Consider the following 57219-nt stretch of genomic DNA (forward strand, 5'->3'; position numbering starts at 1 on the left):
AATCTCACGAATCACAGCTATTTCAATCTGGCGGGCGAGGGCAGCGGCAGCGTCGAGAATCAACTCATCATGATCGCGGCCGCGAGCTATACGCCGACGCGCGCGGATTCGATTCCAACGGGCGAAGTGGCGTCCGTCGAAGGCACGCCGCTCGATCTGCGCGCGTTGACGCCGATCGGCGCGCGTCTGCGTTCGGCTTTCCCGCAACTGCGCTACGCACGCGGCTATGACAACAACTTCAAGCTGAACAAGAGCAGCCCGCATGAAGGCGAGCCCTCGTTCGCCGCGCGCGCGTATGACCCGGTGAGCGGGCGCGTGCTCGATCTCTATACGACGCAGCCGGGCTTGCAGTTCTACACCGCCAATGGGCTGGACGGCAGCGCGGTCGGGGTATCGGGCAATGCGTATCGTCAGACGGACGCGTTCGCGCTCGAGGCCGAGCACTTTCCCGATTCGCCCAATCATCCGTCGTTCCCGTCGACCGAACTCAGGCCCGGCGACGAGTATCACGAAGTGACCGTGTGGAAATTCGGCGTGCGCTAGACGCGCTTTTACTTCGGCCGCGCCGCCGGTTGCCACGACAGTGCCGTGCATGCGATGCTTCGCCCTGCTGCAGCTTCCAATTAAAACAGCGGCACGAGCGAGACCAGTCCGGTTCATCACCCTTCGAAGGAGTGAGCATGATCGTACTGTCGCGATATCGCATGACGCATGACGCGTCGCAGCACCATTCGTTGAACGCGCGCCGCCTGTTCGGCGCATGGGCCTTGCTCGGCGCGGCGAGCGTCGCTTATGCCGATGCCCAGAGCAGCTATGTCGTGCCGCCACCGCCTAGCGAACTGTATGGCGAACTCTTTATCGCAGTGCAAACGCAGAAGATTTATCCGGACCAGAAGACGTTCGTCGATGCGACGCCCAAGATCGACCCGGCGCAGATCAATCAGCTCTACGCGCAACAGCGTATGGTTCCCGGCTTCAGTCTTTCCGCATTCGTCGCGCAGTACTTCACGCCGCCGACCGACCAGGTCATCACGCCGCCGCCTAACCAGCCCTTGCGCGAGCATATCGACTGGCTCTGGCCGCAACTCACGCGCAACTCCGCGACCGTGCCGCCATACAGCACGCTGATTCCGATGCCGAAGCCCTACGTCGTGCCGGGCGGACGCTTCCGCGAAGGCTACTACTGGGACACCTATTTCACGATGTTGGGCCTTCAGGAAGCGGGCCGCGAAGATCTCGTCGATAACATGCTCGACAACTTCGCGTATCTGATCGATACCATCGGCCATATTCCGAACGGCAATCGCACGTACTATGTGAGCCGTTCGCAGCCGCCGTTCTTCTCCTACATGGTGGAGCTTGCCGCGCATAAGGAAGGCGGACGCGTGTACCAGAAGTATCTGCCGCAACTGCGCCGCGAATATCACTACTGGATGAAGGGCGCGCATTCGCTGCAACCCGGCGAGGCCGTGCGCAATGTCGTGATGCTGCCCGATCACACCGTGCTCAATCGCTATTGGGACGAACGCGACACGCCGCGCGACGAGTCGTATCTGGAAGACGTTCAGACTGCCCGGCTCGTGACGAACCGTCCCGCGAACGAGGTGTATCGCGATCTGCGCGCGGCAGCGGAAAGCGGCTGGGATTTCAGTTCGCGATGGTTCGGCGATAACCAGACGCTTGCCACCATCCGCACGACGTCCATCATTCCGGTCGATCTGAACAGCCTGATGTTCCATCTGGAGACGACCATCGCGCGCGGTTGCGGCGAGGCGCGTGACTTCGGTTGCGTCGCGGAGTTCGTCGGCAAGGCGGCGAAGCGTGCCATCGGCATCAACCGGTATCTGTGGAATAACAACGGCTACTACGGCGACTACGACTGGCAGCTCTGTCAGCCGCGCAACAACCCCTCGGCGGCGATGCTTTATCCGTTGTTCGCAGGGGCGGCTTGGCCCGAGCGCGCGCACGCCACGGCGCGCACGGTGGAAACGTTATTGCTGAAGCCGGGCGGCCTGACGACGACGACCTTCAATACCGCACAGCAATGGGATGCCCCGAACGGCTGGGCGCCGCTGCAGTGGATAGCGGTCGAGAGCTTGCGGCGCTATGGCCGCGGCGATCTCGCGCAGCAGATCGGCACGCGCTTTCTTTCCGACGTGAACCATGTCTATGCGACGCAGCAGAAGCTCGTCGAGAAGTATGTCGTGGAAGGGGCGGGGACAGGCGGTGGCGGGGGCGGAGAGTATCCGCTACAGGACGGCTTCGGATGGACCAATGGCGTGACCTTGCGTCTGCTCGATCTCTACGCGCCGGGTCAATGAACGCTTGAGCGGGCGATGGCGGCGCGAGCACGCCGCCATCGGCTCACCGTACTTACGCGATGCCTTCGACCACGCGGAAGTCGCGTTCGCATGCATCGCCCAGCACTCTCAGCGCTTCTTGATATTTCTCGCCGTTGAACGTGGCGAGCGCCTGATCGAGCGAGTCGAATTCGACAAGCACCGTGCGTTCCGCAATGCCCGCGCCGTGCACCGTCGATGCCACGCCGCGAACCAGCACGCGGCCGCCGCCTTCCTGGATCGCGACCGTTGCGAGCTTCGAATACTCAGCAACCTGATCGGGCTTCGCAATCTTGCGGTATGCGCTGACCCAATAGCCTTTTGCCATCTGCAATCTCCTGATTTTCGTTGAGCGCCATGCGCCATGAGGCGAATGCAACGCGTCTGCAACCCGTCTGCAACGCATGCATTCCTGCGTAGGCGAGCATAGCAAAGATTCGCTCATGCCTTGTGCTCTCGTCGCGTTCCTTTTATCTGCGCACATCCGCAGAGACTTACTCCGCTGCGTACTTGCGGTCGAGTTCATCGAAGAGAGGCTTCTTCACGAGCCGTTGACGCTCGGAGAACGGCGCGACCACAGCCGGATCTTCGTCCAGCTTGCCTTGTTGCTTCAGCGCGGTCAGCGCGGTCTGCATGCCGCGCACGGCGCTCTGCAACGCGGCGTTCGCGTAGAGCACGAGACTGAAGCCGAGGTTCTGCAAGTCGTCGCGGCTCGTGACAGGCGTCTTGCCGCCGATCACGATATTGATGAGTTGCGGCGCGGCGACGAGCCGGGTCAAGGATGCGATCTGCTCCTGCGTTTCGATCGCTTCGATAAAGAGAATATCGGCACCTGCCTCGACGAACTGGTTCGCGCGTTCGATCGCGGCATCGAAGCCATGCACCGCGCAGGCGTCCGTGCGCGCGATGATCTGCAGATTCTCGTCCTCGCGCGCGTCCACGGCGGCGCGAATCTTGCCGAGCATCTCGCTCGTCGAGATCACGCTCTTGCCCGCGAAATGGCCGCATTTCTTCGGCATGACCTGATCTTCCAGTTGAATGGCATCCGCGCCGGCGCGCTCCAGCGTGCGTACCGTATGGCGCACGTTGAGCGCGTTGCCGAAGCCCGTGTCCGCATCGACGACGAGCGGCAAGTCCACTGCATCGCGAATGCGATTCGTATGCTCGGCGATTTCCGCAAGTCCCATGAATCCGAGGTCCGGCATGCCGAGGGACATGTTGGTGACGCCCGCGCCGGTGATGTAGATCGCCTCGAAGCCGAGGTCCGCGATGAGGCTCGCGCTCATCGCGTTGAATGCGCCGGGCAGGAGCAGACCACGGCGGGCATTCACGAGTTCGCGAAAGGCGGCGCGGCGGCGGGAAGTAGAGGTTGTCATGGCTGAAGAATCCCGGAAGTAGACGTAAGGCGTCGAGGCGAGCGTGGAAAGTCGCCTCATAAGCCGCCATGTTAAAGCGTGCAGCGCCTCGGCGCTTGCGGGAAATGGCATCATGTGGGCTCTCGCAGAAAGGAGCCGCGCATGAGTGAAACGCTGCCGGATATGCCCTTGCCCGATGGCGTGCGCGCGCGCATGGTCGATAACGGCAACGGCCTGTCGATGTATATGCTGGAAGCGGGGTATGAGACGCCGGACGCGCCGTGCATCGTGTTGCTGCACGGCTTTCCCGAACTGGCCTATAGCTGGCGCAAGGTCATGAAGCCGATTGCGGATGCCGGCTATCACGTCATCGCGCCTGACCAGCGAGGCTATGGCAGAACCGGCGGGGCGGACACGCGCTTCGACGCCGATCTCGCCGATTACGCGATGCCGAACCTCGTCCTCGATACCCTGGGCCTCGTTTTCGCGCTGGGGCATCGGTCCGCTGCGGCTGTCGTGGGACACGATTTCGGCTCGCCCGTGGCGGCCTGGTGCGCGCTGACGAGGCCCGACGTCTTCCGCTCTGTCGTCATGATGAGCGCGCCGTTTGCAGGACCGCCTCGCTTCGCGTTCGACGAACCGGCCTCGCCCACGATGACCGATGCCATGAACGAACTGGCCTCGCTCGATCCGCCGCGCAAGCACTATCAACGCTACTTCACGGAGCCGCAGGCCAACGACGATATGCGGCACGCGCCGCAGGGCCTTGCCGATTTTCTGCGCGCGTACTGGCATGTCAAGAGCGCGGACTGGTCCGGCAACCGGCCGCATCCGCTTGTCGCGCCCGTCGTCGAAGAACTCGCCTTGCTGCCCGCTTATTACGTGATGGACGCGGACAAGACCATGCCGCAGACGGTCGCGCAAGCCATGCCGTCCGCGGAAGAAGTCGCATCGTGCGCGTGGCTCGACGACGCCGAACTGCACGTTTATGCGAGCGAATTCGCGCGAACGGGATTTCAGGGCGGATTGAACTGGTACCGCGCGAGCAACGACGCAGTGCAGAACGCGCGCTTGCGCCTTTGGGCGAGGCGCACGATCGACGTGCCCGCGTGCTTCATCGCGGGAAGCAGCGACTGGGGCTGTTATCAGCGCCCGGGCGATTTCGAAGCCATGCGCCAGTACGCCTGCACGAATTTTCGCGCGGCGCATTTCATCGAAGGCGCGGGGCACCGGGTGCAGCAGGAGCAGGCGCGAACCGTGGTGAGCCGCATTCTCCGGTTCCTGCGGCAGGACGCCCCGCCGCCCTTCTGAACATGCGCGTCGCCGTGCGGCTTTAAGCGCTCGATACCTGCAACGTGCGCTCTTCTTTCGCGCGCAGCCCGTAGGCCGTGAGCAGCCGATACAGCGTGACGCGCGAGATGCCGAGCTCGTCGGCGGCTTCGCCGAGCCGTCCGCGATGCCGCAAGAGCGCCACCTCGATGGCCTGCCGCTCGGCCGCTTCGCGCGCCTGCGCAAGCGTGGTCGGCGCGGCTTCCACGTAGTCGCCGAGTTCGAGATCGCTCGCGAGAATCTGCCGACCTTCGCTCATGACGATGGCGCGCCTCACGCGATTGATGAGCTCGCGCACGTTGCCGGGCCAGGCGTAGTTGTGAAGCGCGGCAATGGCGCAGGGCGAGAATCCGCGCAAGCGTCGGCTCGCATCGCGCCTGAAGCGTTCGAGCATGTGGTTGGCGAGCAGCTCGATGTCCTTGCCGCGTACGCGCAACGGCGGCTCGTCGATCTGCAAGACGCATAGACGGTGGTACAGGTCCGCGCGAAAGCGTCCTTCGAGCATCGCGGTTTGCATGTCGACGTGCGTGGCCGAAATGATGCGCACGTCCACCGCCGTCGACGTCTGCCCGCCAAGGCGCTCGATCTTGCGTTCCTGAAGAAAGCGCAGCAGGCTCGCCTGACTTTCCAGCGGCAGATCGCCGATTTCATCCAGAAAGAGGGTGCCGCCGTCCGCCGCTTCGACGCGGCCGATCTTGCGCTGGTTCGCGCCGGTGAACGCGCCGCGTTCGTAGCCGAAGAGCTCGGACTGCAAGAGATGCGGCGGAATCGCACCGCAGTTGATTGCAACGAACGGCTGGTCGCGCCGCGCCGAACGCGCGTGAATGGCGAGCGCCGTCAGTTCCTTGCCCGTGCCCGATTCGCCCGAGATGAAGACCGGCGCATCGGTCATGGCAACCTTGCGGATGGAGCGATACAGGGCCTGCATCGCTTCGCAGGTGCCGACCATCCCGACTTCCTGGCCATCGGTCTTGTAGGCATCGTTGGAGGCCGCGTCGTGCAGCGAGACCATGCCGTATGCATGGCCCACCGCATCGACGATGCGGTCCGATGCCGACGGCAGCGTCACGTAGTCGAAGCAGTAATCGCGGATCAGGCGGGAAATATCGGGATTTTCCGCATGATCCGGGTCGACGGTCGCGACCCAGCCGATGCGTTGACTCGAAAGTAATCCGACGAGCGCGGCCGTGTCCTCGGCATAGCCACGGCGCGTCAGATCGATGATGCCTGCCGCGGCCCGCTTGTCGTGCTTGGCGGGTTTAGGCGGCTTGGCAGGCGTCACGTATTCGATGGCCCAGCCACGCGCATGTAGACGTTCGGTCAGATCGTCCGACGCTGCGCGTCCTGCAAAGTAAAGTGTTCTCGATTCCCCGTACATAGCTTTCTCTCAGCATCTATTTGTATGTAGGCACAGTATGCCTTCGACATTACCGAGCGAAAAAGCCGCGCAAACGATAACCTGATTTTGATTATTTGAATGGCTTCGCGTGCAACGATTAAGAAAGCTTGAGCATATTTTGCAAGGCGACCGTCAGTCTGGCCTGCGAACTGTCGTGCGAATTCGGCCCGAGGTGCGCCGCGCAAAGGCGGGCGGCGCGTCGAGAACCGGGCGCTTTTACTGATGACTTCAGATACCTATGCGCAGTCACTCGACTAGACCTTCATCGCCCGCTCGATCTGGCCGTTCACCCACGACCGGTCGAACGCGCCCTCGGAGATCGAACGCAACGCCTGCGCCTCCTTGATTCCTTGAGCGCGGGCGCCTTGAAGCACGTCTTGCGCGTCGGCTTGGGCGATGGCGAGCACGCCGTCTTCATCGCCGACGACGATATCGCCCGGATGCACCACCATGCCGCCGACGGTGGCGGGCACATTGATCTCGCCGGGGCCGTTCTTGTACGGCCCGCGATGCGTGACGCCGCGCGCGTACACCGGAAAGTCGCGGGCGCGCAGCGAAGCGACATCGCGTATCGCGCCGTCGATGACCAGACCCCGGACGCCGATACTTTCCGCGTAGCTGGCCATGATGTCGCCCATGAGCGCCTGATGCAGGTCGCCTCCGCCGTCGATCACGAGCACGTCGCCGGGGCGACAGAAATCGAATGCGGCATGAATCGCGAGGTTGTCGCCGGGACGCGTGCGCACGGTCACCGCCGTGCCCGCCATGACGCGCGGCCGATGGTAAGGCACGAGGCCAACCGTCCCCGACGCGCGCGCCATGTTGTCCGACAAGAGCGATACGGCAAGCGACGCGAGCGCGTCGAGCAACTCGGCGCTCGCTTGCGGCGCGGACGGATTGTGCCGCCATCCGGGACGATTCATCATGCGACTCCTTGTATTGATGTGTGCTGTTCGAGCCGGGCGGCAAGGCGCGGATACACGGCGCGCGCATTGCCTTCGAAGATGCGTTGCCTGTTGTCGTCGCTGAGCCAGCGAATGCCGTCGATATAGCGGCGCGTGTCGTCGAAGTGATGGCCTGTCTCGGGATCGATGCCTTGCACGGCGCCGATGGTTTCGGAAGCGAAGAGAATGTTCTTCGCGGGTATCACGCGCGCAAGCAGTTCGGCGCCGGGCTGGTGATAGACGCAGGTATCGAAGAACACGTTGTTGAGCAGGTAGTCGGACAGAAGCGGGCGCTTCATGTCCTGCGCGAGCCCGCGATAGCGTCCCCAGTGATATGGCACCGCGCCGCCGCCATGCGGAATGACGAGCTTGAGCGTGGGGAAATCGGCGAACAGGTCTGCGGTGAGTAGTTGCATGAAGACGGACGTGTCGCCGTTGATGTAATGCGCGCCCGTTGCATGGAAGTTCGGGTTGCACGACGAGGACACGTGAATCATCGCGGGCACGTCCAGCTCGACCAGCGCTTCGTAGAGCGGGTACCAATAACGGTCCGTCATCGGCGGACCGGACCAGTGACCGCCCGACGGGTCCGGATTGAGATTGCAGCCGATAAAGCCCAACTCTTCGACACAGCGCCGCAATTCGGGAATGCAGTTCCTCGGATCGACGCCCGGTGCTTGCGGCAACTGACACACGCCGATGAAATGCTGCGGAAACAACGACACGACGCGATGAATCAGGTCATTGCATTCGCTCGACCATGCCGCGTTGGCCTGTGCATCGCCCAGGTGATGGCCCATGCCGGCGGCGCGCGGAGAGAAGATCGTCAGGTCGATGCCGCGCTCCTGTTGCACCCTGAGTTGCGCATTGCCGATGGTCTCGCGGATCTGATCGTCGCTGATACGCGGGCGGGGCGGCACCGGCGTGCCGTCGGCGAGCGCCTGTATCTGGCGCGCTCGCCAGGCCTCGTGTTCCGGCGGCGAAGTGGTGTAGTGACCGTGACAGTCGATAATCATGGATGGCTCGTGTAAGTATCGTGGATTCGAAACGAATGCTCAGGCGCTGCGGCGCGCGTCGTCGGTGCGTTCTTCGACCGCTGCATCGTCGGATGGACGCACGCGCATGACGAGCGCAATGATCGTCGCGACGACGAGGAAGGCCGCGATGGTCACGAGCGCGAACTTGAAATTGCCGGTCGCGTTGCGCACGAGCCCGATGCTCCACGGTCCCACGAGCCCGCCGAACTGGGCGATGGTGTTGATGAGCGCGATCGTCGCGGCGCCGGCCGCGCCCGTGCGAAACGAGGCAGCGAGGCTCCAGAACAGCGGATTGCCCGCATAGATGAAAAGACCGGTCACGCACAGCAGCACATACGCGATGACGGGCGAGGGCGCGTAGGCGCTCGCGGCGATCGCCACCGCGCTCATGCCATAGACGAAGGCGAGGTGCTTCTTGCGATCGCCCGTGCGGTCCGAACTGCGGCTGATGATGAACGTGCCGAGCACGCCCAGGAGCGGCGGCGCCGCCGACAGAAAGCCCACTTCGATGTTCGTGAGATGGCCGAGTCCCTTGACGATCTGCGGCAGCCACAGAAAGAGCCCGTAGATGCCGACAAGCGCGCACCCGAAGAGGCAGGCAAGACTCCACACGCGGATATCGCCGGCTACGCGCCACATCGACACATGCGCGTCGCCGCCGAGCTGCTTGCGTTCCGCCTGAAGCGTGCTTTCGAGCCATTGCTTCTCTTCGGCCGTGAGCCAGTCCGCATCGGCAGGGCGCTCCTGCATTGCTTTGAGCGTGACGAGACCGAGCAGGATGGCGGGCACGCCTTCGCAGATGAACATCCATTGCCAGCCCGCGAGGCCCAGCAGGCCGTTGGCATAGGTCATGAGCGCCGTCGAGATGGGACCGCCCAATACCGCCGAGAAAGAGCCCGCGATGATATAGCCGCCCACTGCGCGCGCCCGGTAGCGCTCGGGAAACCACTTCGTCAGATAGACGGCCACGCCCGGCAGAAAGCCCGCTTCCATGACGCCGAGCAGAAAGCGCACGGTATAGAAGCTCGTGTCGTTGAAGACGAAGGCCGTCGCCGCCGCGACCGCGCCCCACGTGATGAGAATGCGCGCGATCCATCTTCGCGCGCCCACGCGATGCAAGAGCAGGTTGCTCGGCACTTCGAGGAGCATGTAGCCCACGAAGAACACGCTGCCCGCGAAGCCGAATACGGCGGGGCTGAAGTTGAGCGCGTGATTCATGTCGAGCGCCGCGAAGCCGATGTTGATGCGATCGAGATAATTGAAGAACATCATCGCGAAGAGCAACGGCATGAGGCGGCGGTACACCTTGTGCATCGTCGCGGATGCGGTCGCGGACTCGATCTCGGAAGCAGGCGCGCGTGTCATCGTCGTCTCCATGCGCCGGCTTCTTGGCCGACGTCGTTCGATGGTCTGTTTGATGGCTGTTCGAAAGCTGTTTCATGGTCCCAGGCGAGTGCATTCTTCGCTTCGGCCACGAACGTTCATCATAGGGACGCGACTTGTCCGCCGTCCAAGACGGATTGCGCATGCTTCCATAGGCTTTTGCTTATAGCGGTGGGCTTGAGCGTTGCCGTGTTCGGTCAGCGTGGCGTGTCGGCAAGAGGAAGGCACGCAAGAAACGCCTCCACGTGCGGCGAGGCGTCAGTACTTCGAAAGGTCGCCGTGAGCGACGTGACGTGCGCCGCGCCCGGTCCCGCGAGATGCCGATAGACGACGTCGGAGCGGCCGTGCAGCGCCACCGATTCGCCTACATACGTGACGCCCAGTCCTGCGGCGACGAGCGCAATGGCGGTCTGTATCTCGTATGCCTCATGCGCGACGTTGGGCGTGGCGCCCGCATCGCGATACAGCGAAGCGATGAAGCGCGGAAACTGCGCGGCGGGATGCTTCGGGTAAACGATGAGCGGCGTCTGCGCGAGTTCGTCGATGCGAACCGTGTCGCGTTTCGCGAGCGGATGATCGGATGCGAGTACGGCCATCACGCGTTCCTGCAACAGCGTGCGCGTCGCGCAGCCGGGCCGGTCCGGCGCCTGTCTCCCGATGCCGATATGGATGCGCGCATCGCGGAAGGCATCGGCTTGTTCTTCGGTCAACATTTCGAAGAGCTTCAGCTCGACTTTCGGATACGCTGCGTGAAATGCCTTGAGCGCCGGCGGCAGCACGCTATACATGGCCGAACGGGTAAAGCCGATGGCAAGCCAGCCGAGCGTGCCGGCGTCGATCGCGCGCACGCCGAGCGTCGCCTGCTCGCAGCGTTCGAGAATCTGCCGCGCTTCCGTATAGAAATAGCTGCCCGCTTCCGTGAGACGCAAAGGCCGGCTGCCGCGATCCACCAATTGGCTGCCGAGACGTTCTTCGAGCGAACGGATCTGTTGCGAAAGCGCGGGCTGCGCAATGTGCAGGCGTTCTGCTGCCCGGCTGAAGTTGAGCTCCTCAGCGAGCACGATAAAGCACTGCAATCCCCGGAGGTTCATTCCATGCGCTCCTGGCCGCCGGCACGTTCGCGTTCGAAACCGACCGGGGGCGTCCGCCCGATCGGCGGAACATGATAACGAAGCGCACCGGCTCCGCGCAAAGCGGAGCCGTCTGGTCTATTTGCCGCTGCCTGCGGCTGCGCCTGCGCGAGCGGCAGCGCCCGTGTTCGCGGCCGCATTCGACGGGTTCTGGCCGTTCACGGCGTTCGCCGTGTTTCCGTAAGAGCTTCCGGTGGAGGTCGAATTGGAGTTCGAATACGCGGGCGCCGATTTCGTCGGCTTGGGCTGAAGCGTCTGGTTGATGACGCCGATCTGCCCGAGTTTGTGGGCAGCGGAATTATCGGCTTGCGAGCCGGTGGCGAAAGCGAGGCCGCCCGCGCCGATCGCGAATGCGACCACCGACGTGAAAGTTGTCTTCATGATGTCTCCCTGCGGGACGCGTCGTCCCCAAAAAACCATTGTGCGCGGCGGATGAGTTGGCGTGCAGAGGGGTTTTCGCCTACGCCTCGCGTGCGGCGCCTCGCTGCCGCGTTACGATGCGGCGAAATCACGCAGCATCGAAGCAGCCTGCGATGGACGAAACAGCTTCGCCAATCGGTAAGATGTACTACGTAGTGTTGAGCAACACTTTCGTTTGAACCGCATTGGAGAATCGCAGCATGTTTCCCGAATACCGTGACCTGATTTCCCGGCTCAAGACCGAAGACGCGCACTTTGCGAAGCTCTTCGAGCGGCACAATGCGCTCGATCATGAAATTCGCAACATGGAAACCGGCGTCACGCCAGCCGATCCCTTCGCCGTCGAGGCGTTGAAGAAGGAAAAGCTGCTGCTGAAAGACAAGCTGTACGTCGTATTACGCCGTGCCGCCCAAGCGGCTTGACGAGACGGCTTGCGCATGCGCCGCCGCATACGCTGCGGCATTAGGGAGAGAAGGACTTTGAAAAACGCAAGACCAACCGGGACCTCCGCGGAACGAAATTCCGGACGCAATCCGCAAGAACAGGACGGCGACGTGAGCGTTGCCGAAGCGTCCGAGGCCATTCTCAAGCAGGAAACGCAGGACGCAGTCGATGCGGCCAATGAACTCATCACGAGCGGCATGGCGGACGTGCTCGCGTATGCCGCCTCGAACAGCGAAAGCACCGAAACGCGCATCGACACGCTCAAAGCCATCGTAGGCGGTCTGTCTCCGGACGAGGCAGCCACCTTGCGCGCGTATCTCTTCGAGGCCACATCGCTCGTGGGAGCGCCGGCATCGCGCAGGCAGCGTCAGGACGAAGAACTGTCGGCCGGCTGGCGTCACGGGGACTATCCGTACAAGCATCTCATGTCGCGTCAGGCGTACGAGAAGCAGAAGTACCGGCTGCAGGTCGAATTGCTGAAGCTGCAGGCGTGGGTGAGGGAGACGGGTCAACGCGTCGTGATCCTGTTCGAAGGGCGCGATGCGGCCGGCGAAGGCGGCGCCATCAAACGCTTCATGGAGCATCTGAATCCGCGCGGCGCGCGCGTCGTGGCGCTGGAGAAGCCTTCGGAACGCGAACGAGGGCAATGGTATTTCCAGCGCTATGTCGAACACCTTCCCACTGCCGGCGAGATCGTGCTGTTCGACCGTTCATGGTACAACCGCGCAGGCGTCGAGCGCGTAATGGGCTTCTGCACGAATCAGGAGTACGACGCCTTCATGCAGCAGGTGCCGGCATTCGAGCGGCACCTCACGCAAAGCGGCGTGCATATCATCAAGTTCTGGTTCTCCGTGAGCCGCGCGGAGCAGCGCCGCCGTTTCAAGGAACGTGAAGTGCATCCGCTGAAGCAGTGGAAGCTCAGTCCCGTGGACCTCGCGTCACTCGACAAGTGGGACGACTACACCGCCGCGAAGGAAGCCATGTTCGCGCACACCGATACCGCCGATACGCCGTGGACCGTCGTGCGCTCCGATTGCAAGAAGCGCGCGCGCCTCAATGCCATGCGCTATGTGCTGCATCGCCTGCCGTATGCGAATCGCGATATCAGGACCATCGGTCCGGTCGATCCATTGATCGTCGGGCGGGCGTTCTAGGCCGCAGCCTCGATCAGTTGATGCGCGAGCAGACTCGCGTGAGGCGTCAGCGCATCGAAAGCGCGTGCGCAGAGCAGCAGACGGCGCGTGGCCCAAGGCTCCAATAGCGGCACGATCGCGAGACCGGGCCGCCGCAACGCCTGCGCCGATACATCCGAAAGAATCGCGATGCCGATGCCCGCTTCGACCAGCATGCCGACGTTGTCGAGGCTGCGCATGTGAATGCGGTAGTCCAGTTGCTTGCCGAGCCGCGACGCGCGTTCGGCAAGATGCATCTCCAGCGCGGCATCCGCGAGTCCGACGTACGCTTCGCTCACGATATCCGCGAACGCCGCAGCCGGTTGCTGCGCCACGCGATGCGCGCGGTGCGCGACCACGACCAGTTGATCCTGCGCGATCACATGCGTCTGCAAGCTGGCGAGGTCGGTGATATCGGCCACGATGCCCAGGTCCGCGCGGCCTTCGGCGAGTGCCTGCACGATGTCGACGCTCGGCCGTTCATCGAGATCGATGGAGAGATCGGGATGCGCCGCGAGAAAGCGCGCGAGTTGCATGGGCAGGAAGGCGGCGAGGGCAGCCGTATTCGACAGCAGCTTGATGCGGCCTTTGAGACCGGTTGCGTAATGACGCAGCTCGCCCCGCATCTGTTCGACCTGAGCCAGAATCATGCGTGCATGCCGCACGAACGCTTCGCCCGCGGCGGTCGCCTGCACGCCCCGGCGATTGCGTTCGAGAAGCGGCGCGCCGAGCGCCGCTTCCATGCCCGCGATGCGTTCACTCGCCGATGCCAGCGCGAGATGCATGGCCTGCGCGCCCGCCGTGATGCTGCCGCGCTCGATCACGGTCAGAAAAAGCCGCATGTCGGTAAGGTCGAAGCGCATGCCGTGCCTTCGGTCGCGCCGAAGCCTCGCATTGGAATTGCCAGATTGTAAGCGCGCAGGCCGCCCGCTACGATCTGCCGCATGGAACCTCTTATCGTTGTGACAGGCGCGGGTTTCCTCGCGGGCGCGATGAACGCGCTGGCGGGCGGCGGCTCGTTCGTGAGCCTGCCCGCGCTCATTGCAGCGGGCTTGCCCCCGGTTCAGGCGAACGCTTCGTCGACCGTGGCGCTTTTTCCCGGCGGCGTGGTCAGCGCGTGGGCGTACCGCGACGGCTTGAGCCCGGTCGGCCCGGTGTCGCTTCGCGCGATGCTTTTCATCACCGTGATCGGCGGGCTGATCGGCGCGGCATTGCTACTGCGCACGTCGTCGTCCACGTTCTCGTTTTTATTGCCGTGGCTCATGCTCTGCGCGAGTCTCGCGCTCGCATTCGGTCGCACGCTTGGCGAAGCGTTGCGGCGACGGTGGCGCATCGGCGCGCCGTCGGTTCTCGCGATTCAGTTGGCGCTCGGCATCTATGGCGGCTACTTTGGCGGCGCGGTCGGCATCATGATGATGGCCGTCTGGGGCTTGCTCGACGCGCGCGATCTCAAGAGCCTGAACGCGCCGCGCACGTTGCTCGTCAGCGCGGCGAACTCGGTCGCGGTGGTGACGTTCGCGCTCGCGCATGCCGTGCGCTGGCCGGAGACCCTTGCGATGCTCGTCGCGGCCATCGCGGGCGGATATAGCGGCGCGCAGCTGGGGCGTCGGGCGCCGCCTGGCGCGATCCGGGCCGGAACGCTGCTATTGAGCGCGGGCATCACCATCGCATTCTTCGTGCGAACGTATGGACCGATGCTTTCGCATCGATGAGACATCATGATTGCCGCGCTATTGGAGACGATTGGGGCGCTGTCCGTGCTCGCGAGCGTGGCCGCGAAGATCGCGTGGGCCCGCGAACATTCCGATCAAACGCCGCATAAACTTCAGCCGAGCCGGCCGCTCATTGAAGCGGACTTGCATAAGGCGGCAAGCCAAGGGACTTCACCGCCGATTCATACGCGCGGACGAAACGGGGGTCGTCGGCCGCTTCGCGCGCCATCCACGCGCCGAGCTCTTCGCTGCAAGCGGCCTGCGCGATGGAGTCGAAACACGCCGACTTCTCGGACATCATGCTCGCTGCCCAATAAAAGCCGAAGAGCGTTCGCTTCTCGGCAGGAGCCATACGGATCGCGTCGGGATCGGCGCCGGAAAACCAGCGCGCGAGTTTCATCTTGAGCGTGGCATCCGTCTCGTGAGCGTCATAGGAGAACAGATAACCGCCGCCTGATTGAGCCGTATGGAAGTCGTCCATCACGACAGCGCTCACAAAACGCGCTGCGCGTGCATTCAAAGCAAACGATTGCGCGTGTGCGCTAGCGAACACACACGAAAGCATGACGAACAACGCGTATGCGGTGTACCGTGGCCAGACACGGCGCTTTTCTTGGCTGCTTCGCGGATTCACGCCAATGGAAGTCCAGGAGTGTCGCTGCTCTCGAATGCAGCTTTGAATGTGATGCGTGAATTCTACTGACTTATCGGCTTTGTCGCGACGCTGATTAAGCGGCGTCATCGGCTTGGAAAAGAAACTACAGCGCAAAAAACAAACGGCCCCGAAGGGCCGTCGTGCGCCGAGGCAGCCTGCTGATTACTTACAGCGGCTGGATCGTCGAAGCCTGCTTGCCCTTGGGGCCTTGCTTGACTTCGAAGCTCACCTTCTGGTTTTCCTGAAGCGACTTGAAACCCTTGGACTGGATTTCGGAGAAATGTGCAAACAGGTCCTCACCGCCGTCATCCGGCGTAATGAAACCAAAACCCTTTGCATCGTTGAACCACTTGACGGTACCTGTTGCCATTTTTCCAACCCTAAGAGACGAATTTCGTTGAAGATGCGCCCGTGATGTCGAGCGAATACATTTTTACCATGACTCGGGATTTTGGTCCAATACGCGTTTCTGCTAAGCATGTGGACTTACGCACGTCACAATAAACAAAATTACTTGGCCTCTCTCAGGTGTCGGTTCAATTTGCCGCTTTTAGTTCGAGAGGCATTAGATATGCCCATTACGCCGTACAGCGGCAGCGTCGTGAGCACGTTCACGGCATTGCGCTCAGAATGACTGACATACCGCCATCTTTCACGGAGAACCTAATGTCAGCATCAGGCAGCGAATCACCGGTGTGGTTCATCACAGGTTGCTCGACCGGCTTCGGGCGCGAACTCGCCACGGCCGTCATCGATCGCGGGTGGCGGGCGGTGGTCGCGGCGCGCGATCCGCGAAGCGTCACCGATATCATCGAACGCGGGCAGGGCCGCGCGCTTCCCGTGCAACTGGACGTGACTCGCGCGGACCACGTTGCCGCCGCCGTCGCTGCCGCGCATGAAGCGTTCGGCCGTATCGATGTGCTCGTGAACAACGCGGGCTTCGGTTATCTCGCGGCAGTGGAAGAAGGCGAGGACGACGAAGTGCGAGCCATGTTCGAAGCCAATTTCTTCGGCGCGGCCGCGATGATCCGCGCGGTCCTGCCGCGCATGCGCGAGCGCCGCGCGGGGCATATCGTCAACATCACGTCGGTGGGCGGCCTTGTCGGCAATCCGGGCAGCGGCTATTACGCGGCGACGAAGTTCGCGCTGGAGGGGCTCGGCGAGGCGCTGGCGCGCGAAACGGAAGGGCTCGGCATCAAGGTGACGGCAGTCGAGCCGGGACCGTTCCGCACGGACTGGGCGGGGCGCTCCCTGCGTCAGACCGGCAAGCCGATCGACGACTACGCCGAAGTCGCGGGCCGCCGCCGCGCGGGCATCGCGCAGACGAGCGGCAAGCAGCCGGGCGACCCGGTGCGCGCCGTGCAGGTCATCATCGAGGCGGTGGAATCCCCTGAGCCGCCCGCGCATCTCGTGCTCGGCAACGCCGGCATGGAACTGGTGCGCGGCAAGCTCGCGCGGCTCGCGCGTGACCTCGACGCGTGGCAAGCGCGCAGCGCCTGGAGCGACAATCCCGTGGAATGACGTTGCGACATGGACAAGACGGCCCAACTGGCATCGCGGCTCGTCGCGCATTATGCGCAGGCGCTGGGCATCGCGACGCCTGGCGTCCGGTTCGTGGAGACGTCGTGCGGTCCGTGCTATGACGCCTTGTTCAATCGCATCGAGATCGATACGCGCACGCTCGATTTGCCCGAGCGTGCGCTTCGCCTCGTGCTCGCGCACGAAGTCGCGCATGCGACGCAGCGCGCAGCGTTGCTTGCGGACTTCGCGGCGATCGTGTTGTTCGTGAGCTTGCTCTTCGCGGTGTCGTGCGCTCTGTTTGCGTCGTTGCCGGAAGCCGAGCTCTGGCAAGTGTCCATTCCCGGTGCGTGCTTAGCGCTCACTGTGATCGCGTCACGAAAGGCATGGCGGGCGCGTGCCGACGCGCGCCTTGCGAGATTGGAACTCGATGCCGATGCCAAGGCGGCGCTGCTGTGCGGCCCGCAAGCGACGCGCGACGCGTTGAAGCTGATGGTCGCGCGCGGCTATGTCGACGCTGCGCGGCTTCACGGCATGCGATGTCACCTGAGCCTTTCGCCGGACGATGCGCTGAAGGACTAGCGCAACCTGCCACTATGATGTCCTAACGAGTTCAAAGCGGAAAAACTTGCGGGAGACATCCATCAGATGAAGATCGAGCGGAGCAAGCCGAGCCACATTGCCGTTTACGCGGCCTCGCCAGGCTGCGCCGGTTGCAAAACCGACGCGGATCCAGCGCTCGAGTTTGCGTTCGCGTTTCAACCGATCGTCGACGTCGCCGCAGGGGCGCCGTATGCGCACGAAGCGTTGGTGCGCGGCCCGAATGGCGAACCGGCGGGCACGGTGCTCTCGCAAGTCAGCGACAGCAACCGCTACGACTTCGATCAACGCTGCCGCACGACCGCCATCGCGCAGGCTGTGCAAATCGGGCTCGACGGCCTTCTTTCCATCAACTTCATGCCGAACGCGGTCTATCGGGCTCAAGCGTGTATTCGAAGCACCTTCGACGCCGCGGAGAAGCACGGCTTTCCGATCGAGCGCATTATCTTCGAGACGGTCGAAGGCGAGAACATCATCAGCCGGCCGCATCTGGTCGATATCTTCCGCGCCTACAAGCGATTCGGCTTCCAGACGGCTATCGACGATTTCGGCGCCGGCTACTCGGGCCTGACCTTGCTCGTCGACTTTCAGCCGGACTTGATCAAGCTCGACATGGAACTGGTGCGCGGCATCGACACCGATTCGGTGCAGCAGCGCATCGTGCTAGGTGTGCTCGCCATATGCCGCGACCTCGGCATTCGCGTGATCGCGGAGGGCATCGAAACGAAGGGCGAACGCGACTTCTTCATGGCCAACGACGTGCGCCTGATGCAGGGCTATTTCTTCGCGAAGCCTGCGTTCAATGCCATTCCTGCCTTGAGCGCAGCCGCTTTCGCGGCATGATTCCAGCGCCGGATTACACCGCGAGAAAAATGGCTCGGTTCTTGCGTGCGTTCTGGCGTGACGCCTCGGCGTCAAGCGCGACGCGAACCCACGCCTTCCGGATGACCGAACATGTACGTCCTGTTTGTAGAAGATGACGCCCGTCTTTGCGATGCATTCAGAGACCTTGCCGTGTCTCTCGGACACGTCGCGCACGTGGCCTACGACGGTCATCAGGCGATGCTGCTGGCAGCAGAGAACCGCTACGACACCATCTTCATCGATATCGGCCTGCCGGACGTCGATGGGCGCGACCTGTGCCGGCGCTTGCGGGCTGCGGGCCCGAGCCAGCTTGCGTGCGTCGTGGCGGTCACCGGCGACGACCGGCATAGAAACGAACTGCACGAGCACTTCGACGGCTACTTCCTGAAGCCTTTCACCGCCGACGGTTTTCGCGCCGTACTCGACGCCTGCTGAATCGAGCGAGCGCTTTCACGTTCAGACATCCAGATCGTCGGCGGCCTTGCGCTCGCGGCGCTCCTCGTTGGCGCGGCGCGCGCGCAGACGCTGCCGCGACAACTGGGCGATGACCTCGCCCGTCGATGCGCCGGCAGGAATCTCGTTACGTATGACTTTGGGAACCATGGGCAAGCCCATGCGCTGCCTGCGCAGCGCGCGGGCGATAGCGGTGCGGCATGTTTGTCCGTGACAGTCCCATTCGTCGCGGATTCTTTCGCAATAGGGGCACTTTTCCATGCGTGCAGTTTACTGCGAAACGCGCAACGCTCGCCCGCGCGGCCTCACGCGACTTTCAGGCGCCTGAACGTTCGGTCATCCGCAGCCGCTCTCTTCTGACGGGGCGCCGCTCCCGCTGACGCCGATCGAGGCTGCGCCTCAGCACTTTCTTCACGAGCGACTTGAGAAAGTGAATGGACCGGTCGGCGCGCACATTGAGATCGAAGGGCTTGAGTTCGACGACTGGACGTCCATTGCGCTCGGCAAGCCTTGCGCGCGTGCTGCGGTGGTCGGCCGCCATGTCGGACAGTATTTCCGAAGCCTCGCGAAACGATGCCCGATCGACGCGCGCGCAGACGTGGCACGCGCGCTGGAAGACCTTGTCGAATACGGCGAGCCAGTAATCGTCCATCTCGCCGCCGTCGCAGCGCGCGAGCGCCTCGACGCCGTTCACCTGCAGATCGCGCATATCGTGCAGCGTGGCTTTCTGCGTGATGCTGCCGAACCGTCTGCGATAACCAATCAGCGGCTCTGCAATGCGATAGAAGCGTTTCGCGCGAAGATAGAGAGACGGCATGATCGCCATGTCTTCGTAATGGCGTCCAACGGGAAACCGTACCGTCTCGAACAGTTCCGTGCGATAGACGCGCGCCCAGACGAACGTGTGGAACGTATCGGCAAAATGCAGTCGCGCGCTGCGATCCACCGGATGATCGCCGCCCTCCGTTTCGCTCACCAGAACGAGTTCGTCCAGCTGACGCCCCTCGTCGTCGATGATGCTCACGTTGTACTCGACCATGTCGTATTTACCTTCCGCGAGGCGCGGAATGATGGCCTCGGTGAATCCCTTGAGGTAAATATCGTCGCCGTCCAGGAAGCCGACGTACGGGGTCGTCACCGCGGCAAGGCCGAGGTTGCGTGCGGCGCTCACGCCGGCGTTCTGCTGCCGGATGAGCTGGATATGCGCGCCGCCGTCGCGCTCGATCATGAGTTGGACTGCGGAGTTGGTCTCGTCATGAGACCCGTCGTCGACGACGATGATGCGCATCGCGTCGATGTGTGGCTGGCTCAGTAGCGACTCGAGCGCTTCTTCGATGTACCCCTCGACGTTATAGGCTGCAACCACGATGGTGAGCAGCGGACTTGTGTCTGACACCGGGACACGCTCGAGAGACATAGGGACGCTCCGTCATAAATCGGGTTGAAGGAAGCGCCGCCGCGACGGCGACGCCGTGGCGCGAAACGTCGCGCTCCCCGGACGAATCTTGTGGTCGATCGCATCGCACACATTAGCGTGTCATGCCGCACGAGAAGCGGCACGTTGCTGGTTGCGATGTCTAGTTATAGATGCTGGCGGACCCGGTCGCATGTCGAAAGACAGTGGACGAGCCAGTCGATGCCTTTGCATCGAAGCGCATGCCCCGATGTGATGCACATCATGTCAACCGCGCCACGCAATAGAGCATCTTCGCTGCGGTGGGTTCCCCGAATGAGCCTGAGATTCACGCCGATGCGTCGATTCACTGGCTCCTTGCATCCTAGCCTGTCAAAAGGGCGGATGGGTGGTCGTCGTTTAAATACTATGTCGCCGTCTGCAGGTCAAGTTGCGCAGCATGGGGCTTGCGAAGCAGGAGAGCAAGTAAAGTGCCACACTGCGCATTGGCGCACAGCGCCGTGTCTTGGCGGATGAGGCAGCTTCGCGTGTCCATCATCATCCACAGCGGCGAGTTGCGCTGACGTTCAACGACACGGGTTTGTCACACGCGAAACATGCTGACTGCGTGTGCGAGCCGTTCGGCCTGCTCGCGCAGTTCGGCGGTCGAGTGCTCTGCTTCCCCAACGAGCGACGCGTTCTGCTGCGTCGCTTCGCCGATCTGCATCACGGCCGTGTTGACCTGCTCGATACCGCAAGCCTGCTCGCGCGAAGCGACGCCGATCTCGCCGACGATTGCATTCACGCGCGCGACATGATCGACGATGCCGCGCATGGTGCTGCTCGCTTCTTCCGCCATCTTGAAGCCGTGCGAGACTCTGGTCGCGGACTCCGAGATCAACGCCTCGATTTCCTTGACCGCGCCGGCACTGCGCTGAGCCAGCGCCCGCACTTCCGATGCGACGACCGCAAAGCCCTTGCCATGTTCGCCGGCGCGCGCCGCCTCGACCGCAGCGTTGAGCGCCAGAATATTCGTCTGGAACGCGATGCCCTCGATCGTCGCGGTGATGTCGGCGATGCGTCGGGCGGATGCGTCGATCTCGCTCATCGTCTCGACGACGCGCGCCACGGCTTCGCCGCCCGCGCGTGCCGCGTCCGATGCAGTTGCCACGAGCGTGCCCGCCTGCTCGGTGTTCGCTGCGTTCTGCTGAACAGTCGAGGTGATCTGTTCCATGCTCGCCGCAGTTTCTTCGACGCTCGATGCCTGCGTCGCGATACGCGATGCGATGTCGCTGCTCCCGGACGCGATGCGCGCGGTGCCGTCCGTCATATCGGCGGATGCGCTGCGCACTTGCGCGACGATGCCCGCGAGCCCTTGCGACACGCCGTCGATCGAGCGCATCAGACGCCCGATGTCGTCCTGGCGCGCCGTGTCGATGCGCACGGTCAGATCGCCCGCTGCGATGCGTTCGGAAGCGCGCGTGATTTCGTCGATAGGAGCGCCAACGAGCTTGGACACGGCATAGAGCAGCGCGCCGACGAGCGCGGCGATCACGACGAGGCCGAGCAACAGGAAGCGATTGCGGCTCGCGCGAATGCCGGAGAGCAATTCATCGCGGTAGGCGATGCCGCCGATCATCCAGTTCCATTCCGGCACCGTTGTGAAGACGATCTCCTTCACGCCGCCGTGGACATGCGCATCCGCGCCGGGAATGTCGGCGCCATCGAAGGCGAGCTGGCCTTCGCGCGTCTCGAGCATGCGGCCGAACGGTGCGACGCGCTCATCCGCCACTTGCCCCTCGTTGCCGGGGTGCACGAGCAGCTTGCCGCGGTTCGGCCCGCTCGACGCATCGACGACGAAGTGATAGCCGCTCTCGCCAACCGTCAACTTGCGAATGTCGTTCTGCAGCGCGGCCATTTCAGCGGTCACGTCGACGCCCACGAAAAGCGCGCCGATCACGCGGCCTGCCGCATCTTTCACGGGCTTGTATTCGGTGATGTATTGCTTGCCGAAGAGCGCGGCCATGCCGATATAGCTTTTCCCGGCGAGCACCGGACCGTAAGCGGGTCCCTTGCGGTCGAGCATCGTGCCCACGGCGCGCGATCCGTCCTGCTTCTTGAGCGACGTGGTCACGCGGACGAGGTCGTCTCCGGTGCGGGCGAAGATCGTCGCAATTGCGCCGCTTTCTTCCAGAAACGCATCGGGAATGGAGAAGTCGCCGTTCAAAGGCTTGTCGCCCGCGCTCAAGAGCGGCGTCGCAGCGCCGGCGACATCGACGGTATGCGTGTCGTCGAGCGCGAAATCGTTCGGCAGGCGATGCGAGAACAGGGTCATGAAGCGCGTGACCTCTGCGTTCACTGCGGTGTCGTACAGACGGATCATGGTCACGATCGAGCGATTGTCGCTTTCCACGCGAGCGAGCGCGTGAGCGTCGACTTGCTCGCCGGCGGAGCGCGTCACAGCGAGCGTGAAACAGGCGACGACGATGGCCGCGAGCGTGCATGCCAGAACGGCAAATTGGGTCCCGGCATTCATGCGGGCGAGACGTTGGAAGAGCATAAGTACTTAGATCTTGGGAAGGTGTCCGGTATCTATCGGCAAAAAGTGGACGCTGCTTTAACCGGTTGGGTCTTCTTTAGGTCGCCACGCCGTGCTCAGAACCGCCGACCAAGGCTCTTGCGTCGGCATTTTGCATGCAGCGTTCGGCATGCAAAACGCCAGCGTGACGCTTCGTCGGAAAAACGATTAACAGTCAGTTTCCGCAACGGCGCCAACGTCTGGCTTCTCGTGTTACTGGTTAGGGTAAGTCCCGGGGTAGGCGTCGCCGGTCCAATCGCTATATCCTTCGAAAAAACGTTTTCCAAACAAGCGCAGCGCGGCGGTCCTCGCCGACGCATGCAAACGGCGCCCGTCGCCTTCACGAACAGACACGCGGCACGACGAGCGCCGCCGCGTACCGGAGACATTCATGCAAACAGCCGTCGTCGGCGTCGCACGCACTGCCAGCAGGTATCGGTGGATCGTGTGTGCGCTGCTCTTCTTCGCGACCGTCATCAACTACATGGACCGGCAGATCCTGGGTCTGCTCGCGCCTCTGCTTCAGCATGACATCGGCTGGACGCAGATTCAGTACGGGCGCATCGTCATCGCGTTCTCGGCGTTCTACGCGGTCGGGCTGTTGTGCTTCGGACGCATCGTCGACTGGCTGGGCACGCGTCTGTCGTACGCACTGGCGATGTTCGTCTGGAGCCTGGCCGCGATGCTGCATGCGGCGGTCGGTTCGGTGATGGGATTCGCGATGGTTCGCGCGCTGCTCGGCATCGGCGAGGGCGGCAACTTCCCGGCCGCGATCAAGACGACGGCCGAATGGTTTCCGCGCCACGAGCGCGCGCTCGCCACTGGCATTTTTAATTCAGGCGCGAATATCGGCGCGGTGTTCGCGCCCGCCATCATTCCGGCGCTCGCGGTGGCGATGGGCTGGCGCGCGGCATTCGTGATCGTCGGCGCGATTGGCCTCGTTTGGCTCGTGGTCTGGTTCTTCATGTATCGCCAGCCGGACAGCCGCACGCACGAAGACGATCTCTCGCACGAGAAAGACGAAGCAGAAGCCGCCGACGCCGGCCATGCGAAGGCGGGCGCGCCCGGCTTCAGGGTGCTGATCCGCAAGCGCGAAACGTGGGCGTTCCTCATCGGCAAGTTCCTGACCGACCCGGTGTGGTGGTTCTACCTGTTCTGGCTGCCGAAGTGGCTGAACGAATCGCGCGGCATGGACATGCAGCACATCGGCCTGCCGCTCGTCGTGATCTATGCGATCACCACGGTGGGCAGTATCGGCGGCGGCTGGATTTCATCGGCGCTGCTGCGCGCGGGCTGGAGTGTGAATGCAGCACGCAAAACGGCGATGTTGATCTGTGCATGCTGTGTGCTGCCGATTGCATTCGTTTCGCAGGTGCACGATCTATGGCTCGCGGTGGCGATCGTCGGACTCGCGGCGGCGGCGCATCAGGGATGGTCGGCGAATCTCTTCACGACGGCTTCCGACTTGTTCCCGCGTCGCGCGGTGGGTGCCGTGGTCGGTATCGGCGGAATGGCAGGGTCGATCGGCGGCGTGCTGTTCTCGGAAGTCATCGGCCAGGTTCTGCAGCGTACCGGTCAGTACTGGGCGCTCTTTGCGATCGGCGCGCTGGCTTACCTCGTCGCGTTCGCCGTCATGCATGTGCTGACGCCGAAGATGGCGCCCGCGAAACTCGACGCCTGAGCGCATCGTGCGACGCATCGTGAACGACATCGCCACGATGCGTCGCGCCTCACTCGGTCGTCATCGCCGCGGCCGGAGCCGTCGATTCGCGCACGATCAAGCGCGGCTCGAACATGGAGTTGCCGGGGTCCGGATGGCCGGCGAGCGCGTCGATCAGCTTTTGCATCGCGAGTTCGCCCATCTTCTCGCTCTGGATATCGACGGTGGTGAGTCCGGGCGCGGCGTATGCGCCGTACGGCACGTTGTCGATGCCCGTGACCGAGACGTCCTGAGGCACGCGAATGCCGAGCGTCGCGGCTTCCTTCATGAAGCCGAGCGCGATCAGGTCGTTGTAGCAGATCACCGCCTGGGGGCGCTTCGGGCCGAGCATGACGCGCGAGCAGGCGTGTTCGCCGGCAAGCGAGGTCGGAGCGTGCGCATCGTGGACATCGAGTTCGAGTCCTGCCTCTTGAAGACATTCGCGCACGCCGCGAATCCGTTCATCGTTGATACGCGCCTGGCCGAAGCCAAGGTATGCAATATGCCGATGCCCGAGATTGAGCAAATGCCGCGCGAGCATGTGCGAGGCGAGGCGGTTGTCGATGCCGACGCTCGGAATGGGCAGGGCCTCCGCATTGCGCAGGAGCACGACCGGCTTGTCGAGATCGAGCATCCAGCGCGCGTCATCGTCGGAAAGGCGCGAACTGACGATCAGGCCGTCCACGCGCTGCGACAACGCCTCGATGAGCGGACGCTCGCGCGCCTGGCTCTCGTCGATATCGACGAGCAGCAGCGTGTAATCGTGTCTCAGCGCAATGCGATTCGCGCCTTTGACGACGTTCGTGAAATGCGGATTGCTGATGTCGAGGATGGTGAGACCGATGGTGCGCGTGCGGCCGGTGATCATCGAGCGCGCGAGCGGGTTGGACCGGTAGCCGAGCGAGTCGATGGCGGCTTTGAGCCGCGCTTCCACGGGCGCGGAAAAGCGCTGCGCGCCGTTCATGTATTTGGATACCGTCGCGACCGACACGCCCGCAGCGGCGGCAACATCGCGAATGGTCGGAGAGGTCTTTTTCATGTCGGGTAACGTTTTCTTGCGTTTTCCAAGTTTCCGAATTGTCGCAGAAAATCGGGACGTAGAATGGTGTTTTGGATACCGCATTCAAGCCGCCGGCTGAGCGCGGACGGGCGATTGCCCAGCGCGACAGAGCCGAAAAACGTTTTACCGCATTGCATCCAATCTTAGTAGAGGACTTTCGATGAACAACACCAACGCAACGGGGAAACCCTTCCGGCGCCTGCTGCTGACCGGGGCGGCCGGCAATCTCGGCCGTCAGATGCGGGGCGCGCTTGCACAGTGGGCCGACGTCGTACGCGCATCCGATATCGCCCCGCTCGACGATGCCGCAGCGCATGAAGAAGTCAGCTCGGTCGATCTCGCGGACCGCGACGCGGTCATGCGCCTCGTGGAAGGCGTGGATGCGATCGTGCATCTCGGCGGCATATCGGTCGAAGCGCCTTTCGACGATCTAATCGAAGCGAACATCCGCGGCACGTACAACATCTATGAAGCCGCGCGCCGTCATGGCGTGAAGCGCGTCGTATTCGCGAGCTCGAATCACGCAATCGGCTTTCATCCGGTGACCGAAGTGCTCGACGCCGACGCGCCGCAGCGCCCCGACAGCCTCTATGGCGTGACGAAGTGCTTCGGCGAGTCGCTGTCGCGTTATTACTTCGACCGCTTCGGCATAGAGACGGTGTGCCTGCGCATCGGCTCTTCGTTCGAGGAACCCAAGAATCCGCGCATGCTGGTCACGTACCTCAGTTACCGGGATTTCATCGAACTGGTGCGTTGCTCGCTGTTCACCAATCGCGTCGGACACACGATCGTGTACGGCGCATCCAACAATCCGCTGAAGTGGTGGGACAACACGAAGGCGGCGTTCCTCGGATTCAATCCGCAAGACAGCTCGGCCGAGTTCAACGACCGCTTCCCGGTCACCGCGCCGACGGCCGAGCGTGACGATCCCGCGCAGCAGTTTCAGGGCGGCGCGTTCGTTCTCGGCGAGCCGATGGAGCGCCGCCAATGAGCGCTGCGCCGCGCGTCGAGCGGCTGGAGGCGGCCGGGCGCGCGACGGTCGGGGAGTGTCCGGTCTGGCATGCAAAAGACAGCGCGTTGTATTTTGTAGACATCCCGAACCGACGCATCGCGCGGCTGCACGTCGAAAGCGGGCGGCGCGCCGACTGGACGCTTCCCGAGCAGATCGCGTGTTTTGCATTCAATGCCGCGGGCGCGATCGTCGCCGGCATGGAAAGCGGCCTCCACGCGGTGGCGCTGGAACATGCAGGCGAAGCTCGGGTTACGCGCCTTGCCGCGCCCCGTTTCGCCGCACCCGGCATGCGTTTCAACGATGGGCGCTGCGACCGGCAAGGGCGTTTCTGGGCGGGCACGATGGTGCAGGACATGTCGCTCGCCAGCCCGGCGGGTGCGCTCTATCGCTATGGCGCGGACGGCGTGTTGTCCGAGCCGGTCGTCGATGGGCTCGTCACGCAGAACGGCCTCGCGTTCTCGCCGGACGGCGCCACGATGTACTTGTCCGACTCCCACCCGACGCGGCGCCTGATCTGGGCCTTCGATTACGACGTCGCCACCGGCACGCCGCACAATCGTCGCGTGTTCGCCGATCTGCATCATCACGCGGGGCGTCCCGACGGCGCCGCTGTCGACGCGGACGGCTGTTACTGGACGTGCGCCAACGATGCCTGCCGCCTGCTGCGCTTCACGCCAGAGGGCAAGCTGGACCGCTCCATCGCCTTGCCCGCGGCCAAGCCGGCGATGTGTGCGTTCGGCGGCGGCGACCTCTCGACGCTCTACGTCACGTCGATTCGTCCGGCCGTCAACGCGACCGACGACGATGGTTGCGTCTTCGCTTTGCGCCCCGGTGTGCAAGGATTACCGGAACCGGAGTACGCCGGTATGTTACCGGTCGCATAAATGCCTTAAAAAGGCGGCAGTCGACCCCCGCGAAGCGTGTGATCGCCTCTTCAGCACAGGCTAAACACCAGTTCTGTACTTCCTCTGTAAAGAGTAGGCTGGCAAGTCGTAACCTAAATCAACGACCTGCCGCTTGCCCATTCGGAGGAGATATTGATGGACCTTGAAACTCGCACCATGAAGCACGTGATGGTACGGCTCGTTCCGTTCCTGATCGTGTGTTACTTCGTTGCCTATCTGGATCGCGTCAACGTCGGCTTTGCTGCATTGCAGATGAACAAGGCGCTCGGCTTCTCAGCGAGCGCATTCGGGTTCGGCGCGGGCATCTTCTTCATCGCGTATTTCTTTTTCGAAGTCCCGTCCAATCTCTTGCTCGAACGCTTCGGCGCGCGGCGGTGGATCGCCCGCATCATGTTCACATGGGGCATTCTGGCGGCGGCGATGGCGTATATCCCGCACATCGCGCAAGCGACCGGCTTGTCCAATGCGTACGTGTTCTATGGCTTGCGTATCCTGCTGGGCGTCGCCGAGGCCGGCTTCTTCCCCGGCATCATCTTCTTGCTCACGCTGTGGTTCCCGGCGAAATATCGCGGACGCGTGGTGGGATACTTCATGGCTGCGATCCCGCTCTCCACGGTCATTGGCGGGCCGATCTCCGGCGCGCTTCTGCAACTGGACGGACTTCATGGCATGGCGGGCTGGCAGTGGCTCTATCTGATCGAGGCGTTGCCCGCGCTGCTGCTCGCGTTCGTCGTGTACTTCTATTTGACGGACAAGCCTGCGGATGCGCACTGGCTTGCCGACGACGAGCGTCAGTGGCTCGTGGACCGGCAGGCGCACGAGCGCGCGCATCGCGAGGCAGTGCATTCGTTCAGCGTCAAAGAGGCGCTCTTCAACCGTCGCGTGCTGGCCATTGCGTTGATCTATTTCGGCGCCAATGCAACCAACTATGGTTTGAGCTTTTTCCTGCCGCAAATCGTCAAGGCATTCGGCTTGAGCAACGTACAGACCGGCTTCGTAACATCGCTGCCGTATGCAGTCGGCGTCATCAGCATGGTGCTGTGGGGACGTCATTCGGACCGCAAGCTCGAACGACGCTGGCACGTCGCGATCGCGCTTCTGGTCGCCGCAGGAGGCATTGCAGCGTCGGCCGGACTCGATAATCCGGTGCTCAAGATGATTGCGCTGTCGATTGCGGGCTTCGGCATTTTCGGCTGTCTGCCGGTAATCTGGACCTTGCCTGCTGCGTTTCTTTCCGGCGCGGCGGCTGCGGGCGGCATCGCGGCTATCAATTCACTCGGCAATCTGGCGGGCTTCTTCGGTCCGTATGTGATGGGCTGGATCAAGGACAGCACGGGCGGCTTCGGCGCGGGCCTGCTCTGTCTGTCGGGGGCGGGGCTGATCGGCGTGGCGGCGGTGTTGCTGCTGCATCACGATACGGCGCTCGAAACCATATCGGGCCCGCAGGATATGGAAGAAGGGGAGCCGGTGAGATCCTGATTCGATCCCGTTTCTAATTCGCGTAGCTTTGAGTGCCCGCCACCGCGCGGGCACTTTTCTTTGTGCGAATGACCGACTCCTTTGTGTGGACGACAAGGTCGCGGCAAGCAGCGCATTGCAACCTGCGCTAATGTCATTGTCTTGGCCTCACACGCGATGACGCCATCTTTCTAAACTCATTCGACCGCAAGGAGAATATCCCGATGGACTACGTGAAACTCGGTACAACTGGTCTGGAAGTGTCGCGCCTGTGCCTTGGCTGCATGACGTTCGGTATTCCCGAACGCGGCACGCATCCCTGGACGCTCGATGAAGAGAAGAGCCGTCCCATCATTCAGCAAGCGCTCGATGCAGGCATTAATTTCTTCGACACTGCCAATACGTATTCCGACGGGACGTCGGAAGAAATCGTCGGACGCGCGTTGCGCGAAATGACCACGCGCGATGACATCGTGATTGCGACCAAGGTATTCAATCGCATGCGGCCGGGTCCCAATGGCGCAGGGCTGTCGCGCAAGGCGATCATGAACGAGATCGACAATAGCCTGCGACGGCTCGGGACCGATTACGTGGATCTCTATCAGATCCATCGCTGGGACTATACGACGCCCATCGAGGAGACGCTCGAAGCATTGCATGACGTCGTGAAGGCCGGTAAAGCGCGCTATATCGGCGCATCGTCGATGTATGCGTGGCAGTTCAGCAAAGCACTCTATACGTCGCGCGCAAATGGCTGGACTGAGTTCAAGACGATGCAGAATCACTTGAACCTTCTCTATCGCGAAGAAGAACGCGAGATGTTGCCGCTATGCGCGGATCAGGGCATCGGCGTACTGCCGTGGAGTCCGCTTGCACGAGGACGTCTCACGCGCGATTGGGATGCGACTTCCGAGCGTCAGCAAACAGATACGTTCGGCAGCACGCTTTATCAGACGCATGATGGCGATCGCGCGGTAGTCGAGGCAGTGGCGGCCGTGGCGAAGGCACGCAACGTTCCGCGCGCTCAGGTCGCGCTGGCCTGGGTGGCGCAACGAGCGCCGGTGACCGCGCCTATCATCGGCGCTTCGAAGCCTCATCATGTGAGCGATGCAGTCGCAGCGTTGTCGCTAAATTTGACGCCCGAAGAGATCGCGCAACTGGAAGCACCTTATGTGCCGCACGCGGTGGCGGGCTTCAAGTGATGCGTTGATCGCGGCTCATGCGATGCGCGGCCAGCGTCAGACGGTCTGCTGGTCTCGTCTGCCCGCAGTACTCAATCGCGAGCGCACGAAGCCGATGTGCTCGCGAAGCACATAAAGCGCATCCGTATAGGCGAGCGGCAATTTCAGCGTATCGAGTGAAGCCTCGATGTCGTCCAGTTCGACAAGTAGCGCGCGCCGTTCGTCATCGCTCGAAAGATGCATCGCGCCGCGCTCCAATGAGATGAGCGCGCCGTAATAGCGATAGATGCGCGATCGCACGCGCCACCGATACAACGCCGGCACGAGTCGAAGCGCGGGAAAAATCAGCACGGCCACGGGCAGCAGCAACACCAGCGCGCGATCGGCCACGTTCGCCAGCCAGAACGGCAGCGCGCGATACAGGAAGCTCTTGCCGGAGCGGTAATAGCGGCTCGCGTCTTCACTGATCGGGAACTCGTGCGCGACCGGGCTCGGGAATTGACCCGCGCGCTGCAACAGTCCCGCCTTGCCGTGCACTTCCTGCGCCGCTTCGATCAACAAGTCTGACAACGCCGGATGCAGGCTCGTGCGTGCCACCAGTTCGACGGTCGGGCTGATGAGATGCACGGCTTGCGGCGGAACGCGCCGGCCGAGATCGAGGACGCCGGGCGGCAACTCGATCTGGTCGAGATAGGGAAAGAGGCGCGTATAGGCGTCCGCTTCATTGAAGTCCATCACCGAGATGCCGGGCACCTTCAAGAGGCGCAGCATCAACGTGCGCGTCGCCGAATCGCCGCTCAGGAACACTGCGTCGGCCTCTTTGCTGACGAGCTGCGTGGCAGCCTGAAGCCCATCGGTCGATAGCAGTTCGGTGCTGCCCCCGGGAGTAATGCCATTCGCTTCGAGCAGCTTCAGCGACAGCGTGCGCGTGCCGCTGCCTTCGCGTCCGATGGCAACGCGCTTGCCTTCCAGCTGCGAGAGCAGCGTGAGGCCCTTGCCGCGATAGAACACGACCAAGGGCACGTAAGCCACGCTGCCAAGCGACATTAGCGACGACGCTTGCTCCGGTGTGGCGATGCCGCCTTGCACCAGTCCGAGATCGACATGAGCCTTCGCATCCAGCAGGCGTTCGACGTTCTGCACCGAGCCGTCGGACGGCAGCACTTTCAGCGCGACGCCGTTACGCGCCAGCAGCTTTGCATACTCCCCGGCGATCTGATACAGCGAGCTATCGGTCGGCCCCGCCGTGATGGTGATGGATCGCGGTGGCGCGGGATCGACGAGCCACACGACTAGCGCAATGGCGAGAGCCGATGCGAGGACAAGCGGCCCGACTGACCACGTGAGGTCGTGCACGACTCGCCTCGCATGATCGCGCGCGAAGTGCGAGCGTGGCATGCGAGGCCGCGTCATTGCCGGACCGCCTTCGCATTTTGAATACCGCGGAAGCCTTCACGCATGTCGAGTCCGTTCGAAAGCTGCGTTGACTCGCAGTGTACCGCCAGGCGTGCATCCGACGGCACTGCCTTGTTCGCAATTGCATCTTGCATTCAGGCCCAGTGAGCCGGAATCCACACGGTTCCGACCCAGTGACCCGGAACCCAGACAGCGGGACGCGGCGCGGGTGCGGCATACACCGCGACCGGCTGCGGCGGCGAGGGCGCGGCCACAACGACTGTGGTGGGCGAAGGCGGCGGAGCGACGACGACCGTCGAAGAGGGCGGCGGCACCGCGACGACCGTGGTGCCGCCGGTGACGGTGCCGCCTGACACGACCGTGGCGCTGTGCGTGCCCGTGGTGGCGGTGACCGTGCTCGATGTAACGACGACGCCCTGCGCGACGCTCGTCGCGCTGCCCGCATGCGTGATCGTGCCGCCGTTCGATGTGTCGATCGTGCCCGAGCGGTTGCACGTATAGCCGGCGCAAGTCGTCGATGCGCTGTGCGTGGATGTGTTCCCGTTCGGTCCCGTTACGGAGCCCGAGGACGAGTACTGGCCCGGTGCGCTACGCATCACGGTATCCGCGGTCGTTGCGGTTTTGCCGTTCGGGCCGGTCAAGTTGCCGGTATGCGAGCACGAACCGCCCGCGCATGTCGTGTCGCCTGCGTGTTGCATGGACCGTCCATAGGGGCCGTAGGCCGTGCCCGAATTGGAGAACTGGCCCGGGGCCGTGCGCGTCACCGTGCCGGAATTCGTCGCGACGCTGCCCCACGGGTTCATGACACCGCCTGCGTGCGAACAGCTTCCGCCGCCGCACGCGCCCACGTGCGCGCCGCTATACGCGCCGCGGCCGGTATATGCCGTGCCGCCGCGCGCCCAGCCCGCGAAAGCTGAACCGCTCGATAGTGCGAGCGCTGTCGTCGCGATGGCGATCAGCAGCCGGCGCAAGCCCGCCTTCGAGGAGAATGAGCCAGCGAGATTCAATTTGTCGTTCACGGTAGTTCTCCTCGATAAGCGAGCCACTTGGCGTTGCGTGTGGCGACGCGGTGACTATAGGAGAACGACGGGGCGATGTCCCGCGCGAACTTGTTTCATGCGATGTCGTGGGCGTCGATGCGAACTCTGACTTCGCTACGAATTCCCCTCCATTTATTGACTTTGCGGTGTCGTCCGTTGCTTCAATGCGGAACCTCGCGGCAGCGCATGGCGTGCATGGATGTCGATGCCATCTTGGATGCGCGGGCAACTCGCTAGCCCCCGCAGTGCTCTGCTTACGAACCACAGGTTCCGTCAATTTTTGCCGTACGACGGCGGCTGCGGATTGTGGGCCGGATTCGAATCGAGTTTGCTAATGTCGATGATGGCGTCGCTGAAGTTCGACTTGAGCTGCATGAGATCGGCCTCGAGCGCATCGGCTATCGCTTTGTCGTATAGCTCGCCGCCACCCACATACAGCGTGAAGGCTTCGAGATACTTCGCTTTCTTGGCGGGATTCTCGATCGTTTCGCGCGTCCATCGATAGAGCGGATAGTGCTGCGTGCCTTCGCGTTCCGCTTCGGCCACGTAATCGGCGAAGGCGTCGAACTGGCATTTCAGTACCGCGTCGTGCTTGCTCATCAGCGCATTCAGCGGTGACAGCGCCGCATGTCCAGGCTCTTTGCGCACCAATTGCGCGTAGTACGGACTGAGGCGAATGCGCACCTGGTACTGCCACGTCTCGTCGTTCATGGTGTTCTCCCGTTGTGCGTCACGCAGACTATACGCCTGCATGGCATTCGTGAACTGAGTGCCGGAGGCTGCTGCCGCTCTATAGGTCGACAATGCCGCAGAACCATGAACTGCATTCGGTATGCAAACGTCGGGCATGCGGCATACAGTCGACCGCATGCAAACCTATCCGCCTCGCGCGCGGCCGGCTTCCATGGCAACGCCGTTCCACAGATGCATCGCGGCGTAGGCACGCCAGGGGCGCCAGCGATCGGTGTACGCTCGTTGTTGGACCGATGTGGTCAGCGACGGCTCGTGACGCGCAATTGCCTGCATGAGCACGAGGTCGGCATCGGGCCACGCGTCGGGATCGCGTAGCGCCCGCATCGCCACATAACCGACGGTCCACGGTCCGATGCCGGGCATGGCGAGCAGCTCACGTTTCAGGTGCTCGCGATCGATCCCCGGCGTATCGATCGGTAGTGCGCCCGTGGCCACGGCTTGCGCAAACCGCTGCACGGTCTCGACCCGTTTGCCCGGCATGCCGATCTGGCCGAGATCGGCAGCGGCGAGTTCCGCCGGCGTCGGGAACCGCCAGGCCGTGCCTTCATGCACATGACCGTCGATGCGCCGCCCGGCACGTTGAACGATGCGCGCCATGATCGTCGATGCGCCCTTCACGCTTACCTGCTGGCCGACGATGGTCCGCACGACGAGCTCGAACCCGGACCAGGCGCCCGGAACACGCAAGCCGGGCGCGGCCTCGACGAGCGGCGCGAGCAGCGGATCGCGCGCCAGCCAGCGACCGATCGCGCGCGGATCAGCGCCGACGTCGAACATGCGCGACAGCGGCTCCGCGAGTTCGTTGGCGTGGTGACAAACATCGCCCTGCACCGTAACCACCAGACGATGCTTACGCTCGTGCGGCCTCACCTCGACGATTCCGTCCTCGCCGCGCCATGCGATCGCGCGACGATACACGCCGCCCTCGACCGTCTCGACGCCCGCCGACGCTCGTCCGCCGATGAAGGCGCACAAGCGGGTCCAGTCGAAGGGACGGGTGAAAGGCAGTTCGATGACGGTGGCAGCGACACTTCGGGTCGATTGCATGCTGAATGCCGAATCAAGAATGCCGGGTCTGGAGCCTGCGCCAGCTGTCGAGCTGACAAGGTCCTCCGGCACGACGGGACCGAAACGAGCGGCGTTGTGGACATCCCACTGATGACGATGAGCGGCAGGCAGAAGGCATAAAGCGCCGTCACCCAGCACGATGCGTCGACGAGAAACCCGCTTGTACTTGGACTGAGCGAAGGTCAATCACGCAGTCGGCCGGAAAACTTTCCTTCTCGCCGATCTCGCCCTGCACTTGAAGCAAAACGGCGACCACAACTTGCATTCATTATGCGTCTTTGGCGCGGCGCTTTGCCGGCACAGTAGGCTTGACCGTCGTGAGGGTGCGCTCCGCGAGCACCGCATCGCGCTTGCCCAACAGATGGCGACGCAGAATCGCGGCCATACGCGGGCCGTCGCGCGTTTCCAGTGCCGCAATCATCTCCTCGTGCTCGCGAATGGCGCTGTCCCACTTCGGCGTCTGGAAGTTCGAGCGAAACCGCAGCGCCTGCAAACGACGATTGATCGACACGTAGGTTTGCCGCAGCGCCGTGTTGCGCGCGGCCTCATTGATCTTGTCGTGAATGGCACGGTTGCGGGTGTAATAACCGGACAGATCGTTCTGCGCGCGACATTGCACCATCTCTTCATGCAAAGCCTTGATGTCCGCAATCTCGGCAGGCGTGATGCGTTCGCAAGCCAGTTCACCAGAAAACGCTTCGAGCCCGCTCATCAGTTCGAACATCTCCCGAATCTCGAGGTCGCTCATCTGCGCAACGGAGGCGCCTCTGTTAGGCGCTATCTCGATCAGCCCTTCAGCCGCCAGTACCTTGAGTGCTTCACGCAGCGGTGTCCGCGAGATGCCGAGTTTCTCGCAGAGCGTGCGCTCGTTGAGCTTGACTCCCGGCGCGAGCAAGCCCTCGACGATGAAGCCGCGCAGGTTGTCCACCACGGCGTCGTGAAGCCGTAGCCGTTCGAGCTTCGGCAACAGAGCGGACGGCAAGCGCGACTCCGGTATGTCCAGGTTTTGCATTCAATACCTCGAAATTCGTTTCGGTAATTCTAGCTCACAGAATGGCTGAAAAAACGCTAACGGGTTATCCCTAGGCCATTCGGCCTAATAAATCCTTTGCCGGCGGGAGTCACTGCGTTAGAGTATTTTGCATGCAAAATTCAATTTTTTGAGGACGCGCACTGATGCTGACGCTCGACTTTCATCCCGCTGGCCGTCACTTTTTGCAGATTCCAGGGCCGAGTCCGGTGCCCGATCGCATTCTGCGTGCAATGAGCTACCCGACGATCGACCATCGCGGTCCGGAGTTCGGCGCACTCGGCCTGAAAGTGCTGGACGGCATCAAGCGGATTTTCAAAACGACGCAACCGGTCGTGATCTATCCGGCGTCGGGAACGGGCGCGTGGGAAGCGGCGCTCTCCAATACGCTGAGTCCGGGCGATGCCGTCCTCATGTACGAGACGGGCCACTTCGCGAGCCTATGGAAGAAGATGGCCGAGAAACTCGGCCTGAAGCCCGAGTTTTTGGGGTTGCCGGGCATCGAAGGCTGGCGTCGCGGCGTGCAGCCCGACATGATCGAGAAGCGTCTGCGCGAAGACACGCAGCATGCGATCAAGGCCGTCTGCGTCGTTCATAACGAGACGTCGACCGGCGTGACCTCCGACATCGCCGCAGTGCGCCGCGCAATGGATGCCGCGGGCCATCCCGCGCTGCTCCTCGTCGATACCATCTCGGGCCTTGCATCCGCCGATTACCGCCACGACGAATGGGGCGTCGACGTCACCGTGTCGGGCTCGCAGAAAGGCTTGATGCTTCCGCCGGGCATCAGCTTCAACGCGGTCTCGCAAAAGGCGCTCGAGGCATCGAACGAGGCCAAGCTGCCGCGCGCGTTCTGGGACTGGAAAGAGATCATCGAAATGAACAAGCAGGGCTATTGGCCCTACACGCCGAACACGAACCTGCTGTACGGCCTCCTCGAAGCGCTGGACATGATTCTCGGGGAAGGGCTCGACAATGTGTTCGCGCGGCATCAGCGGCTAGCGGCGGCGTGCCGTTCCGCGGTCACGGCGTGGGGACTCGAGATTCAATGTGCCGATCCCGCCGTCTACTCGCCGGTGCTCACGGGCGTGATGATGCCGGAAGGCGTCGATGCCGACTCTGTCCGCAAGCTTATCTACGAGCACTTCGACATGTCGCTGGGCACGGGCCTCGGCAAGCTGAGGGGTCGCATGTTCCGCATCGGGCACCTGGGCGACTGCAACGACCTCACGCTGATGGCCGCGCTAACGGGCTGCGAAATGGGACTGAATCTCGCGGGCGTACCACTGAAAGACAGCGGCGTGGCCGCAGCGATGAGCCATCTGACGAGCCATATCGCGAAGCCCGAATTGAAGGTGGCCGCGTGAGCGCCCGGTTCGACGCTGCGGCTGCCGCTCGCCTCTTGGTGCAAGCAAAGGCGCATCGCGCGAAGCTCGACACCTTGCCCGAAGGCGCGCGACCAACGAGCGCCGACGAAGCCTACGCTGTGCAAGAGGCGACATTGTGCGCGGTCGGCGCAGGCGTCGCGGATGCCGGTCACGCAGGTGTCATCGGCGGCTGGAAGGTGGGTGCCAAATCGACCAACGGTCCCATTCAGGCTGCGCTTCTGCCGGCGGACGGCGTGCATCGCTCGGGCGCGCGCCTTTCGATGCAGGCCTTCGGCAAGGCCGCGCTGGAACTCGAAGTGGCGTTCACGTTCAACCGGCGCTTTGAAGCGGGTAGCGGTCCGTACGACGACGCGCAAGTGCTGGCCGCTATAGATTGCATTCATTCGGCCATCGAAGTCGTCGCAAGCCGCTTCGCCGGATGGCCGGATGTCGACAAACTCTGGCAACTCGCGGATCTGCAGAATCACGGCGCGTTGGTGCTCGGCGAAGGCGTGCCGTATGCCGAGTCGTTCCCCTTCGTATCGCCGACGATGGCCTTTACGTACGACGGCCGGCCGCTCTTCGACGCAACGCCCGCGAATCCCGCCGGCGACCCGCGGCGGCTGCTGGCATGGACCATCAACCACGCGGTGTCCCGCGGCCTCGCCGTGGAGAAGGGCGTAGCGATCACAGCCGGTTCTTACACCGGCATGGCGTTTCCGGACGGACCAGGCGCAGCCATCGGCGCAATCGACGGCCTTCCTCCGGTTCAGCTGCATTTCGAATGAAGCATTAGGAATTACGCATTACGCATTACGCATTCGAAAGTCCACGGCCCTTCAGCGATAGCGACGATGCTCAACTCAACCACCGACCGTCTAGTCAAGCCGATACATCTGGTGCCCGCCTCGGCGCGAGCGCGGGTCGCCTCGGCGCCTACGCCGCTGCAGGCGCGCTTGCAGCGCGAGTTGAAGGGGGATGTGCTGTTCGATCGCGCCTCGCGCGGGCGCTATGCGACCGATGCATCCATCTACCAGATCATGCCGGTCGGCGTCGTGGTGCCGAGAGATCAGGACGATCTGCGCGTCGCCCTCGACATCGCGCGTGCACAGGGCGCGAGCCTCCTCGCACGCGGCGCGGGAACGAGCCAATGCGGACAGACCGTCGGCGACGCGCTCGTCATCGACACGACGAAGTGGCTCAACAATATCGTTCGCTTCGACAAAGACGCTCGCACGGTGACTGTCGAGCCGGGCGTCGTACTCGATCATTTGAATGCCTGGCTCAGGCCGCATGGCTTGTGGTTTCCGGTCGACGTATCGACGAGCGCGCAATGCACGATAGGCGGCATGGCCGGGAATAACTCATGCGGCTCGCGCTCGATGGAATACGGCATCATGGTGCACAACGTCGAGTCGATCGACGCGATCCTCGCTGATGGGCATGAAGCGCGTTTTGGCAAGCTATCCGCGATGCAATTCGATGCACGCATGCGCGACCTCATCGACGGAGTGCGCAGCATCGCTACGCGCGAGCACGATGAACTGCGCGAGCGCGTCCCGAAGGTACTGAGGCGCGTCGCGGGCTACAACCTCGATCTTTTTGATTGCCAGAGCCCGCTGCCTTTCAGCGACGGTGAGCCGAACCTTGCCAACCTGCTGGTCGGCTCTGAGGGCACTGTTGCATTCAGCCGGCAATTGACGCTCAAGCTCTCGCCAATTCCTGCGCATAAGACGCTCGGCGTCGTCAACTTCCCGAGCTTCTACGACGCGATGGACATGACACAGCACATCGTGAAGCTCGGGCCGGTTGCGGTCGAACTCGTCGATCGAACGATGATCGACCTCGCGATGTCCAATCCGTCGTTTCGTCCGGTCATCGAGAAGGCGCTGGTCGGCAATCCCGAAGCGGTGTTGCTCGTGGAATTCGCGGGCGCCGATCGCGACATGCAGTTGATGAAGCTCGCGCAGCTGGTCGAGTTGATGGGCGACCTGGGCTTGCCTGGATCGGTTGTGCAGATGCCTGACGCCGGCCCTCAAAAGGCGCTATGGGAGGTACGCAAGGCAGGGCTCAACATCATGATGAGCATGAAGGGCGATGGCAAGCCTGTGTCCTTCATCGAGGATTGCGCCGTTCCACTCGAGCATCTCGCGCACTACACGAGCCGTCTGACTGAGGTCTTCAGAAAGCACGGCACGGAGGGCACATGGTATGCACATGCAAGCGTCGGTACGTTGCATGTACGGCCCATTCTCGATATGCGGCGCGACGGCGCGCTGAAGATGCGCGCGATCGCCGAAGAGGCCGCGGCGATGGTGCGGGAATACAAGGGCGCTTATTCGGGCGAACATGGCGATGGTCTGTGCCGTGGCGAATGGGTCGCGTGGCAATACGGGCCCCGCATCAATGAAGCGTTTCGCGACATCAAGCGGCTCTTCGATCCGGATAACCGCATGAGTCCGGACCGTATCGTCGCGCCGCCGAAGATGGACGATGCCACGCTGTTCCGATTTGCGCCGGCGTATCGCGAGCGGGAGACCACGACGCAACTCGACTGGTCCGCATGGAACGTGACGCGCGATCCATCGACAGGCATCGAAGGCGTTGCAGGTTCCGGTGGCGATCGTACCGGCGGCCTCGCGAAAGCCGTCGAGATGTGCAATAACAACGGCCATTGCCGCAAGTTCGACGCGGGGACGATGTGCCCGAGTTACCGCATCACGAAGGACGAGCAGCATGTCACGCGAGGCCGCGCCAATACGCTGCGTCTTGCGCTCTCCGGTCAACTCGGCGAGGACGGAGAAGGGCTTGCGAGTCAGGAAGTCAAAGACGCGCTCGACCTCTGCGTTTCCTGCAAGGGATGCAAACGCGACTGTCCGACGGGCGTCGATATGGCGCGCATGAAGATCGAAGCGCGCGCGGCATGGACGGCGCGTCACGGTCTGCGCCTGCGCGAGCGACTCATTGCTTACCTTCCTCGCTATGCGCCTTTTGTGAGCCGCATGCCGTGGCTCGGCAACGCTCTCGAGAGAAACATGCCGAGCGCTGCCCGCTGGCTGAAGTTTAGGCTCGGGCTCGCGCCGCAACGCGCGTTTCCTCGAATAAAGAAGCCATTTCTCAATGCGGCGGCGAGCGAACGGGTCGTACCCGCGACCAAGGAAGTGCTGCTCTTCGTCGATACGTTCAACAACTACATGGAGCCGGAGAATGCTCGCGCCGCGCAGCGCGTGCTGCAAGCGGCGGGCTATACAGTGCATCTGAACACGAAAGCAGGCGAGCGACCGCTTTGCTGTGGGCGGACTTTTCTGGCGGCGGGGCTCGTCGAAGAGGCGAAAGCCGAAGCGCGCCGCGCGCTCGATACGCTGCTGCCGTACGTAGAACGCGGCGTGGCCATAGTCGGACTGGAGCCATCTTGCCTGTTGTCCTTGCGCGACGAGTTTCTCGGTTACGGATACGGCGATGGAGCTAATAAGGTATCCGAAGCGTCGTTCTTGTTCGAGGAATTCCTCGTTCAGGAACGTGCCGCCGGACGCTTTGAGCTTGCGTTGAAGCCGCTCGACAAGCGCAAGGCGCTGCTGCACGGTCATTGTCATCAGAAGGCATTCGACGCTGTGCGCCCGGTCGAAACGGTGCTTGCATGGATTCCGGAGCTGGACGTCACTACCATCGAGTCATCATGCTGCGGCATGGCCGGTAGCTTCGGCTACGAGGCGGAACACTACGAAGCATCGCAAGCCATGGGGGAGTTGTCGCTCTTGCCGGCGGTGCGTAAGGCACGCGACGCGCAAGACGGCATCATCGTGGCGGACGGTACCAGTTGCAGACATCAGATCAGCGATGGCGCACAGACTGAAGCGTGGCATGTGGCGCGCGTGCTCGAGCGTGCCCTCGCATGAAGAGAAGCAGAGTGTAGAGAGTAGCGATTCATTCATCGACACATAACAGCGGACACTTCATCGATCCGCGAATCGGAGACGAAGCCATGACACCATCGTACACACCGCACAGTCGCCGTTCACGCCCACGAGCGTCGTAGACACGCACCAGTCTTCCGTTCCAAGCAACAAGACGCTGTTCCGTAAGTCGTGACAGGCGCCGTCGCGCGCCGGCTCACGCACGCGACCACTCAAGGAGACGATGATGTTCCGTCGAGCCACCACGCGCGTTCTATTGCTGCTATGCGCGATGTATTTCATCACCTATATCGACCGTGTGAACGTCAGTACCGCTGCCAGTCAGTTTGGCGCGGAACTCGGTCTTTCGCATACACAGATCGGCTTCGTATTTTCCGCTTTCGCGTATCCGTATCTGGTGTTCCAGATCATCGGTGGATGGGTGGGCGACCGCTTCGGACCACGTCGAACGCTCACGCTATGCGCCATCATCTGGGCGGGCGCGACCGTGCTGACGGGCATGGCTGGCGGCTTCGTGTCGCTGATCGTCGCTCGCGTCCTCCTCGGCCTCGGCGAGGGCGCCACCTTTCCGACCGCAACGCGCGCGATGTCCAACTGGATGCCCGCCGATCAGCGCGGTTTTGCACAAGGTATTACGCATGCAGCATCCCGCATCGGAAATGCAGTCGCGCCACCGCTGATCGTATGGCTGATGCTCGCGACGAGCTGGCGCGGTGCGTTCATCATTACCGGGATCATTAGCTTTCTGTGGGCGCTCGCATGGGTGTTCTACTTCCGCGACAACCCGCGCGATCATCCTCGGATCACCGACAGCGAATGCCAGACGCTTGCCACGTACTCAGGCGTGAAAGAACGGAAGGCCGTGCCGTGGCGCACCTTGCTCGGTCGCATGGCGCCCGTGACCGCCGTTTATTTCTGCTATGGCTGGGTGCTCTGGCTGTTCCTTGGGTGGATCCCGCAGTACTTCCTGCACAACTATCACATGCAGCTCGGCAAGTCGGCGCTGTTCGCGTCGGGCGTGTTCTTCGCGGGCGTGTTGGGTGATTGGCTCGGCGGCTCTCTGACGGATCGCATCCTGCGCAAGAGCGGGAACGTGAGACTCGCGCGCAACATGATGGTCGGCGTATGCATGCTGCTGACGCTGTTGTCCCTTGCGCCGATCATGCTCGTATCCGATCTTTCCATCACGCTCGTGGCGCTGTGCCTGTCGGCCGGGTTCTTCTTCAACGAGATGACGATCGGCCCGATGTGGTCGGTTCCGATGGACATCGCGCCGAAGCATTCGGGCACGGCCGCTGGCATTATGAATTCAGGGTCGGCGCTGGCGGCTATCGTCAGCCCGGTCGTCGGCGGATGGCTGATCGACCGCACCGGCAACTAGAACCTCCCGTTCACCGTTTCGATGATCCTGATGGCAGCCGGCATCATTCTCTCGTTCGCGATGCGCCCGGACCGCACGCTGGAAGTAGAAGATGAAAACAACGAGACAGCGCATGCGAGGAAATTCGTGTGACTTGCCGGGTGGGCCGTTGCGACCGTGGATCGACGGCTCAAAGTGCATGCAACATTCAATCAGGAGGCAAAGTGGCGGAAGCATCCATCGTGACGACGCGCGACGGCGATATCGCGACGGTCACCATCGACCGGCCCGAGAAGCTCAACGCAATGACCAAGCACTTGTGGCAATCGCTGGGCGAAACCATCGAGGCGCTGTCCGGAGACGATGCGCTGCGTTGCATTGTCTTGCGCGGCGCGGGCGAGAAAGCATTTTCGCCGGGCAACGACATTGCCGAGTTCCGCACCGACCGGTCCAACGTGGAGCAAGCGAGGGTCTACGGCGCAATCATGCATCGAACGCTCGCGGCGCTGAGGAACTGCCGTACTCCGCTGATTGCGATGATTCACGGGATATGTGTCGGAGGCGGTCTCGAGATCGCGGCAATGTGCGATCTGCGAATCTGCGGCGAGTCGAGCCGATTTGGCGCGCCAATCAAGAACCTGGGGCTGGTGATGGCCCACGCGGAAATGGAGGGGCTTGTTCAACTGGCGGGTCCAGCGGTCGCGCTGGAGATCTTGCTCGAAGGACGAATTTTCGGCGCCAGCGAGGCTCTCGCGAAAGGACTGGTCACGCGCATCGTCCCGGATGGCGACGTGACATCGCATACCTATGAAACGGCACGCCGCATCGCTGATGGTGCGCCGCTCGTCGCGCGCTGGCATAAACAATTCATCCGTCGCGTGATGGATCCGACGCCGCTTAGCGACGACGACCGTGACGAAGGATTCGCCTGCTTCGGCACCGATGATTTCCGCATAGGATACGAGGCGTTTCTGAGCAAGACCAAACCTGAATTTAAGGGGCGTTGAGATGGCATACGAAATACCAAACGACGCATCTTTGCGGGCGGCGGAATCGGCAGGGAAGAGGAAGGGGCCGCTAGCGGGCATGCGCGTGATCGAACTCGCGCACATCATGTCAGGCCCGATCTGCGGAATGATGCTCGCCGACATGGGCGCGGAAGTCATCAAGGTGGAAAAGGTCCCGAACGGCGACGATTGCCGGCGGTTTGCGCCGATTCTCGCGAGCGGCGAATCGGCATCGTTCATGATCGTGAACCGGAACAAGCGAGGCATCGCGCTCAACCTCAAGACCGAAGGCGGCAAAGAGGTGCTCAAGACGATGCTCGCGACTGCCGACGTCGTCACTGAAAATTATCGGCGCGGCACGATGGAAAAGCTCGGCATGGGATATGAAGCGCTACGCGCTGTCAACCCGGGTCTCATCTACTGCGCGATCTCGGGCTATGGGCGCAGTGGCCCCATGGCGGATAAGGGCGGATTCGATCTTATCGCGCAAGGTATGAGTGGCTTGATGAGCATGACCGGCGAGCCGGGGCAGGCGCCAATCAAGGCGGGGTCTCCCGTCACGGACATCAACGCGGGCATTCTTGCCGCGCTCGGCATCAGCGCGGCGTACGCCCGAAAACAGGTCACCGGCTTGGGGCAGATGGTCGACACGTCGCTCTTCGAAGCGGGGTTGCAGCAGATGTACTGGGCGTTTGCCAACTACTTCGCGGACGGGACCGTGCTGCCGAAGGCAGGCTCCGCCAACCCGACGAGCGCGCCATATCAGGCTTTTCGAACACGGGATGGATGGGTGAACATCGGGGCGGCCAACCAGAGCAACTACGAGCGATTAGTCGGAGTACTGAACATCAGCGGGTTGGCTCAAGACGAGCGTTTCCAGACCAATGCCGGACGGCTCAAGCATCGGGAAGCGCTCGTCGAAATTCTGACTGCACGCCTCGTCGAGCGGACCACGGATGAGTGGCTGGCCGCGTTCGACGAAATCGGCTTGCCGAGCGGACCGGTGCTTAGCGTTCCGGAGGCGTCGTCACATGAGCAAGCTTTAGCGCGGGGCATGATTGTCGAGACGGAGCATCCGCTTGCGGGCCGTATGCGAGGCATCGGCTTGCCGATTCACTTCTCCGAATCTTCTACTCAGTCGTCGCGTCCCGCACCGCTTCTGGGCCAGCACACGTCCGAGCTCCTGCATGAGTATGGTTTCGACGATGAGCGTATTCAGGCGCTGAAAGACGAAGGAGCGATTTTGGAGACGGAAGTCTCAGCGTAAGCTTCTCGCAGCATCGCGCTTTTGCACGTTGCACTTTGTATGCGGCATACTGCGTGCCGCATGCTCGCGAGCGGCGTGTCACGCGATAAGATGACTCTCCGCCACCTCACTTCACCCGAGCAGATGACGCTTCTTCCACCGCCCGCAGCCCGCGTCGGCGACACGCTCGCCAGAGTCGCGACGCCTTCTCTCGTGCTCGATCTCGACGCATTCGACGAGAATCTCGCCACGATGAGCTCATTGGCCGCACGTCACGGCGTCGCCTTGCGGCCGCACGCAAAGGCGCACAAGTCCAGCGCCATCGCGCGACGTCAGACAGACGCCGGTGCGGTCGGCGTCTGCTGCCAGAAGTTGTCGGAGGCGTACCCGTTCGCGTCGGCGGGCATCGCGAGCATCCATATCAGTAACGAATTCGTCGGCGCGGACAAGGTGGCGATGGCCGTCGAACTTGCATCGAACGTGCGGCTGTCGGTCTGCGTCGATGCGTTGGCGCAAGTCGCAGCGCTCGGAGACGCGGCGGCACGCGCGGGCGTCCACATCGACGTGTTGGTCGAAGTCGATGCGGGCCAGCATCGTTGCGGCGTAACGAGCGACGATGCGCTACTTTCGCTTGCCGAAGCGATCGCCGCACAGCCGGCGCTCCGCTTCTCGGGTATCCAGGCGTACCACGGTGGCGCCCAGCACATTGTCGACTGGCAGGCCCGCAAGACCGCAGCGAGTCGGGCGGCTGAACGCGCGGCGCATTTTGCATGCACGTTGGAGTCACGTGGCATTCAATGTACCGTCATCACCGGTGGGGGTACGGGCACCGTCGAGTTCGATGCCGCCAGTGGCGTCTATACCGAACTGCAGCCCGGGTCCTACCTGTTCATGGACGGCGACTACGGTGGGCTGGCATGGAGCGACGCACTGCGCTGGCGGCAAAGTCTCTCTGTACTGTCGACGATCATGAGTGCCGCGCGGCCCGGAATCGCCGTCTGCGATGTCGGACTGAAAGGACTGGCGGTGGACTCGGGATTGCCGCGCAGCGTGCAACCGCTCGATGCATCGGACGAGCAAGTCTTCAACTATATTGCCGCAAATGACGAGCATGGCATGCTGGACGCACCGTATGCGCGAAACGACGACCCTCACGCGCTACTCGCCACGCGCATCCTGTTGCCGCCGGGCCATTGCGATCCGACCGTGAATCTCTACGATGAATACGTGTGCCATCGCAACGGACGAGTCGTCGATATCTGGCCCATCGATGCTCGGGGACTGTCGCGCTAACGCGTCCTTGGTGGGTCGCTAGGATAGATGGCCGTGGTTAGCGCGTCGAGGTCCGTCACGATGAGGCCGACGACGAAATAGGCGACGTCCCACTCCTCGCCATTCGCCCGTTCGGCCTCGAGCGCCTCCTTTAACTGTCGCATGCACTCGCGCACGCGTTCCAGCTTTGACGCGTCCTGCTTCGTGTCCGTGAGAGCGTCCGCCAGTGCTGCGAACGGCGCCTGCAGCGCGCGGCCGATGTCCCGATAACGCATTTTGTATTCATCCGGCCGCCCGTTCGACAGTGCCTTTCCAAGAAAGATGGCGTCGCTATGTAGGCGACGCAGAAACGGCGCAGCCTTGTCGATCGCATCCGAGCGATGACTACGCAAGGGCACGATGATGTGCTCGCGCTCGGCTTCCTGAAGCGCATCGTCCAGGGCCTGCTGTGCCTGCACGCTGAGCGTTTCGAGACGTGCGGCCCCGTCTTCGTCCGGCTTGCCGGAGAGTTGCATCGCCATGAGTTGACGGAGAATTTCCAACGTATCGGCGACGCGTCGATGAGCAATGCGAATCGCACGGTTGGGCCATATCGCCGCAACGATGAACGCCGCCGTCACGCCAATAAGAATCTCCAGTACGCGATGCAACGGCCGCTGAAAGGGCGGTCCAGAGCCCGCCGGTATCAAGACGACAATTACGAGCGTTACGCAGGCGAGCCGCATGGCGGGACGCTTTGCGGTCAGGGCGGCAAGCGGTACCAAGGCGATCGCGAAGACAGCGAGCGGCGCAGCGCCCCGTTGCATCGCCATGACGCCGAGCACGCCCGCCACGCCGCCGATGCAGGCCCCGATGACCTGATCGCGTGCGGTGCCGAGCGCTTGCGTGAGGCTCGGTTGCGTGACCACGACTAGCGTCGTGATTAGCGCCCAATAGCCTTCTGGGAGCGCGGCCAGGCGCGCGCCCGCATAGCTGATTAAGCACGCAACGAGCGTGCGCACAAGACGGCGCGCTTCCGGGATGCCGAAGGACAACCAGGTGGGCATTGTGGTGTTCCGAATTCGTTATTGTTGTGTCGGAATTCTGAATGCAAGTGAGTTGAAGTTCAGAGGCCGTCCTTGCCTGCAGCAACGATCAGCCGTAGTCCGAGCGTCGCGACCATCGTTGCAGCGATGCGGTCGATCCATACTTTCGCTCGTAGATAAACATCGCGCGGCCGACGGCTTGAGAAGCAGACCGCGACGACGGTGTACCAGCCGAACTCGATGCAGAACACGAGCGACGGCAGCACGAAATAACACCAGAGCGGCGGATGCTGTGGCAGCAGCGCCGCGAAGATGCTGCCGTACCAGATGGCGGTCTTCGGGTTACTGAGTTGCGTACTCACGCCGAGCCAGAACGAGCGGCGCGCGCTGCCGGTTTCGCGCGCGCCGTCGGTCTGCATGGATAGCGGCTGCGAGGCGCCGCGCCATATGCGCAGCGCGATGTACAGGAGATAGAGTCCACCCGCTATCTTCAACGCAACATACAGCCATGCGACGGCGAACAACACCGTATATAGACCGGCGAGCGCGATTCCGGCGAACGTGATGCCGCCGAGGCCCATGCCGAACGCCGTGGCGAGGCCGTCGGCCCGCGAGAGGCCGATCGCGTTGCGCGCGACCATGACGAAGCTCGGTCCAGGAATCATCGCGCCGAGAAGAATTGCCAGCAGGACCGCGGATATGGCCGCCGACGTTGTCATTGGGTGGCTCCTTCGTATGCAAAATGCCAGTGTGCTCCGTAGGCCCGGCTTGTCGTGCCTACGCGTTGCCGCTCGCCATGCTGTTTTCGTGAACTGCACGATTGCGGCCGGCGTCTTTCGCACGATAAAGCGCCGCATCGGCGCTATTCAGTAACTTGAGTGCGTCGTCGCCTTGCCGTGGATGAGCCGTCGCACACCCGATGCTGATCGTGAGTACGCCCCTCAACGACCTGCTGTTCGGAATAGCCAGCGCCTCTACATTGGCGCGCAGGCGCTCGGCGAAAACGACGGCCGCAGGCGCGGAGGTTCCGGGAAGCACGATCACGAATTCCTCGCCGCCGTAACGCGCAACGATGTCGCCGGGCCGCTGGGCTGCATTCTGCATGCAATCAGCAACGGCCACGAGTGCATCGTCGCCCATCACGTGACCGTACGTGTCGTTATAGAACTTGAAGTGATCGACATCGACGAAGAGGGCCGAGATGGGATAGTCGGCACGGCGTGCACGACGCCACTCTTCGCCGAGACGTCGATCGAGCGCGCGACGGTTGCTCAAGCCCGTCAGCGAATCCGTGCCGGCGAGGCGCTGCAACTTCTCGTGTGCGATGGCGCGCGACCGCAGTGAGATTGCGAGCAGCCACGAAATGGCGATGAAACCGCCGCCGAACATCAGCGTCAGACCGCCGATGACCGTGCTGCGTTCGCGCCAGCCCGCAAGCACGTCGTCTTCCGCGGGTGCGACGGCGGCAATCAAGTTCGTACCCGGCACGCGCACAAAGGTGTACAAGCGGCGCACGCCATCGAGTGGAGAAGTGGAGATGTAGGACCCGGAGCTTTCATCCTTCATGGAGGCGAACGTCGGCGATGCCGATACGTTGTTCGCTCCCTCGCGAGGCAACGGTGGCTTCCGCGCGAGCATGAGGCCGTCGCGTTGCACAATAAATACTGATCCTGAGCGTCCGACGTTCACGCGCGACAGCAGCGAATCGAAATAGCTGACATTCATCGCAATCACCGCGACGCCCGCGAAAGAGCCATCGGGCGCATTGATGCGCCGGCTCAACGCGAGCGAACGCTGGCCACTGCGCAGACGGGAGCGGTACGGCCCGGAGATGTATAGGCCGACATCCGGCCGCTCGACGTGAACCTTGAAGTAATCGCGATCGCTAAAGAGCAGATCGGCATGCCCGGACGGATCGCGTTCGTCGACGATGCGCCCTTGCGCATCCATCACGAATGCGCCGCCGATGTAGCTCACGGCCGTCGCACCGTCGAAAAGGACCAGCCGACGCAATTCTGGAGACAGGCCGGGCACGATTGGATTTTGCATGCCACTCACGATCGAACGCAATGACAGGTCGCTCGATTCGATATTGCGTGCAATGTCGGCGCTCAGCGTGGCGACGACATTCGACGATGCTTCGTGCGCGTTCTGCAAGGCCTGTGCTCGACCTTGCCATAGCGCGGCGAACGACAGCACGGCCATGGAAAGCGCCACTGCCGTGCCTAACGCACCCGCGAGAAGCGGAAAGCGCGAAAAGGCGTCGGCTATGCGCATCCACGCATGGGTGTTGCGGCGAAACAGCCGTCGCCGGACGGCTCGGCCGCTCTGGCGTACGGCCTTGAATCTACGGGCCATTCATCTCTCCGTGACGCGAGCGTGTTCCCGATCGATCCGCGACGCGCTTTGCTGGCGGTTCGGGATGTTCGGGCGCAGCGCTCGTACGTATGCCGGTCATCAGCGACGTGGGCGCTCGCATTCCTCGATTGTAGATGCGTGCTGCTGCGTGTCGACCTCATTAGGGTCTTTTGCATGCACTTCGCTAGGTGGATTAGCCGGCAACCGACTCTGCATAACTTTTGTCCGTAACCGGTAATCTATTTAACAAGATGCAGACGCCTCGTGATGATGGTGCCGTCGTTCCGATCGACTAGCCAAAGCGCATCGATGCGACCGTGCAACGTGGATGTCCTCCTCGTGATATCCGTGGGTTCTTCGTCGGTCGGCTCGCTATGCTCCGTTCGGTCCGAAAGATACGGCGGTTCGAGCGAACAGACGACCACGATCGCAAAATCGTCGCTGCCACGGGACGCGTCGAACGCCGGTACGACCGCTCGGCCCCGCACGGCCGTTTTCGCGCGCGCACCGGTTTCGAGCTGGATCATGTCGATGGTTTGCACGAAACCCTTCGCCTTGGCTTCCGGCGCGATCACTAGTTTGCGTCCGCTCTGCCCGTGCACTTCGCGTTTCAGAAGAATGGCGTCCGGCTGGTCAGGCGCTGCAAGCGATACATTGACCGACAGGAGCTTTTTTTTGGATTCAAAACGCACGCCGTAGGCAGCAGGAATAACGAATACAAAAGTTCTGTCCGGGCGCGATGCATCGTCGATCGACGGCTGGGCGCCATCCGGGCTTTCCGGCCGGTGCCCCGTCGGAACGAAGTGTCGCGACAGGAAGCTGCGGACACGACTGGTCACGGATGGATTCGATGTTGCAGCCTGCTGCTCAGACGAAGTCGCCGCCGCCAACGCATCTCGCACATGCTCGGGATCGTCGCCGGCGAAATGAGGCGGCAGCGATTCGGCCGAAAGGATGCTGGCGGTGCGGGCGCCGGGGGCGCTGGCGGAAGGCGCCGCGCGCGCAGCGCTTTCTGGCGCTGCGCTGGGCGCGGCTTGCGCATGTAATGCGATCGACAGGCAAAGCGCCGTGCCAGCGGCGCACGTCACGGTCTTGCGGCCTGAGAGTGGGAAAAGCACGTACTTACCCCTGGCAAACGTCGCCGAGTCACAGAGAAGCGGCTATCTTAAAATAAAAACAGGGGAATCCGAGCCGTTTGCATTTCGAACTTTGCATGCAACCGGGCAGGGTGCGCGGGGAGTCGACGGTCTCGCTGCGGTGCGAGCTTCAATGCGGTCGAGGGACGGTGCGCGTCTGCGACCGTCTCTGGGCAGATTCCCTATTCCGTGGCGCCTAGACGGCGCTAGTCATCGAGGCACTGCACTGGCACAACCCGTGCCGCGCTCGATGAACTCGCACACCGCGGCGGTCACTTGCGCAGTCGTCGCATTGCCCCCGAGATCCCGAGTGTGCAACGACTTGTCCGCCGTCGCAGCTTCGATCGCGGCCATTACGCGCTGTGCCGCTTCAAATTCTCGGAGATGCTCGAGCAACATCACAATCGACCAGAACGTGCCGATCGGATTAGCGAGCCCCTTGCCCATGATGTCGAATGCCGAGCCGTGGATGGGCTCGAACATGGACGGATAGCGGCGCTCTGGGTCGATGTTGCCAGTCGGCGCAATGCCCAGACTCCCTGCCAGTGCGGCTGCGAGATCGCTCAGGATATCGGCATGCAGATTTGTCGCGACAATGGTGTCGAGCGTCGAAGGGCGGTTCACCATGCGGGCGGTAGCGGCATCGACGAGTTCCTTGTCCCACGTCACGTCGCTGAATTCCATCGCGACCTGCTGCGCGATTTCGTCCCACATCACCATGGCGTGACGCTGCGCGTTGCTCTTCGTGATGACGGTCAACTGCTTGCGGGGACGCGACTGCGCAAGTTTGAATGCAAAACGCAGAACTCGCTCGACGCCAGCGCGCGTCATGATCGAAACGTCGGTCGCCACTTCGAGCGGATGACCCTGATGGAGCCGGCCGCCGACACCCGAGTACTCGCCCTCCGTATTTTCCCGGACGATTACCCAGTCCAGGTCCTTCGGTCCGCAGTGTTTGAGCGGCGCGTCGATGCCCGGCAGGATGCGCGTCGGCCGGACATTCGCGTACTGATCGAGGCCCTGGCAGATCCGCAGTCGCAGGCCCCATAGCGTGATGTGATCCGGCACGCCGGGGTCGCCTGCCGAGCCGAAGAGAATCGCGTCTTTGTCGCGAAGCGCGTCGAGACCATCGCTAGGCATCATGACGCCGTGCTGACGGTAGTAGTCGGCGCCCCAATCGAAGTTCTCGACTTCGAATACAAAATTCCCCGTGCTTTGAGCGAGCGTGTCAAGAACCTGGCGTCCGGCGGGGACGACTTCCTTGCCAATGCCGTCACCAGGAATGGTCGCAATCCGATATGTCTTCAACTCTTTCTCCTCATCCCTTGAATACCAAGATTGGGCGCGTCGTCGAATGCGAGCCAATCGCGCTGCGCGACAGCCGCCAGCATCGCCGATGCGATCGGGAATCTAAGCTGCCGCAACACGCGGTGGTGAATGCGGTGTCTTGCGCGTTGCATGCAGAATGCCACGAGATGCGCCTCCCTTGCCAAGCCGAAGAAAAACCGCCAGCGCGACGCGTAAGCACCTGTAAGCTCCGGCGCTATACTGAGCATCCCTTCACCGCAATACGCGCCGGACCGCTGCCTCAGGCAGCTATCCCCAGGCACCCAACGGCGCTTACGTCAGAAATTGGCTGAACACGACCTAGAAAAATTAAGAATCGATCGGGCAACGGGTCCGGGCGCCCTGACGCCGCGGAGGCGGCGCAACTGGCTCGGCTACGCGGGCGTCCTGTTCCTCGTTCTCGCGCTGATCGGCGCCGCTCTCCGGCTCGCTGGGCCGCAGACTGTCGAGACAACTACCGTTACCTCGGTGTACCCATCGCAAAGCTATACGATTTTGAATGCAACCGGCTATGTGGTGCCGCAGCGGAAGGCGGCGGTTGCATCCAAGGCACAAGGGCGGGTCGAATGGCTCGGCGTGCTCGAGGGGACGCCGGTGAAGGAAGGGCAGGTCATTGCGCGGCTCGAGAGTGCGGATGTGGCCGCGGCGCTGGCTCAGGCGCAGGCGCAAGTGAAAGTCGCTCAGGCGAATCTGCAATTGCAGCGCGCCGAACTGGAAAACGCATCGGCTAATCTGAAGCGTTCACTCGTGCTTGCTCCGCACGGCGCAATATCCGCTTCGCAATACGACGCCGACCGCTCCCGTTTCGATAAGGCAAAAGCCTCGATCAACAGCGAGCAAGCGGCCATTCAATCTGCGCAGGCGAATGCACGCGCGGCTCAGGTCGCTGTTGATCAGACGGTGATTCGCGCACCGTTCGATGGCGTCGTGATCGAGAAGCACGCGAACGTTGGCGACAACATCACGCCGTTCTCGTCAGCATCGGACAGCAAAGGCGCGGTCGTCACGATCGCCGACATGAAGACGCTGGAAGTCGAAGCCGATGTGGCGGAGTCGAACATCGGGCATATCGCCGTCGATCAGCCTTGCGAGATTCAACTCGACGCGTTGCCGGATACGCGTTTTGCGGGACGCGTATCGCGCATCGTGCCGACTGTCGATCGTTCGAAAGCCACCGTGCTCGTGAAGGTGCGCTTCGTCGAGCGCGATGAGCGCGTGCTTCCCGATATGAGCGCAAAGGTCGCCTTTCTCTCGAGGCCAGTGCCTGCGGCTCAGAAGAAGGCCGTCGTGGCGGTCCAACCGGCTGCTGTCGTCACGCGCGAGGGCAGAACGGTGGTGTATAGGGTCGAGAACGACAAAGTGCGCGAAGTGCCGGTGGCAACGGGCGAGCGCATCGGCGACTTGGTGGCCGTATCAGACGTCAAGCCTGGCGATACGCTCGTGCTCGCGCCCGGCGACAAGATCAAGAACGGCGCGAGCGTCACTGTGGCGAAAAAATAGCGTGACGACGACGCCATTGATTGAGATCAGCCACGTCGCCAAGTCGTACCGCCGCGGCGTGCAAACGGTACCCGTGCTGACCGACATCACGTTGTCCATCACCGAGGGCGACTTTGTCGCGCTGATGGGGCCGTCAGGTTCGGGCAAGAGCACGTTGCTCAATCTCATTGCCGGCATCGACCGCCCGGACAGCGGCGAGCTGCGCGTCGGCGGGCTCGACATTACCCGCTTGCCCGAGGCGGCGCTAGCGGACTGGCGCGCATCGCATGTCGGCTTCATCTTCCAGTTCTATAACCTAATGCCGGTGCTCTCCGCCTTCGAGAACGTCGAGCTTCCGTTGATGCTCACGCGCCTTTCGCGTGCAGAGCGGCGCGAGCGTGTCGCGATGGTGCTCGACATGGTGAATATGAGCGAGCGCATGAGCCACTATCCGTCGGAGCTATCGGGCGGGCAGCAGCAACGCGTCGCGATCGCGCGTGCGGTCGTGACCGATCCGAAGCTGATTGTCGCTGACGAACCGACGGGTGACCTCGACCGCACGTCCGCGTCCGAAGTGCTGACGATGTTGCAGCGTCTGAACGATCGCCTCGGCAAGACGATCATTATGGTGACGCACGACGCGCATGCGGCGAATGCAGCAAGAAAGCTCGTGCATCTGGAGAAGGGTGAACTCATCGATGCCGAGGCGCGCTGACACATGTATGCGCTCAAGCTGATTCTTCGCAATTCGACGCGCCATCGATTGCGTACCGCGTTGACCGTCCTCGGTTTGACCATTGCCGTGCTCGCATATGGTTTGCTCTATACGGTCGTCGATGCATGGTATGCCGGTGCGGCGGCTGCATCCAACGCGAGGCTCGTCACGCGCAATGCAATATCTCTCGTATTTCCGCTGCCGCTCGCCTATGAGAACCGCATTCGCGGTGTCGAGGGCGTCACGATGGTTGCGCGTTCGAACTGGTTCGGCGGTATCTACCGAGACCCGAAGAATTTCTTTGCGCAGTTCGCCGTATCCGACAACTACCTCGACCTTTACCCGGAGTTCGTCATAACGCCGCAAGCGCGCGCCGACTACCGTCGTGATCGCAAAGGCTGTCTCATCGGACGTCAGCTTGCGACGCAATACGGCTTCAAAGTGGGCGATGTCATTCCCCTCAAGGGCACCATCTATCCGGGCACGTGGGACTTCGTCGTGCGCGGCATCATGGAAGGGCGCGACGAATCCACCATTACGCGGCAACTCGTCTTTCACTGGGAATATCTCAACGAAACGATTCGAAAGACCACGAAGCGCAACGTGGATCAAGTGGGCGTATATGTCGTCGGCATCGACGATCCGGACAAAGGCGCGACGGTTTCGCGTAACATCGATGCGGTTTTCAAGAACTCGCTTGCGGAGACATTGACCGAAACAGAACAGGCCTTCCAGCTCGGCTTCGTGGCGATGTCGAATCAGATCATCGCGGCAATACGCGTAGTGTCCTATGTAGTCATCCTTATTATCATGGCGGTGATGGCGAACGCCATGGCGATGAGTGCGCGCGAACGTACAGTCGAGTATGCGACGCTCAAGGCACTCGGCTTCGGCCCCGCATTTCTCTCCGCACTTGTATTCGGCGAATCGCTCGCGATATGTGCCATTGGCGGCGGCATCGGCATACTTGCCACGCCGCCCGCCGCCGTCGTATTCCAGCATGCGACGGGCGGCGTGTTTCCTGTCTTCAAGGTGTCGCATCAAACGATGCTGTTGCAGGCCGCATGTGCATTCGTGATTGCGCTTTCGGCGGCGATCGTGCCGGCGGTGCAGGCTAGCCGCGTGCGTATCGTCGAAGGCCTGCGGGCGATTGGTTGAGGACATACGGCGATGGCTATTCCTGTCACGTATGTCGCACGCAATCTATGGGCGCGCCGTCTCACGACGCTTCTGACCGCTAGCGGCCTCGCGCTCGTCGTGTTCGTTTTTGCCACCGTGCTGATGCTCGATGCGGGCCTGAAGAAAACGCTCGTCTCGACGGGAGAGCGCGATAACGTGGTGGTGATCCGCAAGGGCGCGGAGACGGAGATACAGAGCTCCGTCGATCGCGCGCAAGCGAACGTGATGGCAATGCATCCGTCAGTCGCAATGAATCGCGATGGTCAGCCTCTCGCGTCGAAGGAGACTGTCGTGCTGATTTCTCTCATCAAGCTCGGCGCGAATACGCCTGCCAACGTAGTGATACGCGGCGTTTCGCCAATGGGTGTCGAATTGCGGCCGCAGGTGAAGCTATCGGCGGGGCGCATGTTCAGGCGTGGATCGTCGGAGATCATCGTCGGCAGCAATATCGCGAAGGGCTTCGCCGGTACACGCATTGGCGATCATTTGCGCTTTGCGCAACGCGATTGGACCGTAGTCGGTCACTTCGATGCAGGCGGCAGCGGCTTCGACTCGGAGATATGGGGCGATGTCGATCAACTCATGCAGTCGTTTCGCCGAACGAGCTACTCTTCGATGGTCGTGCGCCTCGTTCGCAGCGACGCGCTCGAACGCTTCAGGTCCGATATCGACACGGACCCACGCCTCGCGGACGAAGCGAAGCGCGAGCAGGTCTTTTATGGCGACCAGTCGAAGGCGCTGTCGACGTTCATCAACATACTCGGCTTCACTCTTTCGATCATCTTTTCAATTGCCGCGATGATTGGGGCAATGATCACGATGTATGCGTCGGTCGCCAATCGCGTGGCCGAGATTGGAACCCTGCGTGCGCTCGGCTTCAAGCGATTCGACGTGCTGCTCGCGTTCTTGCTGGAGGCGCTGTTGCTCGGCCTCGTAGGCGGCATGGCGGGCTTGTGCTGCGCTTCGTTGATGCAGTTCGCCTCCTTTTCCACGACGAACTTCCAGACATTCTCCGACCTATCGTTCCGTTTCATGCTGACGCCTACCGTCGTATTCCAGACCGTCGTCTTCTCGCTCGTCATGGGCATCGTAGGCGGTTTTCTGCCGGCGCTCAGGGCATCGCGCATGAATATCGTCGATGCGTTGAGAGCGCATTAAACAGGCTTCGAGGGATCACCGTTCTCGTCGGTCTCAGTCGCCTGCGTCGCGAACCGTACGAAAAGGGCGAACGTCTCACCGCCTGCGAAACGGATAAAAAGCGCTCCGTCACCGTTGATGCGGTTGTCGTCCGCGAATTTGCCCGAGTTGCCCTGCATCATATGAATGTCGTGCACGCCGCGGCCAAGGGAGAAGGCGAGCGGCTCACGTGTCGCGTAGTCGTCGAACTTGTCACCGACAGCGAGCACCACCGCTTGTTTATCGTTCTTCGCGCGCTGTATCTGTCCATCGAGAAGGGCGGACATCGTGCTGCCTTTACCATCGGCGGCGATGGGCCTCATTTGATCCAACGGGAAAAGGTTATCGCGTAGATAGTCGAGTCCTTCGCCTTGCGTGCCAGTAGTGAGCGGCGTGAAACCGTGCGATCCCGACATACGCCCGGTTATTCCGAGCTTCGTATCGTTCGTATATTGGTCGCTGCTGTAGGCGAGCACTTCGCTGCCTTCCACGGAACGGATATTGACCGCAACGCGATACGGGGTGCCTGCCGCATCGACAAGAATTTCGTAATGCGGTGAACTGCCGTTAGGGTTCTCTTTGCCATCCGTAATGCGTCCGACGAGCGCGCCGTACACATACTTCGATGTTGCAGGGCGAAAACGTTCGATCATTCTCCAGTCCTTGCGTTGTCGGTTGAGAGCCGCGCCTCCGCCTTCGGGAGAGATTCCCAGCGCGATCGGGAAAAAGTCCCGGCGCGCGCACCGTGCGTCATGCGACTCTTACAAAGTCGGAACAGCTCACGTGTATCTTGACAAAATAATATGACAGGAGACGACGATGAGGAGCAATTCCTGCACATCTAAGCAGGCGCGCTCGCTTACGCTCCGCGCGAGCTATAAGGTGGCGGTCGGCGGCGCGCTCGCGAGCATGACTGCGGCGGCATGGGCGCAAGGGGCGAGCGCGCCGGACGCGGCATCGACTGCGAATACGGAGTTGCCGACCATCGTAGTCATCGGAACGACGCCGCTAGTGGGCGTCGGCACTCCGCTGGAGAAGGTGCCTGCTAATGTCCAAACCATCAAGGGCAGTGAATTGCAATCGCAGCATACGTCCACCACTTCGACCATCGCGGATTACATGCAGAGAAATGTGACGAGCGTGGACACCAACGACGCACAAGGCAATTCTTCCCAAACCGACATTCTCTATCGCGGATTCACTGCTTCTCCTTTGCTCGGAACGCCGCAAGGCTTGTCGGTCTTTCTCGATGGCGTGCGAGTGAATGAACCGTTCGGCGATGTGGTCAACT

General features: G+C 62.4%; 52 protein-coding genes and 1 pseudogene (2 of these 53 only partly in view). 27 read left to right on the forward strand and 26 right to left on the reverse strand.

Annotated elements, in window-relative coordinates; translation table 11 throughout:
* Together HWX53_RS25425 and treA are read left to right on the forward strand one after the other, a co-directional pair.
* Window positions 1–543: the 3' end of an aldose epimerase family protein gene (locus tag HWX53_RS25425; protein ID WP_175946039.1), read on the forward strand. Its footprint begins 600 nt before the window's first position; only the last 543 of its 1143 coding nucleotides appear in the window; its start codon lies off the left edge, out of view; the stop codon is at window positions 541–543.
* A 137-nt stretch (window positions 544–680) separates the two neighbouring features.
* Window positions 681–2321 carry an alpha,alpha-trehalase TreA gene (treA, locus tag HWX53_RS25430; protein WP_175946046.1) on the forward strand — a complete coding sequence of 547 codons (1641 nt, stop codon included), beginning with the start codon at window positions 681–683 and terminating at the stop codon, window positions 2319–2321.
* A gap of 52 nt (window positions 2322–2373) precedes the next feature.
* Here the strand turns inward: treA and HWX53_RS25435 are convergent, their stop codons facing one another.
* A complete protein-coding gene (locus HWX53_RS25435; protein WP_175946047.1) occupies window positions 2374–2667 on the reverse strand; it encodes a DUF1330 domain-containing protein in 294 nt (97 codons plus the stop codon).
* Between the two features lie 166 nt (window positions 2668–2833).
* Window positions 2834–3715: an oxaloacetate decarboxylase gene (locus tag HWX53_RS25440; protein WP_175946048.1), complete on the reverse strand. Its 882-nt coding sequence runs from the start codon at window positions 3713–3715 to the stop codon at window positions 2834–2836.
* Between the two features lie 141 nt (window positions 3716–3856).
* On the opposite strand from HWX53_RS25440, the gene HWX53_RS25445 reads away from it, so the two are divergent.
* On the forward strand, window positions 3857–5005 hold the full coding sequence (locus HWX53_RS25445; protein ID WP_175946049.1) for an alpha/beta fold hydrolase: 1149 nt from the start codon (window positions 3857–3859) through the stop codon (window positions 5003–5005).
* A gap of 22 nt (window positions 5006–5027) precedes the next feature.
* On the opposite strand, the gene HWX53_RS25450 is transcribed toward HWX53_RS25445, so the two are convergent.
* From HWX53_RS25450 to HWX53_RS25475, 6 genes are all read right to left on the reverse strand, one after another.
* Window positions 5028–6401, reverse strand: coding sequence for a sigma-54 dependent transcriptional regulator (locus tag HWX53_RS25450; protein WP_175946050.1), 1374 nt, complete (start codon window positions 6399–6401; stop codon window positions 5028–5030).
* 275 nt (window positions 6402–6676) lie between these two features.
* Entirely contained in the window at window positions 6677–7345 is a 669-nt protein-coding gene (locus tag HWX53_RS25455) for an RraA family protein (protein WP_175946245.1), read from the reverse strand.
* On the reverse strand, window positions 7345–8382 hold the full coding sequence (locus tag HWX53_RS25460) for an amidohydrolase family protein (protein ID WP_175946051.1): 1038 nt from the start codon (window positions 8380–8382) through the stop codon (window positions 7345–7347). Before HWX53_RS25460 ends, HWX53_RS25455 begins: the two co-directional genes overlap by 1 nt.
* A gap of 39 nt (window positions 8383–8421) precedes the next feature.
* Window positions 8422–9780 carry an MFS transporter gene (locus tag HWX53_RS25465; protein ID WP_244140266.1) on the reverse strand — a complete coding sequence of 453 codons (1359 nt, stop codon included), beginning with the start codon at window positions 9778–9780 and terminating at the stop codon, window positions 8422–8424.
* Window positions 9781–9983: 203 nt separating this feature from the next.
* A complete protein-coding gene (locus tag HWX53_RS25470; protein WP_175946052.1) occupies window positions 9984–10877 on the reverse strand; it encodes a LysR family transcriptional regulator in 894 nt (297 codons plus the stop codon).
* Between the two features lie 117 nt (window positions 10878–10994).
* Complete coding sequence (locus HWX53_RS25475) at window positions 10995–11297, reverse strand: hypothetical protein (protein ID WP_175946053.1); 303 nt, start codon at window positions 11295–11297, stop codon at window positions 10995–10997.
* A gap of 239 nt (window positions 11298–11536) precedes the next feature.
* On the opposite strand from HWX53_RS25475, the gene HWX53_RS25480 reads away from it, so the two are divergent.
* Together HWX53_RS25480 and ppk2 are read left to right on the forward strand one after the other, a co-directional pair.
* A complete protein-coding gene (locus tag HWX53_RS25480; protein WP_175946055.1) occupies window positions 11537–11758 on the forward strand; it encodes a YdcH family protein in 222 nt (73 codons plus the stop codon).
* A 132-nt stretch (window positions 11759–11890) separates the two neighbouring features.
* A complete protein-coding gene (ppk2, locus tag HWX53_RS25485; RefSeq protein ID WP_244140267.1) occupies window positions 11891–12934 on the forward strand; it encodes a polyphosphate kinase 2 in 1044 nt (347 codons plus the stop codon).
* Here ppk2 and HWX53_RS25490 read toward each other — a convergent pair.
* Window positions 12931–13815, reverse strand: a complete 885-nt coding sequence (locus HWX53_RS25490) for a LysR substrate-binding domain-containing protein (protein WP_175946059.1) — start codon at window positions 13813–13815, stop codon at window positions 12931–12933. The genes ppk2 and HWX53_RS25490 overlap by 4 nt on opposite strands.
* An 81-nt stretch (window positions 13816–13896) precedes the next feature.
* Here HWX53_RS25490 and HWX53_RS25495 point away from each other — a divergent pair, with 81 nt between their 5' ends.
* A complete protein-coding gene (locus HWX53_RS25495; protein ID WP_175946061.1) occupies window positions 13897–14664 on the forward strand; it encodes a sulfite exporter TauE/SafE family protein in 768 nt (255 codons plus the stop codon).
* A gap of 130 nt (window positions 14665–14794) precedes the next feature.
* Here HWX53_RS25495 and HWX53_RS25500 read toward each other — a convergent pair whose 3' ends face one another.
* Together HWX53_RS25500 and HWX53_RS25505 are read right to left on the reverse strand one after the other, a co-directional pair.
* Entirely contained in the window at window positions 14795–15406 is a 612-nt protein-coding gene (locus HWX53_RS25500; protein ID WP_244140268.1) for a hypothetical protein, read from the reverse strand.
* A 79-nt stretch (window positions 15407–15485) separates the two neighbouring features.
* Window positions 15486–15689 carry a cold-shock protein gene (locus HWX53_RS25505; RefSeq protein ID WP_008347993.1) on the reverse strand — a complete coding sequence of 68 codons (204 nt, stop codon included), beginning with the start codon at window positions 15687–15689 and terminating at the stop codon, window positions 15486–15488.
* A 296-nt stretch (window positions 15690–15985) separates the two neighbouring features.
* On the opposite strand from HWX53_RS25505, the gene HWX53_RS25510 reads away from it, so the two are divergent.
* The 4 genes from HWX53_RS25510 to HWX53_RS25525 all read left to right on the forward strand — a co-directional run bounded on the left by HWX53_RS25510 (window position 15986) and on the right by HWX53_RS25525 (window position 18736).
* Window positions 15986–16840, forward strand: a complete 855-nt coding sequence (locus tag HWX53_RS25510) for an oxidoreductase (protein WP_175946064.1) — start codon at window positions 15986–15988, stop codon at window positions 16838–16840.
* 9 nt (window positions 16841–16849) lie between these two features.
* A complete protein-coding gene (locus HWX53_RS25515) occupies window positions 16850–17419 on the forward strand; it encodes a M48 family metalloprotease (RefSeq protein ID WP_175946066.1) in 570 nt (189 codons plus the stop codon).
* A 66-nt stretch (window positions 17420–17485) separates the two neighbouring features.
* On the forward strand, window positions 17486–18280 hold the full coding sequence (locus tag HWX53_RS25520; RefSeq protein ID WP_175946068.1) for an EAL domain-containing protein: 795 nt from the start codon (window positions 17486–17488) through the stop codon (window positions 18278–18280).
* 111 nt (window positions 18281–18391) lie between these two features.
* On the forward strand, window positions 18392–18736 hold the full coding sequence (locus HWX53_RS25525) for a response regulator (protein ID WP_159832771.1): 345 nt from the start codon (window positions 18392–18394) through the stop codon (window positions 18734–18736).
* A gap of 21 nt (window positions 18737–18757) precedes the next feature.
* On the opposite strand, the gene HWX53_RS25530 is transcribed toward HWX53_RS25525, so the two are convergent.
* The 3 genes from HWX53_RS25530 to HWX53_RS25540 all read right to left on the reverse strand — a co-directional run bounded on the left by HWX53_RS25530 (window position 18758) and on the right by HWX53_RS25540 (window position 22683).
* Window positions 18758–19015 carry a hypothetical protein gene (locus tag HWX53_RS25530; protein WP_175946071.1) on the reverse strand — a complete coding sequence of 86 codons (258 nt, stop codon included), beginning with the start codon at window positions 19013–19015 and terminating at the stop codon, window positions 18758–18760.
* Window positions 19016–19070: 55 nt separating this feature from the next.
* Complete coding sequence (locus tag HWX53_RS25535; protein WP_241270096.1) at window positions 19071–20150, reverse strand: glycosyltransferase; 1080 nt, start codon at window positions 20148–20150, stop codon at window positions 19071–19073.
* Window positions 20151–20751: 601 nt separating this feature from the next.
* Window positions 20752–22683, reverse strand: a complete 1932-nt coding sequence (locus HWX53_RS25540) for a methyl-accepting chemotaxis protein (protein WP_244140269.1) — start codon at window positions 22681–22683, stop codon at window positions 20752–20754.
* Between the two features lie 433 nt (window positions 22684–23116).
* On the opposite strand from HWX53_RS25540, the gene HWX53_RS25545 reads away from it, so the two are divergent.
* Complete coding sequence (locus tag HWX53_RS25545; RefSeq protein ID WP_175946077.1) at window positions 23117–24406, forward strand: MFS transporter; 1290 nt, start codon at window positions 23117–23119, stop codon at window positions 24404–24406.
* Window positions 24407–24455: 49 nt separating this feature from the next.
* On the opposite strand, the gene HWX53_RS25550 is transcribed toward HWX53_RS25545, so the two are convergent.
* A complete protein-coding gene (locus HWX53_RS25550) occupies window positions 24456–25463 on the reverse strand; it encodes a LacI family DNA-binding transcriptional regulator (protein WP_175946079.1) in 1008 nt (335 codons plus the stop codon).
* A gap of 181 nt (window positions 25464–25644) precedes the next feature.
* Between HWX53_RS25550 and HWX53_RS25555 the strand changes: the two genes are divergently transcribed.
* From HWX53_RS25555 to HWX53_RS25570, 4 genes are all read left to right on the forward strand, one after another.
* A complete protein-coding gene (locus tag HWX53_RS25555; RefSeq protein WP_175946081.1) occupies window positions 25645–26475 on the forward strand; it encodes an NAD(P)-dependent oxidoreductase in 831 nt (276 codons plus the stop codon).
* Window positions 26472–27380: an SMP-30/gluconolactonase/LRE family protein gene (locus HWX53_RS25560; protein WP_175946083.1), complete on the forward strand. Its 909-nt coding sequence runs from the start codon at window positions 26472–26474 to the stop codon at window positions 27378–27380. Before HWX53_RS25555 ends, HWX53_RS25560 begins: the two co-directional genes overlap by 4 nt.
* A gap of 156 nt (window positions 27381–27536) precedes the next feature.
* On the forward strand, window positions 27537–28880 hold the full coding sequence (locus tag HWX53_RS25565) for an MFS transporter (protein ID WP_175946086.1): 1344 nt from the start codon (window positions 27537–27539) through the stop codon (window positions 28878–28880).
* Window positions 28881–29083: 203 nt separating this feature from the next.
* Window positions 29084–30061: an aldo/keto reductase gene (locus HWX53_RS25570; RefSeq protein ID WP_175946088.1), complete on the forward strand. Its 978-nt coding sequence runs from the start codon at window positions 29084–29086 to the stop codon at window positions 30059–30061.
* Between the two features lie 36 nt (window positions 30062–30097).
* Here HWX53_RS25570 and HWX53_RS25575 read toward each other — a convergent pair whose 3' ends face one another.
* The 5 genes from HWX53_RS25575 to HWX53_RS25595 form a co-directional block, all read right to left on the reverse strand.
* Entirely contained in the window at window positions 30098–31453 is a 1356-nt protein-coding gene (locus HWX53_RS25575; RefSeq protein ID WP_175946090.1) for a TAXI family TRAP transporter solute-binding subunit, read from the reverse strand.
* 137 nt (window positions 31454–31590) lie between these two features.
* The gene (locus HWX53_RS25580) at window positions 31591–32475 is read right to left on the reverse strand and encodes a hypothetical protein (RefSeq protein ID WP_175946092.1); all 885 of its coding nucleotides are present in this window, start codon (window positions 32473–32475) and stop codon (window positions 31591–31593) included.
* A 294-nt stretch (window positions 32476–32769) separates the two neighbouring features.
* The gene (locus HWX53_RS25585; protein ID WP_175946094.1) at window positions 32770–33207 is read right to left on the reverse strand and encodes a hypothetical protein; all 438 of its coding nucleotides are present in this window, start codon (window positions 33205–33207) and stop codon (window positions 32770–32772) included.
* A 165-nt stretch (window positions 33208–33372) separates the two neighbouring features.
* On the reverse strand, window positions 33373–34296 hold the full coding sequence (locus HWX53_RS25590; protein WP_175946248.1) for an AlkA N-terminal domain-containing protein: 924 nt from the start codon (window positions 34294–34296) through the stop codon (window positions 33373–33375).
* 289 nt (window positions 34297–34585) lie between these two features.
* Window positions 34586–35329 carry a GntR family transcriptional regulator gene (locus HWX53_RS25595; RefSeq protein ID WP_175946096.1) on the reverse strand — a complete coding sequence of 248 codons (744 nt, stop codon included), beginning with the start codon at window positions 35327–35329 and terminating at the stop codon, window positions 34586–34588.
* Between the two features lie 164 nt (window positions 35330–35493).
* Here HWX53_RS25595 and HWX53_RS25600 point away from each other — a divergent pair, with 164 nt between their 5' ends.
* From HWX53_RS25600 to HWX53_RS25630, 7 genes and pseudogenes are all read left to right on the forward strand, one after another.
* Entirely contained in the window at window positions 35494–36714 is a 1221-nt protein-coding gene (locus HWX53_RS25600; RefSeq protein WP_175946098.1) for an aminotransferase class V-fold PLP-dependent enzyme, read from the forward strand.
* Window positions 36711–37502 (forward strand): 2-keto-4-pentenoate hydratase, encoded by a 792-nt coding sequence (locus HWX53_RS25605; RefSeq protein ID WP_175946100.1) that lies wholly within the window; start codon window positions 36711–36713, stop codon window positions 37500–37502. Before HWX53_RS25600 ends, HWX53_RS25605 begins: the two co-directional genes overlap by 4 nt.
* A 66-nt stretch (window positions 37503–37568) precedes the next feature.
* Complete coding sequence (locus HWX53_RS25610; protein ID WP_175946102.1) at window positions 37569–40610, forward strand: FAD-binding and (Fe-S)-binding domain-containing protein; 3042 nt, start codon at window positions 37569–37571, stop codon at window positions 40608–40610.
* A gap of 241 nt (window positions 40611–40851) precedes the next feature.
* Window positions 40852–42141, forward strand: a pseudogene (locus HWX53_RS25615) (MFS transporter).
* 71 nt (window positions 42142–42212) lie between these two features.
* Complete coding sequence (locus HWX53_RS25620; protein WP_175946104.1) at window positions 42213–42995, forward strand: enoyl-CoA hydratase-related protein; 783 nt, start codon at window positions 42213–42215, stop codon at window positions 42993–42995.
* 79 nt (window positions 42996–43074) lie between these two features.
* Window positions 43075–44262: a CoA transferase gene (locus HWX53_RS25625; RefSeq protein ID WP_175946106.1), complete on the forward strand. Its 1188-nt coding sequence runs from the start codon at window positions 43075–43077 to the stop codon at window positions 44260–44262.
* Between the two features lie 123 nt (window positions 44263–44385).
* Window positions 44386–45534, forward strand: coding sequence for a DSD1 family PLP-dependent enzyme (locus HWX53_RS25630; protein ID WP_175946108.1), 1149 nt, complete (start codon window positions 44386–44388; stop codon window positions 45532–45534).
* On the opposite strand, the gene HWX53_RS25635 is transcribed toward HWX53_RS25630, so the two are convergent.
* The 5 genes from HWX53_RS25635 to HWX53_RS25655 all read right to left on the reverse strand — a co-directional run bounded on the left by HWX53_RS25635 (window position 45531) and on the right by HWX53_RS25655 (window position 51340).
* Entirely contained in the window at window positions 45531–46559 is a 1029-nt protein-coding gene (locus HWX53_RS25635; RefSeq protein ID WP_175946110.1) for an FUSC family protein, read from the reverse strand. The two genes, HWX53_RS25630 and HWX53_RS25635, sit on opposite strands and share 4 nt — an antisense overlap.
* Window positions 46560–46618: 59 nt before the next feature.
* The gene (locus HWX53_RS25640) at window positions 46619–47257 is read right to left on the reverse strand and encodes a LysE family transporter (RefSeq protein ID WP_175946112.1); all 639 of its coding nucleotides are present in this window, start codon (window positions 47255–47257) and stop codon (window positions 46619–46621) included.
* A gap of 58 nt (window positions 47258–47315) precedes the next feature.
* The gene (locus tag HWX53_RS25645) at window positions 47316–48896 is read right to left on the reverse strand and encodes a diguanylate cyclase (protein ID WP_175946114.1); all 1581 of its coding nucleotides are present in this window, start codon (window positions 48894–48896) and stop codon (window positions 47316–47318) included.
* Between the two features lie 239 nt (window positions 48897–49135).
* Complete coding sequence (locus HWX53_RS25650) at window positions 49136–50014, reverse strand: hypothetical protein (RefSeq protein WP_244140270.1); 879 nt, start codon at window positions 50012–50014, stop codon at window positions 49136–49138.
* Between the two features lie 228 nt (window positions 50015–50242).
* Window positions 50243–51340, reverse strand: a complete 1098-nt coding sequence (locus HWX53_RS25655) for a tartrate dehydrogenase (RefSeq protein ID WP_175946116.1) — start codon at window positions 51338–51340, stop codon at window positions 50243–50245.
* A gap of 354 nt (window positions 51341–51694) precedes the next feature.
* Between HWX53_RS25655 and HWX53_RS25660 the strand changes: the two genes are divergently transcribed.
* From HWX53_RS25660 to HWX53_RS25675, 4 genes are read left to right on the forward strand one after another with little or no spacing between them, the layout of a single operon-like run.
* Entirely contained in the window at window positions 51695–52879 is a 1185-nt protein-coding gene (locus HWX53_RS25660; RefSeq protein WP_244140279.1) for an efflux RND transporter periplasmic adaptor subunit, read from the forward strand.
* Between the two features lies 1 nt (window position 52880).
* Complete coding sequence (locus tag HWX53_RS25665) at window positions 52881–53573, forward strand: ABC transporter ATP-binding protein (protein WP_175946120.1); 693 nt, start codon at window positions 52881–52883, stop codon at window positions 53571–53573.
* Window positions 53574–53576: 3 nt separating this feature from the next.
* Window positions 53577–54731, forward strand: coding sequence for an ABC transporter permease (locus tag HWX53_RS25670; RefSeq protein WP_175946121.1), 1155 nt, complete (start codon window positions 53577–53579; stop codon window positions 54729–54731).
* Between the two features lie 12 nt (window positions 54732–54743).
* Window positions 54744–55910, forward strand: a complete 1167-nt coding sequence (locus tag HWX53_RS25675; protein WP_175946123.1) for an ABC transporter permease — start codon at window positions 54744–54746, stop codon at window positions 55908–55910.
* Here HWX53_RS25675 and HWX53_RS25680 read toward each other — a convergent pair.
* Entirely contained in the window at window positions 55907–56581 is a 675-nt protein-coding gene (locus HWX53_RS25680) for a DUF2278 family protein (RefSeq protein WP_175946125.1), read from the reverse strand. The genes HWX53_RS25675 and HWX53_RS25680 overlap by 4 nt on opposite strands.
* A 256-nt stretch (window positions 56582–56837) precedes the next feature.
* Here HWX53_RS25680 and HWX53_RS25685 point away from each other — a divergent pair, with 256 nt between their 5' ends.
* Window positions 56838–57219: the 5' portion of a TonB-dependent receptor gene (locus HWX53_RS25685; RefSeq protein WP_241270150.1), read on the forward strand. The gene runs 1859 nt beyond the window's last position; 382 of the gene's 2241 nt are visible here — the first part of the coding sequence; its start codon is at window positions 56838–56840; its stop codon lies beyond the right edge, outside the window.

Origin of the sequence: Caballeronia sp. BCC1704 (assembly GCF_902833455.1) — a bacterium.
GTDB lineage: Bacteria > Pseudomonadota > Gammaproteobacteria > Burkholderiales > Burkholderiaceae > Caballeronia.

Bases quoted from the DNA above. Each gene is read 5' to 3' on its own strand.
- HWX53_RS25585 (WP_175946094.1), bottom strand. From the start codon at position 33,207: ATGAACGACGAGACGTGGCAGTACCAGGTGCGCATTCGCCTCAGTCCG.
- HWX53_RS25495 (WP_175946061.1), top strand. From the start codon at position 13,897: ATGGAACCTCTTATCGTTGTGACAGGCGCGGGTTTCCTCGCGGGCGCG.
- HWX53_RS25600 (WP_175946098.1), top strand. From the start codon at position 35,494: ATGCTGACGCTCGACTTTCATCCCGCTGGCCGTCACTTTTTGCAGATT.
- HWX53_RS25470 (WP_175946052.1), bottom strand. From the start codon at position 10,877: ATGAACCTCCGGGGATTGCAGTGCTTTATCGTGCTCGCTGAGGAGCTC.
- HWX53_RS25515 (WP_175946066.1), top strand. From the start codon at position 16,850: ATGGACAAGACGGCCCAACTGGCATCGCGGCTCGTCGCGCATTATGCG.
- HWX53_RS25445 (WP_175946049.1), top strand. From the start codon at position 3,857: ATGAGTGAAACGCTGCCGGATATGCCCTTGCCCGATGGCGTGCGCGCG.
- HWX53_RS25635 (WP_175946110.1), bottom strand. From the start codon at position 46,559: ATGCCCACCTGGTTGTCCTTCGGCATCCCGGAAGCGCGCCGTCTTGTG.
- HWX53_RS25525 (WP_159832771.1), top strand. From the start codon at position 18,392: ATGTACGTCCTGTTTGTAGAAGATGACGCCCGTCTTTGCGATGCATTC.
- HWX53_RS25455 (WP_175946245.1), bottom strand. From the start codon at position 7,345: ATGAATCGTCCCGGATGGCGGCACAATCCGTCCGCGCCGCAAGCGAGC.
- HWX53_RS25590 (WP_175946248.1), bottom strand. From the start codon at position 34,296: ATGCAATCGACCCGAAGTGTCGCTGCCACCGTCATCGAACTGCCTTTC.
- HWX53_RS25510 (WP_175946064.1), top strand. From the start codon at position 15,986: ATGTCAGCATCAGGCAGCGAATCACCGGTGTGGTTCATCACAGGTTGC.
- HWX53_RS25480 (WP_175946055.1), top strand. From the start codon at position 11,537: ATGTTTCCCGAATACCGTGACCTGATTTCCCGGCTCAAGACCGAAGAC.
- HWX53_RS25530 (WP_175946071.1), bottom strand. From the start codon at position 19,015: ATGGAAAAGTGCCCCTATTGCGAAAGAATCCGCGACGAATGGGACTGT.
- treA (WP_175946046.1), top strand. From the start codon at position 681: ATGATCGTACTGTCGCGATATCGCATGACGCATGACGCGTCGCAGCAC.
- HWX53_RS25610 (WP_175946102.1), top strand. From the start codon at position 37,569: ATGCTCAACTCAACCACCGACCGTCTAGTCAAGCCGATACATCTGGTG.
- HWX53_RS25505 (WP_008347993.1), bottom strand. From the start codon at position 15,689: ATGGCAACAGGTACCGTCAAGTGGTTCAACGATGCAAAGGGTTTTGGT.
- HWX53_RS25475 (WP_175946053.1), bottom strand. From the start codon at position 11,297: ATGAAGACAACTTTCACGTCGGTGGTCGCATTCGCGATCGGCGCGGGC.
- HWX53_RS25555 (WP_175946081.1), top strand. From the start codon at position 25,645: ATGAACAACACCAACGCAACGGGGAAACCCTTCCGGCGCCTGCTGCTG.
- HWX53_RS25545 (WP_175946077.1), top strand. From the start codon at position 23,117: ATGCAAACAGCCGTCGTCGGCGTCGCACGCACTGCCAGCAGGTATCGG.
- HWX53_RS25640 (WP_175946112.1), bottom strand. From the start codon at position 47,257: ATGACAACGTCGGCGGCCATATCCGCGGTCCTGCTGGCAATTCTTCTC.
- HWX53_RS25670 (WP_175946121.1), top strand. From the start codon at position 53,577: ATGTATGCGCTCAAGCTGATTCTTCGCAATTCGACGCGCCATCGATTG.
- HWX53_RS25460 (WP_175946051.1), bottom strand. From the start codon at position 8,382: ATGATTATCGACTGTCACGGTCACTACACCACTTCGCCGCCGGAACAC.
- HWX53_RS25595 (WP_175946096.1), bottom strand. From the start codon at position 35,329: ATGCAAAACCTGGACATACCGGAGTCGCGCTTGCCGTCCGCTCTGTTG.
- HWX53_RS25520 (WP_175946068.1), top strand. From the start codon at position 17,486: ATGAAGATCGAGCGGAGCAAGCCGAGCCACATTGCCGTTTACGCGGCC.
- HWX53_RS25570 (WP_175946088.1), top strand. From the start codon at position 29,084: ATGGACTACGTGAAACTCGGTACAACTGGTCTGGAAGTGTCGCGCCTG.
- HWX53_RS25625 (WP_175946106.1), top strand. From the start codon at position 43,075: ATGCGCGTGATCGAACTCGCGCACATCATGTCAGGCCCGATCTGCGGA.
- HWX53_RS25575 (WP_175946090.1), bottom strand. From the start codon at position 31,453: ATGACGCGGCCTCGCATGCCACGCTCGCACTTCGCGCGCGATCATGCG.
- HWX53_RS25450 (WP_175946050.1), bottom strand. From the start codon at position 6,401: ATGTACGGGGAATCGAGAACACTTTACTTTGCAGGACGCGCAGCGTCG.
- HWX53_RS25560 (WP_175946083.1), top strand. From the start codon at position 26,472: ATGAGCGCTGCGCCGCGCGTCGAGCGGCTGGAGGCGGCCGGGCGCGCG.
- HWX53_RS25565 (WP_175946086.1), top strand. From the start codon at position 27,537: ATGGACCTTGAAACTCGCACCATGAAGCACGTGATGGTACGGCTCGTT.
- HWX53_RS25440 (WP_175946048.1), bottom strand. From the start codon at position 3,715: ATGACAACCTCTACTTCCCGCCGCCGCGCCGCCTTTCGCGAACTCGTG.
- HWX53_RS25465 (WP_244140266.1), bottom strand. From the start codon at position 9,780: ATGGAGACGACGATGACACGCGCGCCTGCTTCCGAGATCGAGTCCGCG.
- HWX53_RS25435 (WP_175946047.1), bottom strand. From the start codon at position 2,667: ATGGCAAAAGGCTATTGGGTCAGCGCATACCGCAAGATTGCGAAGCCC.
- HWX53_RS25490 (WP_175946059.1), bottom strand. From the start codon at position 13,815: ATGCGCTTCGACCTTACCGACATGCGGCTTTTTCTGACCGTGATCGAG.
- HWX53_RS25550 (WP_175946079.1), bottom strand. From the start codon at position 25,463: ATGAAAAAGACCTCTCCGACCATTCGCGATGTTGCCGCCGCTGCGGGC.
- HWX53_RS25680 (WP_175946125.1), bottom strand. From the start codon at position 56,581: ATGATCGAACGTTTTCGCCCTGCAACATCGAAGTATGTGTACGGCGCG.
- HWX53_RS25630 (WP_175946108.1), top strand. From the start codon at position 44,386: ATGACGCTTCTTCCACCGCCCGCAGCCCGCGTCGGCGACACGCTCGCC.
- HWX53_RS25645 (WP_175946114.1), bottom strand. From the start codon at position 48,896: ATGGCCCGTAGATTCAAGGCCGTACGCCAGAGCGGCCGAGCCGTCCGG.
- HWX53_RS25500 (WP_244140268.1), bottom strand. From the start codon at position 15,406: ATGACGCCGCTTAATCAGCGTCGCGACAAAGCCGATAAGTCAGTAGAA.
- HWX53_RS25675 (WP_175946123.1), top strand. From the start codon at position 54,744: ATGGCTATTCCTGTCACGTATGTCGCACGCAATCTATGGGCGCGCCGT.
- HWX53_RS25540 (WP_244140269.1), bottom strand. From the start codon at position 22,683: ATGAATGCCGGGACCCAATTTGCCGTTCTGGCATGCACGCTCGCGGCC.